This is a genomic window from Streptomyces sp. 378, assembly GCF_030124145.1.
Taxonomy (GTDB): domain Bacteria; phylum Actinomycetota; class Actinomycetes; order Streptomycetales; family Streptomycetaceae; genus Streptomyces.
Genome location: NZ_JASKMS010000037.1, coordinates 1 through 55,836 on the forward strand (window position 1 = coordinate 1; position 55,836 = coordinate 55,836).

Below are 55,836 nucleotides of genomic sequence, written 5' to 3' on the forward strand. Positions count from 1 at the left end.
GCGTGCTCTGGGGGTCCCCCCTGCTCGAAGAGCTTGGGGGAGTGCCGCGTTGAAGCCCTCGTAGCGGAGCTACTTGGGCTTTCGCGCGGTGCGGCGGTGGGGGCCCCTCCCGTTCGAGCGAAGCCGAGAACGGGGGAGCGTGCCGGGCGTCGCGACGCCGCGGAGATCCGTCAGAAGGGGCCTAGCCACGCCCCCACCCCGTTGAGCGCCGCACCGATCCCGTGCGTACATAACGCGGAGCCGTCCAGCCCGACCCCGGAGAACGACGTGGACCAACGCCGGAACGAGGACCGCGATGCCGGACACCCCCGGCGATGTCAGGCCCTGGTGCTGCTCGGCGCCGTGCTGGTCCTGCTCCTCGCCGGGGCGGCCCCCGCGTCCGCGCACGCCGCCCTGCGCGCCACCGACCCCGGCGACGACTCGGTCCTCCGCCAGGCCCCCCGCCACGTCACCCTGACCTTCACCGAGTCCGTCGGCCTGCTCGACGACTCCTTCCGGGTCTTCGGGCCCGACCAGCGCCGGGTCCACACCGGCGAGGCCACGCACGCCGACGGCCGCTCCGACACGGCCCGGGTCGGCCTGCCCGGCAAGCTCGCCCAGGGCACCTACACGGTGGCCTGGCGGGTCGTCTCCGCCGACAGCCACCCCGTCTCCGGCGCCTTCAGCTTCTCCGTGGGGAAACGCTCCGCGACCACCGCCCAGCTCGACACGGGCCCGGCCGAGGACCCGCTCACCCGGGGCCTCTACGACGCCGCCCGCTACCTCGCCTACCTCGCCGCCGCGCTGCTCGTCGGCACGGCGGCGTTCGCGCTGCTGTGCCGGCCCGCGGACACCTCCCCGCTGCGCCGGCCGCTGGTGGCGGCCTGGTGGACGCTGCTGGGCTCGACGGCCGTCCTGCTTCTGCTGCGCGCCCCCTACGAGACGGGCACGGGCCCGGCCTCGGCCTTCGACGTCTCCGCCCTGGGCCGCACCCTCACCGGCCGCCCCGGCGAGGCCCTGCTGGCCCGGCTGGTCATCCTCCTGCTGACCGCCGCCTTCCTGGTACGGCTGTCCGGGCGCCGTGAACGACGCGGGCCGGCCACCCTGGCGACCGGCACCGCCCTGGCCGCCGCCCTGGCCCTGACCTGGGCGGCGGCCGAGCACGCCTCCGCCGGGATCCAGGTGCCGCTGGCGATGGCGTCGTCCGTACTGCACCTGCTGGCGACCGGTGTCTGGCTCGGCGGCCTGGTGGCGCTGCTGCTGACCCTGCGCCGCGCCTCCGGCGACCTGGTGGAGGTCGTGCCCCGCTTCTCGCGGATCGCCTTCACCTCGGTGACCGTCCTGGCCGTCACGGGCCTCTACCAGTCCTGGCGCGGCCTGGGCTCCCTCTTCGCGCTGACGAGCACGCCGTACGGGCGGCTGCTGCTCGCCAAACTGGCCGGGGTGGCCGTGCTGTTGCTGGTGGCCGGCTACTCGCGGCGCTGGACGCAGCGGCTCGCGGCCCCGGCGGCGGCCGTCCGGGCGGCCGCACCGGCCCGGGTCCCGCAGTCCGTCGGCGCACCGGCGGAACCCGGCGGACCCGGGCGGCCGGGGGAGCCGGAGGGGCCGGAGGGGCTCGGCGAACCCGGGGAGCCGGAGGGACCCGGTGGGCCGGTGGAGGAGCCCGCCGCGTCCGACGCCGACCGGGACGACCAACGCCGCCGCCTGCGGCGTTCCGTGCTCGTCGAAGTCGCCGTCGCCGCCGTGGTGCTGATGATCACGACCGTGCTCACGGGAACCCTGCCGGGCCGCGCCCAGGCCGAGGCGGCCGAGCAGGCCCCCGCGGGTTCGCTCCCGCCCACCACCCAGACGACCGTGCCCTTCGACACGGGCGCCGCGACCCTGGCCGGCCGCGGCGCGGTGCAGGTCACCCTGGATCCGGCCCGGGTCGGCGAGAACGGCATCCAAGCGGTGGTCCACGGCTCCGACGAGGGCCTGGTCGTCGTCCCCGAGCTCCGCATCACCTTCACCCTGCCCTCCCGGAAGATCGGACCGATCGACGCCGAACTCACCGACCGGGGCGGCTACTGGAGCACCAACTCCGTCAACCTGCCGCTCCCCGGGGACTGGACGATGAAGACGACGGTGCGGGTGTCGGACGTGGACCAGGTGTCGGTCGAGCGTCGGGTGCGGATCGAGCCCTAGGCAGCCGCACCGCCGCCGGCGGATCGTCGCCGAGGAGCCGTGTCATGGTCTCGGCGGCGCTGACGGCGGCGTCGCCGCAGCAGTTGTTGAACAGCACGTGGACCTGTTCGGTCCGCTCGGCCAGCCGACGCACGCGGGGCAGCCACCCGGCGAGTTCCTCCTCGGCGTAGACGTACCGGAACCGGTCCTCCTTGCTGCCGGTCCCCCAGGCGGCGCTGCGGCCGTGGAACCGGACGACGGACAGCCGCGGCGAGGTCACGGGGGTGACGGGCGGGACGGAGGAGGGCAGGGTCTGCGTCATGTCGACGGCGACCGCGGCCATGCCGTGCCGGACCAGCAGGGCTTGTGTCACCTCGTCCTGCCCCGGCTCCCACCAGGAGGGGTGCCGGAACTCCACGGCGAGCGGCCAGCCTTCGGTCCGCTCGGCGCACTCCCGGAGGAACGCCTCCGCCCGCGGCCCGGGCCGGAACCAGGGCGGGAACTGGAACAGCACGCTCCCGAGCCGTCCGGCCTCCCGCAGCGGCGCGATCCCGGCCGCGAACCGGGCCCACACCTCGTCGAGCACCGCCGGGTCCCGGTGTTCGGCCGGCAGCCCGTCCGGCATCACCGCCTCCCGGGTGGGATGCCCGGTCAGCAGCGAGAAGGCCTTCACATCGAACACGAACCCGTCCGGTGTCCGCTCGGCCCACAACCGGCTGTTCCGCTCGCTCGGCAGCGCGTAGTACGAGACGTCGACCTCGACGACCGGGAACCGCTCGGCGTAGTGCCGTAACCGCCCCTCGGCGTCCCGCCGCCCCGCCGGATACCAGCCGCTGCCGACCAGCGCCCGGTCGGTCCAGGAACACGTGCCCACGCGGATCTCACCCATGGGGGAGCGGATACCCGGGCCGGGCGGCGGCAGGCTCCGCTTCTCGTGGGGACGCCCCGGTGATACCCGCACCAATCGGGGTAAGCAGGTCTAAGCAGGTCATATCAGCCCATGCCTGGGGCTATGGCTGGATTCTCCCGAGAGTGAGATGACCGATCATGGAGCAGCCCGTCACCGTCGGCCGGGGCACCCGGCCGTTCGGGGAAGCGCCCGAAGCCCTCGACGCCCTCGTCGGCGCGTCGCTGACGGCCCGGGTCTGCGTCGACGAACACGGCATCGTGACCGGCTGGAACACGGGCGCCGAGCGGCTCCTCGGGTACGCGGCCGGGGAGGTGACCGGCCACCGCGCCGCGGATCTGCTGGCCGAGCCGATCCCGGTCCGCGGCGGCCTGCCCACCCTGGCCGGGCTGGCGCGCTGGAACGGCGACGTCGCGCTGAGGCACCGCGACGGCCGGAAACTGACGGTGGGGATCCTCGCCCACCACCGGCCACCCGGCGCCGACGCCCCGGCCTGGCTCATCGTCTCGGCCCTGACCGGCCGGCAGCCGCGGGCCGACCTCGACGAATCCCTCGTGAGCTGGAGCTTCGCCCAGTCCCCGTGCTGCGCCCAGGCGATCTACGACACCCGGCTCAGGCTGCGCCGGGCCAACGCCGACATGGAGCGCTCCATGTCGCTCACCGAGGAGGAGATGCGCGGCCTGCGCGTGTCGGAGATCGTCGACGACGACGCCGGCCTGCGGGCGGAACGCGACATGGCCCGGGTGCTGCGGACCGGCGAGCCGCAGTACGCGGAGAACTACCTGCGTGCCCCGGGGGAGAGCCATGAGCACGCCTGGTCGGTCTTCATGTCGGCGCTGCGCGACCACGAGGGCACCGTCCAGGGCGTCTGCCTGTCGGCACACGACATGACCGAGCAGTTCTGGGCCCGCAAGCGCCTCCAGCTGATCGCCGAGGCCGGCCGGCGCATCGGCAGCACGCTCGACGTGACGCGCACGGCCCAGGAACTGGCGGACGTGACCGTCCCGGCCCTGGCCGACTTCGTCAGCGTCGATCTGCTGGCCGCGCTGGACGACGCGCCGGAGCCGCCCGCGCGGGCGGTCCCGGAGAACGGGCCGCTGCTGCTGCGCCGGGCCGCCCTGCGGTCCGTGACCCCCGGCGCCCCGGAGTCGGCCGTGGCGGCCGGCGCGGTGGACTCCTACCCGGCGGGCTCGTTGCCCTATGAGAGCCTGCGCACCGGACGGCCCGCCCTGCACGAGGTGACCGATCCGGCGTTCGCCGCCTGGCTCGCCCGCGATCCGGCCCGCGCCGCCCGGGTCCGGGCGTTCGGCGTCCACTCCGCGATGACCGTGCCGCTGGCCGCCCGCGGCACCACGCTGGGCGTCGCCTTCTTCGTCCGGCACGACAACCAGGAGACCTTCCGGCACGACGACCTGGTCCTGGCCGGGGAACTGGCCGCCCGGGCCGCGGTCAGCATCGACAACGCCCGCCGCTTCGCCCGCGAGCGCGCCACGGCCGTCACCCTCCAGCGCAGCCTGCTGCCGAGGCGGCTGCCCCGGCAGGCGGCCGTCGACGTCGCCTCCCGCTACCTCCCGGCGGGCGGCCACGCCGGTGTCGGCGGGGACTGGTTCGACGTCATCCCCCTCTCCGGGGCGCGGGTGGCCCTGGTCGTCGGCGACGTGGTCGGCCACGGACTGCACGCCTCGGCGGCCATGGGGCGGCTGCGCACGGCGGTCCGCACCCTGGCCGACATCGACCTGCCGTGCGACGAGCTGCTGACCCATCTCGACGACCTGGTCGCCCGCCTGAACACCGAGGAGGACGACGGCGAGCCGGGCACGGCGGGCTCCACCGGCACTGCGTCGGCCGATGTCGGGGCCACGTGCCTGTACGCCGTCTACGACCCGGTGACGCGGCACTGCTGCCTGGCCGGGGCCGGGCATCCCGTACCGGTCGTGGTGAGCCCCGACGGCGCCGTCGACCTCGTCGGGCTCCCGGCCGCGCCCCCGCTCGGCGTGGGCGGTCTGCCGTACGAGGCCACCGAGGTCGTCCTCCCCGAGGGCAGCCTGCTCGCGCTCTACACCAACGGCCTGATCGCGACCGCCGACCGGGACCTCGACACCGGCGTCCACCGGTTGCGGGAGGCCCTGGCCCGCCCGGCGGGCTCACTGGAGACGCTGTGCGACACGGTCCTCACCGACCTGCTGCCCCGGCGCCCGGCCGACGACGTGGCCCTGCTGATCGCCCGTACCCGCGCGCTCGACGCGAACCAGGTCGCCACCTGGGCGGTGCCGGCCGTCCCGTCCGCGGTCGCGCGGACCCGCAAGGACGTGGTGGCGCAACTGGAGCGGTGGGGTCTTTCCGACGCCGTGTTCGTCACGGAACTGGTCGTCAGCGAACTCGTCACCAACGCCATCCGGCACGCCGAGCCGCCGATCCGGCTGCGCCTCATCCACGACACGTCCTTGATCTGCGAGGTTTCCGACGGGGGCAACACCGCTCCCCACCTGCGGCGCGCCCGCACCTATGACGAGGGCGGCCGCGGCCTGCTCCTCGTCGCCCAGCTGACCCAGCGCTGGGGCACCCGCCAGGGCGCCACCGGCAAGACCATCTGGGCGGAACAGACCCTGTCCCGCCCGTGAGGAGGCACCGGCCATGACCACACACACGTCCCACCGGGCTGTACGCACCCCCGTCCAGCAGGCCGCCCTGCTGTTCGGCGTCGTCTTCCTGCTGGTCGGCGTGCTGGGCTTCATCCCCGGCATCACCACCGACTACGGCTCGATGGAGTTCGCCTCCCACGAGTCGGGCGCCGAACTCTTCGGCCTGTTCCAGGTCTCGATCCTGCACAACCTGGTGCACCTGGCCTATGGCCTCGCCGGTCTGGCCCTGTCCCGCACGGCCGCCGGGGCGTACTCGTATCTGCTGGTCGGTGGCGCCGTCTATCTGGTGCTGTGGGTGTACGGGCTGTCGGTCGGCCATGACAGCGACGCCAACTTCATCCCGCTCAACACCGCGGACGACTGGCTCCACTTCGTCCTGGGCATCGTCATGATCGGCCTGGCTCTGGCTCTCCGCCGGCGCTCCACCCGCGCCGGCGCACGGTAGGGATCACCCACGACGGTATGCAGACCTTCCTGCCCTACCCCGACTTCCGCACCACGGCCCTGGCCCTGGACCGCCGCCGCCTCGGCAAACAACGCGTCGAGGCACTGCAGGTCCTGCGCGGCCTGGTGGTCCCCGGCTACGGGTGGCGGCGCCACCCGGCCGTCAGGATGTGGCTCGGCTACGAGGAGGCGCTGGTCCGCTACGGCCTGGAGATCTGCCGCGTCTGGCGTGAACAGGGCCACCAGGACACCTGTGCGGCCACGCTGGTGGCCGATCTCGCGGCGACCCGCCCGCACGCCCCGATCCGCGACCAGCACACACTGGCCGCCGACGGCGAAGTCCCGCCCTGGCTCGGCGACGACCCGTTCCACGAAAGCCACCGCTCGGCTCTGGTCCGCAAGGACCCCGCCACCTACGCGGACCTCTTCCCGGGCGTACCGGACGACCTGCCCTATATCTGGCCGGCCTCGGACCGCACGGGTGGGGAGACTTCCGGGACCTGACGGTCTCGCGGAGTCAGGCGGCCCTGCGGCGTGCCGGGCGCCCGGAGGTGGTGGGCTGCTCCGTCACGTCCTCGAACGGGAAGGTGTCGTCTTCCCCGAAGTCCGGGGCCTGGAAGGGGTTGGTCGCCGGAGGCGGCGACGCCGCGCTGGAACGGTCGGGTTGCCCTTCCACAGCGGAGAACAACGAAGTCGGTTCGATGAGAGGTCTCTTTTCCGTTACTGGCCCAGGGGAGGGCCAGGCGTGCCCTGACCGGGCACGAAGGTCCTACAGCTTGGTCATCTTGGCGTAAGGGCTCAGGATCCGCATCTGCGCCGACCCGAAGTCGACGAGCGCCGCGATTCCTTCCTCCATACCGATGACCCGGCCGAGCCCGTACATGTCGTGCGTGACCTGGTCACCCACGGCGAAGTGCTTGGGAGCGGGGGCGACCGGCGCCTTGAAGGGGCTGGTGGGCAAATGACGCTTGGGAGCAGCAGGCTTAGTCATTGACCTCAGTATGCGCCTACTCATGCCCCTCGCGCTGCGGCTGTCCACGTGCAGTGCCCGAACCGAGACGTACGAGAGACGTCGCACTGGCCCAGAAATTCGAACACATGCTTGAATTCGGCCATGCGAACGTTTCCCGACGATCTTGTCCGGGCGCAGCGGGAGTGGACCGCCACCTACCGCCGGCTCGCCGACCGGCCCGGCCGCACCGAGCTGCGCCGTCGCCTGTACCGGCTGTCGGCCCGGACGTTCTTCCACCCCTCCTGGCAGCGGCGACGGCCGGCCCCCGCGGCCTGGACGGAGCTGAGGGAGCTGGGGCGGTCGGCCGGGAACACCAGTGAGCGGCTCGACGGATGACGCGCCGACCTGCGGGGCCGTACATCCCGGACGATCCTGAAGGCATGTCCGGATCGATTCGCGTCATCGTGCATCCGCCCTCGCCCTCGGGCGGCCGGCGGGTGCGCGTGGACGGCGAGATCCTCGGACTCGCCCACAACGTGACCGACGTCGCGGAGTTCCTCCGCCGCGCCGGCCTGGAGATCGACCCGGCGGACGTGGCGGAGGCGCCGTGGATCGACTGGCACGGAGTGGGCCCCGAGCGCTGGGGCCCGGAGACGGGCGACTGACCCGCGCCACAGCACGCCACACCGGGTTCAACCACTCTTCTGCGTCACACCGGAGGGCCCCATGAAGGACCTCAAGTACGAGCAAAAGCGCTCGCTGTCCCGCCAGGAGGCCGCCGACCAGCTCACGGCACTCGCGGACGCCCTGAGAGAGGGCGGGGACGCCGAGCTGGATCTCGGCCCCGGCACGCTGGGCCTGCGGATCCCCGACGACCTCCACAGCGAGATGGAGGTCGAGATCGGCGACGGGGAGATCGAGCTGGAGATCGAGCTCAAGTGGCCGACCGCCCCGGCGCCCGCGACGCCGCCCCGCACGGACGCCCGCACGGAGAAACCCCAGCGGAAGAACGCGCCCGCCCCGGCGGGTCGAAGCCGGGGCGAGAAACGGTCCGCGTCGAAGAAGCCGTGAGCGGACGCGCCGCCGGTTCAAGAATGGCGTATTCCCGTGATCGGCGGGTGCCGCACGGGCAGGTTCCTCCCGTGCGCGTTGGCGGCTTGCGGCGCGCTTCGTACGGACGTGAGACGTTGCCCCCAACACGCTTTCCAACGGTTCGTCCGGGGGTTCAGCGAGGGCCGGGGACGTGCTGACCTGCGGTGGAGCGGGTGCTGAGGGAAGTTTCGGACGGCGGCGGACGGGGGCGAATGAGACCAGAACCGAGACCGCGGCTACCCGGGCAAGACGCCGTGAATGCGGGAGAGGGTGAAGACACGCTCGTCGTTTCGCAGGTGGCACCAGGCGTGCAGGTAGGGCGGGTCGAAATCGAGCTCGCTGAGGGTCCGTATGGTGCGGCTGCCCGAGGCGGCGACGTATTCGATGGTGACCGGCTGGCCTTCGCTCACGGCATGGGCCAGCTGACGAACGTCGGTGAGGGATAGCTGACGGGCGTACCCGGCGATGATTTCCTCGGTGTCGCTGTCGAAGGGGATGCCGTTGTACGGGTCGGGCTGCGGGGAGGCCGGTGGCGCGGTCTTCAGCCGAGTGGCCAGGGCACGCAGGTCGGCCGTCGCCGGAGCCTGATCCGTCCGGCCGTCGGTCTTCCGGGCCGGCAGGCCGCCGCCGAAGCGGGCGTCAGCTTCAGCACGCTCACCCGGGTCGAAGCCGGCGCTCAGCCTGACCTCGCCACCTTCACTCGCCTCTGCGCCTGGCTCGGCGTCTCCCCGAGCCGCTTCTTCACCCCGACCGCCACCCGCCAGGTGTCGCCCCTCGACCAGGCCATCACCCACCTCCACGCTGACCCTCGGCTTACCGACGACGCGGCGAACAAGATCAGCTCTGTTCTGCGCGACCTCTACGACGCCCTCGCGAAGGAGGCGGTCCCCGCCGTACCCGCCCTTGCCTGCCACCTCCGGGCTGCCTCGGTGCTGCGTCCTGGCGTCCCCCAGCGGCTCGCCGCCCTGCTCACCGACATGAACACCGAACTCGAACGACTCGTCGAAGCAGGCGAACTGTGACCCTCCCTCGAGGCTTCAAGGCCAACGCCGAACGAGAAGCCCTCCGACTGCGCCGCGAACTCGATCTCAGCGACACCGATGCCCTGAACGTCGACGACCTCGCCGCCCACCTCAAGGTCAAGATCGTCAGCGCCGAGAAGCTCGTCAGCCACACCCGCCTCGAAGAACTCGAACGGGTCCAGGCGTACGCCTTCTCCGCCGCGACCTTCCAGGTCTCCGGCAGGAACATCGTCGTTACCAACCCGCTCCGAACCCCGGGTCGCAGGGCCAGCGACGTGGCCCACGAGCTCTCCCACCTCGTCCTGAAGCATGACCTCACCGAGATCCGCGAAGTCAATGGCATGCCCTTCAGGACCTGCCGCCCCGACGAGGAAGAACAAGCCACTGCCTTTGGCGGAACACTCATGCTTCCCCGCCCCCTGCTGCTCGGCGCAGTCCGCCGCCAGTGGGGGCCGGCGCAGATCGCCGAGCACTACGGGGTGACCGAGGAGATGGCCCGGTACCGGTACAACACCACTGGGGTGGCCAAACAGGTCAGAGGGCGCTGACGGTGCCGGAGGTAGACGCTGTCACTCTGCCGCTTATCGCCGGGACGTGGCTCGGGAGCCAGCAAGTACTTCGGTTGGCGGGCTCTGCGCATGCCGGGCGGCCACCAGCGATGAACGACGCGCGCCTACGAGCGGCCTGACGGTACGTCGATGCTCAGCGGGCGCCAGGCGATCCCACCGTGGGGTAGCTCCCGAAATCTGCGCTGCTTGTTTCGAGAATCGACTGTGGTCGAGTGGGCTCCGGGCTGGTCACGGGGTCCACTCGGTCGCGTACGGCCGTTTCACGCTCGTCGGCTGTCAGCTCTAATCAGTGCGGTACCACGGCCGATCGGGAGCGAACTCCGCCTGAGCCTTCCACTGCCCAGGGCTACGGTTTCGGCCATGCGTGAGGTGGAGTACGAGAGCTACGGCTGTCCGCTGGAGGACTACCAGCTCACCCGAGCCGATCACCGACAGCAAAAGCAGTGGGAGGACATCAGACATTGGGTGGAGAAGCACGCCGCTGAGGAGGAGGCCGAAGAGCGGGCAGACCCTGTGCTCGCAGCAGATCGCCGTGCTGTCGTAGAAAAGGTGCTGAACATGCTGCATAGCTGCAAGACGCCTGAGCATCACATCATGCGGTGGCGCGTACGGCTCTATTGCGGCCACATCGTCGAGACTCGGCGGCATCGCGAGAATGGCAAGCCCACGCTGCACGGCTCGTCGTCAGAGCAGTGCCCGGAGTGCGGGAAGGACCCATCAGGGATCGTGGCCTTCGAGCCCATCGGGCTGGCCGGTAAACCGCCCTCTCCTCCGAAGCCAGCGGCTTCTCCGCCTCGAAAGAAGCCGACCCGTGTGGAGCTTGAGCAACGTGTAGCCGCGCTGGAGAGGGAGAACGAGCGTCTCCGCTCGCGGGCGAGCGAGGGGTAGCTTCAGATCGATGATCGCCACTACGCGATCACCGACCTTCTCGACGACCTTGCGGGGAGCATCTGCCGCATCGGCACGTTCGTCAGGTCTGACCGCCTCGGGTAGCCATCGCAGCCGAAGCCTCGGCCAGCACCACCCAGGCCGCCTTGGTTCCGCAGTTCGTGACCTGGAACCCCCACTGTCCCTGGGTCAGCTCGTTCACGATGTGCAGGCCCCGTCCGCGCTCAGTGAGCAGCCCGCTCACTATCTCCGACGCGGTGGCTTCCGGCGAGGGCACGGCAGCCAGGTAGAGGTCCGTAGGAAGAAGAGGATTCCCGTCGTGAATCTCGCAAATGTATCTTCCGGCAACGGAGCGAAGGTGTACCTCGTACGGGCCGCACGCGTGCTCGTGCGCGTTCGCCACGAGCTCCGAGACGGCCAGGACTCCGTCGCTGATGACGTCTCCTGACAGGCCCAGATCCTTGAGAACACGTCGCAGAACCGCGCGGGCTTCGCCCGTCGGGTTGATGGTGTGGTCGGTCCAGCGGTACACGAGGCCAAGAGCGGTGGACGGCGCGCTGATCATCAGACGGCGGACCTCCTATGGGTGACGTCGGTGGCCGTCTCCCGGAGCTGCGACGTGGTCGCGGAAGGGCGTCAGGTACGCCGCTGAGAGGCGTACGGCTGCAGGAAGCACCCCGGCTTCGGGCGCGCGGCACCAGGAGGATCGTGGCTCAGGTCCCAGCCACGAAGCCGGTCGCGAGACACGCACTCAACGATGGCCGCCGGTACCCCTGATGCTCATGGGCATTTATGAGCGCGAGGGGCCAACGAGCGACAAGGCGACTCCAGCGAGACCGCCGACCCATGTCGGCCTGCGCTTCTGCCCGTCTGGTTCACTGGGAGTATGGGCGGGTGAGTGCTGACGTGTTGGGATGCTGGGTGCCGGATCGCCCCGAGGATGTGGCCGAGGTCTTCGCCAAGGCGGACTTCCCATGGTGGATCGCCGGGGGCTACGCGATCGAACTCGCAGTCGGCCGCGGGCTGCGCGCACACGGCGATCTCGACGTCCTCGTCCTCCGGCGTGACCAGGCCCTCCTACATGAACTGCTGGCCGACTGGGACCTGCACGTGGCGGATCCGCCCGGCCAGGGGGAGTTGCGGCCGTGGCGTCCTGGAGAGGTTCTTCGGCCGCCGCTTCACGACATCTGGTGCCGCCGCACATCCAAGGCGCCCTGGTCGGTGCAGCTCATGCTGGACGAGGCCGAGGGCACCCAGTGGGTCTCGCGGCGCACCCCGGAGATCCGGCTCCCGATCGACCAGCTCGGGCGAACGAGCGAGGCGGGCATCCCGTATCTCGCACCCGAGGTGCAGCTCTTCTACAAGGCAAAGGCGACCCGGGACAAGGACGAGACCGACTTCGAAGCGGTACTGCCGCTGCTCGACGCTCCGGCACGCGCCTGGCTGGCGGACGCGATCAAGGTGATCGCGCCCAACCACCCCTGGCTTCGCCGACTCCTTCCGGTCAGCCGAACGTGAGCAGCGGAACGTCGTAGAGGTCGGGGTTCCGGGGCCGGGTCATGGTGGGCGACGTGACCTCCACGATCAGCAGCTCGCTGAGGAACTGGACCTTGGCACCGAGGAGATGGCTCGTCCTGCCGTCGGCCGACTGGGCCTTGAGGCCGGCGGAAACGTGGATGTGCGGGAGTATCTCGCCGGTGGCGGGGTCATGGGCGAGGGTGCCGGCGCCAAACGCCTCGACGTTGGTGACGTATGTCTTCGCCCAGACCGGTGCGTCGGGGTCCGCGAGCTTCTCGCAGGCACCCACGATCTCGGCCTCCGCGAAGGCCCCGATGAACGAGGGGATGTAGCCCTGCCGTACGTCGTTGTCCCGGCAGAAGGTGGACAGCGCCTCGAAGAAGTCCTCCCCGTGGTCGAAGGTGACGCCGAAGGTACGGCCGACGGTCAGCTCGTGAGCGCGCATGTGCGGGTGTCTCCTGACGGGATGGGATCAGCGGGCGGAGGCGGTGGTGAAGGTCTCGCGGACCGTCGCCCCGTCGGCGCCCTGGGCAAGCAGGGCGTGGAGGAGGAGCCGCGCATGGTACGGGCTGAGGTCTCCGGCGCCGATGAGTCCTCGCCCGAGGAGGTCCTTCTCGGAGCCGGGGAAGCCGTACGTGTCGGACAGGACGGGTCCGTTGCCGATGCGGGAGGCGAGGACCACGGGGATGCGGGACGCGAGCTTGGTGAGCCCTTCGACGAGGCGCTCCGGGACGTGGCCGACGCCGAAGGCCGCGACCACGAGTCCGTCGCAGTTGCCGTCCCACAGGTCGAGCAGGGTGCCGTCGTCGCCGAGGGTGACGGTGTAGAGCCCGACGCGCGCCTCACGGTCGGGCGCGCTGACGAGCGGTCCGCGGGACGGCAGGCCACCCATCATCCGCACCCGGTTCTCCGCAACCCGCGCGATCGGGCCGCTTGCTGGTGAGGTGAAAGCGGCGGGGCTGGTGGTGTGGGACTTGCGGACGGTCCGGGCCGAGTGGATCTCTTCGCCGAGTACGACGAGGCAGCCGGCGCCCCGCAGGCCGGGGGCGGCGGCAGCCAGGACGGCGGCATGGATGTTGGCCGGGCCGTCTGCGCCGGGCAGTGTGGGGTTACGCATCGCGCCGGTGACGACGACTGGCTGCTCGTGGCCGTGGTAAAGCTCGAGGAGGAAGGCAGTCTCCTCGATGGTGTCGGTGCCCTGGGTGATGACGACGCCGTCGACGTCCCCGGCCTCAAGCTCCGCCGTGATCGCGGCCGATAGTGCGGTGAGGTCCTCGAAGGTCAGGGAGGCGCCGGGCAGACGTCGGAAGTCCCGGACTTTGAGTTCGATGCCGCTCGTGGCCAGGGCGGGTACCGCAGCGAGGAGTTCGTGGGCCGAGAGCGCGGGTACGACTCCTCCGGTGGTGGGATCGGTGGTCATGGCGATCGTGCCGCCGAGGGAGAAGACCGCCACGTTCTTGACCGACTCCGTCATATCCCCTGCTCCCCTGTCCGGACGCCGCCGAGCGCGGCCTCACGAGTGGTTCACGCAGGCTATCGGGTCGGCTCCGTACGGGTACGCGGGATGATCGCTAGCTGCTCGGCCACGAACTGGCAGGCGGTTTCCAGCCCTTCGAGGCCGAGCAGTCGGCTGCGCGGCCGGGCGAGCCGCTCCGTGCCGACGGCCGACAACTGGGCGCACCTGCGACCGAGCCAGGAGGCGTCGAGGCCGAGGTACTGCGCCGTCGCCGCGAGGCGCTGCCCGGCCTGCTCAGCCGCTGTGGTCGAGTGGTGGCTGACGTGGTCCGTCACATCCGCGAACGTCCGCAGGGCTCCCGGCCGCGCGGTGACCGCGAGGTGGGACGCTCCCTCGGTCCGTACCCAAGAGGCGATGACAGCCCGGCGCCCGGGGGAGAGGGCGAAACCGTCAGTGTGTGCGAAGCCTCCGTCGTCGGTCACCCAGGTGCGGATGCCGAAGGACTCCATGAGCGCGATGGCGAGGAACAGCAGAACGCGCTCGTAGGCCGGCGAGGAGGCGACTGCCGTCTCGGGAACGCAGAATCCCCGGCCGCTGGTGCCGCCCGGACGTCGGGGGGCCGTTCGTTCGAGGTAGCGGTACTTGTGCCGGAAGAACAGCCATGTGGCGGCCTCTTCGCCACGCTGTTCCCTGGTCCAGAAGACGGGTGCGTCACCCAGGTGGTCACGGTTGCCCAGGATGTACCGGGCCGCGGTCTCCGAGCCGATGAGCATCCGGGAGACTTCGGTCAGTCCCTGGTCGGCGGCGATCGGCGCGCCTGGGGAAACGGTGAGCGACGCCAACGAGGTGTGCAGGGGCTGGTCGTCGCCGAGTAGTGCCGCCTCGAATCCCGACACGGCCCACAGGATGCCGTAGGTCAGGTCGTCCAGTTCGTACGCGGCGGGTATGTCGACCGGTTCGGAGGCCGTGGCGCGTACGCCGCTCGGTCGGGCGTCGGTGACGAACTGCCGTGCCGCTCCGTCCACCGTGCGGTTCGCGACGACGAGCGCGCGCATCGGCATGGTGCGCCAGGCATCCAGCTCCGGGCGGGAGTCGAGTCGCAAATTGTCCCCGAGGAAGGAGGCCGCGGGAAGCGTCAGCACGGGAAGCGCCGTCGTCGAGACGGACCGGCCAGCGGGTAAGAGAAGCTGGCCCGGCCCTTCCGGCAGCGCCGCGTACCCACGGGCTCCGGTGTCCACCGTTCCCGGGCGGCCCGTGGCGTCCGGCGTGTGCGGATCGGCCGTGGGCAGGAGCCCGAGCAGCTCCTCCGGAACTCCCAACGCATCGGTCCACTGGACGAACTGCCGTCGGTCGCGGATCTGTTTGAGACCGCGTTCCAGTCTGCTGACCTCGGCCTGGTCGATGCTGACCATCCGCGCCACGCCGGCCTGGGAGAGGCCCGTGTGCTTCCTGAACAGCTTGACGACGGTACCGAGTTCCCACGCGGCCACGGCTCGCCGGACCGTTGGATCCCGCCAGAAGGCCGGGTCGGCTCGTCGGGCGGCCGACCCGGTCTGGCACGAGGCACATCGAGTGCCGGCGTTGAAGCGGCTGAGTAGGGCACCGCAGCGCGTGCACCGCCGCTGTCCGCTGTCGACCATGGTCGGCATTCTCCCTCGCTCTGCGACCGCCGGGACACGTTCCGCTGGCAGGGCTCATAAACACTCATAGGCGTGGGCCTTCGTGGCGGCCATCGTGGTGGAGCACCACCGACCGGAGCCGCGTGCCGCGACTCCCCGGACGTGAGGATCCGACTTGTGACCTCCTTGACCCTGCCGCCCGGTTCGCCGCCGCTGGCCCTTGCCTGGCAGACGCTGGCGGACGGGCTGCTGACCCAGCGGCTCCATCTCCATCTCGACGAATGGCGGGCTGCCGTCGCCGAGGAGAACGCGCTGTCGGACGTGCCGGGCGCCGATGTCTCCGTGCTGGCCCAGCGCCCGTCTCCGCTGCCGGCAGGCGACGAGTCCGCGATGGCGCTGCTGGAGGACGTCGGGCTCGGCTTCTGGTGGGAGCTGCCCCAGCGGCACGGAGCGGAGTCGCGGAACCGGCGCGGGGCACTTCACCGCGCCGCCGACACCGCTGCCCAGAACATCCTCGCGGAGCAGTCCAGGGCTGCCTGGTCCGACGCAGTGATCGCCGTCAGCGCCGCCGCCGCGTGGTGGGTGGGCTTCTTCGCGGTCATCCGCCACCGCGGGGTGCACCACATCACGCTGGAGCCGCACCCGGGCCCGCTCCATGAGCAGGCCCTGGGCACCGCGGTGAGCGTCGTGGCCCACGGCATGGCCACGCGCGTGCTGGAGGCGGCGCTGCGTAACTCCGACGACGACCCGGCCCTCCGCGCCGCGTACTGCCGGGCCATCGAGGCCGGCATCTGCGCCGAGCCCGAGCTGCCCCGCCTCATCGACGAGTTGGCGGAGCTGCGGCTGGTGGATCTGGTGTCCAGCACGGCCCGCTGGCGGGGCCGCTTCACCAAGTACGCCGGCGGCACGGGGGCGGGGCAGGTCGAATGAACCACCGCTATCCGTTCATCGTCATCGAGGGGCTCGACGGCACCGGCAAGACGACGCTGCGCAAGGGTTTGTTCCGGCTCTGGGAGGGGCTCTACGGCGTCACCCCGCTGTGCGTACTCACCACCAACTTCCTCGCGGCCGACCAGGCCGCCGCCACCGTCACCGGCAAGTACCAGCCGAACGCCGGGAACCGCGACGCCTACCTGTCCGCGATCGCCGCGGACAAGCGGGCCACGCTGGATCGACTTGTGCTCCCCCAGCGGCCGGCCCGGCCCGTGATCGCGGATCGCTGGCTCCTCAGCGAGCTGGCCTTCTTCGCGGTGAAGCACGGCATGAGGGCGTCGGAGACGTACGAGACGCTGGCCGCGCACCTCACCGTGGCCCCCGATCTCACGCTCGTCCTGGATCTGGAGACCGACACCTCGATGAGCCGGGCGCAGGCCCGGCAGGGAGACGCCGTCCGGGCCGACTGGGACGTGCATGACGTCCAGAGCCGGGTTCGCGAGACCTACGAGGCCGTGGTCACGAAGCCCGACGAGTTCCCGCTCCTCGGCGATGTGGTCCGCCTGGACGCCCGCCGACCCCGGTCCGAGGTGCTGCTCGCAGCCTGGGACGTACTGCGCGAACGGCAACTGGTGCCGTCGCTCGCCGCCCACGCGGAAGGAGGAGAGACCCATGGCTGACGGCACGAAGGGGACGCGTCTGCGTGAGGCCCTCGCCGACAGCGAGCGGAAGCACCCGCTCCTGGCGATCGGTGCGGTGAACGCGCTCGCCGCGCACGTCGCGGTGGAGGCGGGCTTCGACGCCCTTTGGGTGAGCGGTCTGGAGGTGTCGGCGGCCTCCGGGCTGCCTGACGCCAACGTCCTGGGCCCCCGGGACCTGTCCGACGTGGTCGCCTCGCTAGGCCGTGTCACCGAACTACCCATCATCGTGGACATTGACAACGCGGGCGGCTCGGGGCGCACGGCGGAGCGGTTCGCGTACGACCTGATGCGCGCCGGAGCCGCTGCGGTGTGTGTCGAGGACAGCGCGTACCCGAAGTGCAACAGCTTCGCTGCCCACCGGGCGCAGACCCTCGCCGACCGGGACCTTCTGTGCGAGCAGGTGGGGCGTATACGGAAGGTCGCCGGTGACGGCCTCGTGGTCGTGGCCCGCACCGAGGCCCTGATCGCCGGCGAGGACATGGCCACGGCGATGGCCCGCGCCGAGGCATACGCCGAGGCCGGAGCGGATGCGGTGCTCATCCATTCCAAGGACGCGACCGGTGATCAGGCGCGGACCATCGGGCGTGCGTGGAGTCACGGCGTGCCGCTGGTCAGCGTGCCCACGGCGTTCCCCGACCTGAGCGCCGCCGAACTCGGCGAGGCTGGCTTCCGCCTCTGCATCTACGCGAACCAGCTCAGCCGTGCCGCCCTCGCGGGTATGCGCACCGCCGCTCGTCAGTTCCAGCGCGGAGGGAGCTTCCGCTCCACCGTCGCGGGGTCTCTGGCGGAGGTCGGCGACCTGATGCGCGTCGGCGAGCCGGAGGCGCTGTCGTGTCTCTGACGCCCGAGCTGCCTCGGATCAGCGTCTCCGTGAAGGCGGCGATCGTGCGCGACGGCACCGTCCTGCTGCTGTCGTACGACGACGAAGCCGGGTTCCACTACAACCTCCCGGGAGGCAAGGCCCAGGTCGGCGAAGACCTGCGCCAGGCCGTGAACCGCAAGGTCGCACAGGAGACCGGCCTCCAGGTCGTGGCCCGGCGTTTGCTATGCGTCGTCGAGTACGTCCCCGAGTCGTGGCAAGGCGAGTTCGGAGACGTACAGAAGGTTCAGTTCAACTTCCTCGCCGAGCAAGTGGACGACGCCGAGCCGCGCATGCCGGAACCTCCGGACCCCATCCAGGTGGGCTTCGAGTGGGTTCCGCTGGAACGCCTGAATGACGTGTACCTGCTGCCCCGGATCAACCGCCCGCTGTCGGCGGCGTTGAGCGGGGAGCTCGCCGACCCCTTCGTGGACAGATGGTGACCTTCATGGACTCAACGTTGAAGGATCTGCGGGAGTGGCTGCTGCGGGAGCACTCCGGCACGGTCTGTGCCGACCGGCTCCGCGTGATCGCAGAGGAGCTCGCCGACCTGACCGCTCGCGGTCTGCCGGGACCCGTGGTGGAACTCGGCTGCTACAGGGGCGCGATGGCCCTCTGGATCCGCAGCGTGCTCGACTCGCTGGGCGACCGCGACCGCGAGATCCACGTCTACGACTCCTTCCAGGGCATGCCCGTGCCCGGCGCTGAGGACTCGGATCACCTGGCGGCGGGCGAGCTCCGGTCGTCCCCGGACGACGTGCGCGCCACGCATGCGGCCTGGGGCAGACCGGCGCCGGTCATCCATCCGGGGTGGTTCGACGAGACCCTTCCCAAGGAGCTGCCCGACAAGATCGCGTTCGCCTACCTCGACGGCGACTTCTACGACTCGACCCTCACGGGACTCACACACTGCGTCACCCGCCTGGTACCGACGGGCGTGTTGCTCGTCGACGACTACGCGGACACGGCGGTCAATCCGCGGGCCTGGGACGGGCTCCCCGGGGTGAAGCGTGGCTGCGACGCGTACTTCGGTGGGCCTTCGCCCGTGACCGTCGTCGTCGGTGAGGGTGATCTCGCCTTCGGCCGGTACGAGAAGCCGGAGTTCCGCGGATGAGCGCTGTCCTGGTGCTACGCGGTGCGGCGGACGCGAGCGCGATCCGCCGCGCCCTGCCCGATGTCCTCGTACACGAGTTGCCGGACCTGGACTCACCTCCGCCCGCCGACACGGCCGTGCTCGTCCTGCGTTCCGGCGTCCGTCTTGGCGAGAGGGAGCTCGACGCGCTCCCTCGTCTGCGGCACGTCGTACGGACCGGCTCCGGCATCGACCACATCGACGTGAGCGCCCTCCGGCAGCGTGGAATCACTCTGCACCGCAACGCCGAGGCCGGCGCGGGCGCCGTGGGCGAGTGGGTCCTCGCCGCTGCCCTCGCACTGGCCCGGCGGATCCCCTTCGGGCAGCACGCACTGCTCCTCGGCCGACACGAGAAGCAGGCATGCATGGGCGCGTCACTCAGCACCCTGGCCACCGGGATCTGGGGCGCTGGCCCGGTGGGGTTGGCCGCCGACTGGGCCCTCGCCCCCCACGTGGGCCGCACGGCCTTCGCCGCGTGGTCGTCGAACCCTCCCGGTCTGCGAGAGCTGCCGCCGACAGCCCTCATGGAGCAGTCGCAGGTACACGTGATCGCTCTGCCGTTGCGCCCCACGACCGAAAATCTCTTCGGCGAGGACTTCCTCGAACGCGTCGCTCCGCAGCGGCCTCTGCTCATCTGCGCAGGGCGGCTGGAGACCCTTGACGTCGCGGCCTGCTTGCGGGCACTGGCGGACGGGAGGCTCTCGGGCCTCGCACTCGACCCGGTTGAGCGGCAGCACCTGCCGCTCCTCACCGGCTCCACGACTCCGCTCAACCTCCTGGCCTCGCCCCACATCGGCGCACAGCGCTCCGACGTGCGCGGCGCACTCGACCGATGGGCCATCGATCTCCTCAGGGAGATCACCGCCGACGACAAGATCCTGATCGAAGGAGGCCACTGGTGAACCCATCGGCACGACGGCGCCGGGAGATCGCCGACAGAGTCGCCCAGGCTCTGCTCGCATCCGGTGAGGCCCGCGAGGTCTGGCTGGAGGGGGCCCTCGCCTGCGGCTTCGCCCACGCGGCGAGCGACATCGATCTGCGTGGCCTCGTGGACGGCCCCCTTCCGGCATGGGAGTCACGCATCGTGGACGGCGTCCGTGTCGACCTCCAGGCGACAGCGCCGCAACAAGCCGAGGAACTCCGTCACCTTCTCCGCTCCTTCGACGTCCGCCGCGACGATCTCGGATCGTTCCGCCGGGTACGCGCCTCGATGCACGACCTCATGTGTCTGCGCACGGCTCTCTCGTACGGCTCCGGACACTGGAATCCGGTGCTCGACCCCGGGGAGCGCCAGGGCTACCGACGCTGGGCGGTCGCCGACCAGGCGGAGGTCGCGGCGAGCCTCGCCGAAGACCTGACCGGCCTCGTCGAGGACGGCCTGCCCGAATCGGCCAACGTCGTGTGCCGGAAGCTAGAAACCTGCCTCACCGCGCTCGGCTGCGCGGCGGCCGGCCACCCAGTCCTGGGCGACAAGTGGCTGCCGCTGCTTGCCAGCGCTCCGCTCCATCCGCCGATCGCCCCGCCCCGCACGGAAACGTGGGAATGGTTCCGTCCGGTTCAGCGACGCGTGACCAGAGCGCTCCTGGACTGCTGGCCCGTCGACGACCCGCTGCAGAAGCCGCCCAACCTGGAAGGTGCCCCTGACGTCGGTTGGCTGCCCCAGCGGTATGCCGACGGATGGTTCCTTCGCCGCGGCGACGTCCACATCCCCATCACCGGCGGACAGCTTCTCGGGTGGCTGTCCACGGTCTCCACCGATGGCGCGTAGACCGCGCCTCTCCTCCTCGGGAGGTCTCTGATGCCCGCCACCCGCACCGCCCCCACGGACCTGGAGAGTCTCTACGCGCCACTGTTGAGCACCGGGCCGGACACAGCGGTCTCCGTCATCCTCAAGCTGCGGGGAGAGTCCTGCGACATCGACTGCCTGTACTGCTTCGAGAAGCGCAAGGAGTCACCGGGCGGCGCCCGTATCAGCGCGGAACAGGTCCACCGCCTCGGTTCGATCTTCTCCGGGCGTCCGCTCAGCGTCGAACTCCACGGCGGGGAACCCCTGACCGCCGGCCGGGAACGGATCGCGGAGATCCTGGACGCGCTCGCCACACAGCCGAACGTCATCCGCGTGAGCCTCCAGACCAACGGTCTCCAGCTCGACGACGCCTGGCTGGACCTGTTCGAACGGCACTACCCGGAGCTGGAGATCGGCATCTCCCTCGACGGGGACGCGCTGGGCAACTCGTGGCGAGTGGGCTACGACGGCCGCCCCACCTACCCGCGAGTGATCGAAGCCCTGAAGCTCCTCGGTCGTCGAGAACGCCGCGTCGGCGTCATCTGCGCCGTCACCCCGTACGTCCTCGGCCGGGCCTCCGAGGTCATGGAGCACCTCACCTCCTTTCCCGCAGTGACGACGGTCAGCCTTGTGCCGTGCTTCGACGCGGCGGTCACCCGGTCGACCACGGTGGTCGGATCCCGTGCGCCGACCAGTCGGGCACTCCAGCGACGGGCCATCGGCCCCACCGGCCCGGCCTGGGCCGTCACACCTCGTCAGTACGCCGACTTCGTGTTGGAGGCCGCCCACCACTGGGTCGCCGACGGCGTGTTCCACCGCGTCAAACTGGAGCCCGTCGTCTCTGTCATCCGCCGTCTGAAGGGTCTGAGGACCCGTTCCTGTCACTTCTCCGACTTGAAGTGCGACCACATCCTCACCCTCTATCCCGATGACCGCCTGGGAAGCTGTGACGAGCTGCCCTGGCCGCAGGCCGGCCTCGCCTCCCTCAGCGATGTCCACACCGAGGCGGACGTGGCCAGCGCCCAGGGCAGCTCTCCCTTGCTCCAGCAGGCACGCTCCCTGGTCACGAAGTGCACGACCTGCGACTACCGCGACACCTGCGGCGCAGGCTGCCCGGCGGTCCGCCTCCGCTTCGCCGCCGCAGGCGACGAAGACGCGTACTGCGACCACCGCATACGCCTGATCGACGGCGTCGCCGCACTCCTCGCCCAGCCAGACCTCCCGCCCGGTGACTCATGTTCCCGGTTGCGCTGGCGTCCCGTCCGTCCCAACAACATGCACCACGTCTCCGCCTTCCTGGACCGCTGGGACGACCCCGCTGTTCCCCGCTCGCCCGCGCGTCTCCAGGTCAGCGCCAACGGGAACATCAACACGGTCGGCCTCCCTGGCGTGCACGAGGCAGACGATCTCGACCCCCACCATCCCCAGTGGTACGAGGGCATCGAGTCCGGCATCCGCCCGGTCGTCGACGCGCTCACCTCAGGCTGGAACGCCGTCACCTACGACAGCTGCCAGGGTCACGCCTACGCAGACCTCCCCGGAGCCGAGCCCCGGTTCCTCTCGGTCGGCATCCTGCCGCGCGACCGCGCCGAGTACGCGCGCACAGCTGCACGCCTATGCCGTGCCGCCAGCCGAGCCGAGTCCTCCCTGCCGGGCGCGTGTTCGCTGGTCCTCGCTCGCGGCGAACTCGCCTGCCGCACCACCGGCCGGGTGTATCCGACGCTCGACCTCCATCTCGTGCCCGCTGCCGGCACCACGTCGGCCGAGTACTTCGAGGACCTCGCCCAGGCGGTGCACGTACTCACGGTGGCCCTGGCCGAAGCCGCCTCCGCCCCGCCGTCCACCCCCTGCGCGTGCGGAGGCGACCAGTGATCCACATCGCCGAGACTCTTTCCACCCGTACTGTGGAGGGCTTCCTCAAGCCGGACGAGATCGAGCAACTCAACCTCGTCATGGACGACACACTCGGCTCCCTCGGGCGCAACCGGTACGGCACAGCCCGCCGTACCACCATCCATGAGATCCCCGGTCACTCAGCCGCCGAGGCGCAGGACGTCTACGAGCCAGCCGGCCGGATCGAGATGACCGACATCCCGTCCGAGGCGACCACCCTCCTCGACCAGGCCCTGAAGCTGCACATGGCCGTCATCACGCGCGCCCTGCCGTCGGTCACCGGCCACCGGCCGTGGATCTACCTCGAATACGGCCCCGGCCAGTACATCACCCCGCATGCCGATGGCATCGCTCCCGATCCCCTCACTCGTCCCCGCCAGATCGCCGCCGCGACAGTCACGCTCACGGACATCCACGACACCGGCGGCGCGTTCTACGTGGAGACCACGGGCAGCGACGCCGTCTGGACCGCCGACGAGGCGCCGGTCGGATCGGGTTACGCCCAGGGAATGCGCTTCGCACACGAAGGGGCGGACATGTCCTCCCCCTGGTTCCGCGCCATGCCCCGCACCCGATGGAGCGTCGCACCCGCTCCCGGCACGCTCGTGGTCTTCGGCAGTCAGCTCGTCCACGGCACCGAACCTGTCCGCGCCGGCCGCGTTCGCAAGTTCCTCACGCTCTTCGTCTCCGAGTAGGAGGCTTCCCCGCCATGACTGGCCCCCGCGGCCCGCCCCGCAGCCACACCCCCAACCCACGGCCCCGACCAGAGGAGAGAGCGAGCAGTGGCAGAAGACAAGACATTCGACGAGTTCCTGGAGGCAGTCGCGTCCCTGCGCGACAGCGACCCCGTGCGCACCACCGCGCACACCTCCAACGCGGCCATCGAGACCTGGCTGGCCACCACGGTGCAGCCCGCCACCGCTGAGCCCACCACCGAGTCCTGACCCGCCACGGGGCCGGGCCGTCCCGGTCCGGCCCCGTTCGACCCCCGGAGCCCCAGATGAGCGCTCTCTCCCCGGAAGCCCTGGTCGCCCTCGGTAGCATCGCTGACCATCAGCGCCTACGGACCAGCCGTATCACCTCCGTACTCGCCAACCGCCTCGGCTCGTCCGCCCTCGACTACGCCGTGGCCCACCACCTGCTCGAAGGCGCCGAACACGCGGCGCGCGCCCGGGGCGCCGACCGGCTCGCCTGGTACCGCCATACGACGGTGCGAGACCTGACCCACCTGTCGGCCGGTGCGCACATCGTGCTTAACCCGCGCACCGCGGACATGCTCCGCTCGGAGATCTCCGAAACCGCGTACTACCTCGTCAACCCTGACACCAGCCCCGCCCCACCCGAGGCCCTTGGCCTCGCTCGTGCCGCCATCGCCTCCGCGACCGAGCACGGCTTCGGGACCCTGCTCACTCAGCACGCCCCCGTCATCTGCCTGCTCAACCGTCGCCGACTCGACGAGACCCTCCACAGCTGGGCCCTCACCCGCCTCCCGGGCACCGTCTTCACCGACTACACCGCCCACCCCGAGGTCCTGGCCCGCGACCTGATCCACGAGGCCGCCCACAACTGGCTCAACGACGCCCTCGCAGCACACGACGTGCGCCTCCCTACGGACGTCACCTTCTTCTCGCCCTGGCGAGGCACCGACCGTCCGGTCTTCGGATTCCTCCACGCGTGCTGGGCGTTCGCCCTCACCGTGCTCTACGCACGAGAGGCGCGGCGCAGCGCCACGGGCGCCGTCGCACCCTTCCTCGACACCCACCTGCGCCACCAAGCGGTTCAGTTCGCTGCCGCCACCGAGCAGATGGAACAGGCCCTCTCGTACGTGACCGCACACGAGATCCGTGAACGGATCGGTCGCGCGGTAGGCAAGGTCGTGGGTCCAGCGGGATCAGAAGCATCACCATTCTGCTTGTAGGCGTTCGGCAGGAGGCGAGCCCTCTCGGTTCGTCCGCGACTACCTGTCACTCCGATCGTGAGCAAGTACCAGGCTGAGGACCCTGGACGTCACCCGCCGCTGGTGTCCTCCCCCTGATCCTGATGGACCTGGCGGATCATGGACTACTCGCTGCGCTGCCAGGAAGGGCGCTGCTGGTGGCCCTTCACTTCGGCGATCCGGAGGGCCGCCGTCACGAGGAACTGGCGGCAGAACTCAAACTCCTCTTGATCGGCAAACCGGCCGTGTTCCTCATCGCGCCGCGCGATGACCGCATCCTGGTCCTCGTCGTTAGGCCAGACGTCCGGCAGTAGCTCGCGGAAGCGGAGGTACTGGGGGAAGTCGAGGCCCACCGACATGATGCGCATTGCTTCTTGGATCTCCACGACGGCTTCACTGACATCGCCGAGGCGAGCGCCGAGGCGGGGGGCCTGGTTGTTGCCCATCTTTCGGAAGGCGCTCTCCAGGCTCCCAGTAAAGAATGCGTCGTGGCGCAAAGTCCTGCCGAATCCACGCATGGCGCGGCTGTTGCCGATCAGCAACGCGAACGCCCGCGCCACCAGGACCATGGCCAGGGCCCGTGATCCATCGGCAGCATGCTGGCTCGCCTGCTTCGCCTTGACACGCACTTCGTCCTGCGGGATCACGTCCGCCATGTCGATGGAATCGAAGGACACCTGACTGAAGACCCGCGGCACGTTCTCATCGAAGAATGCCGTGACGTCCACCCGAGCTTGGTCGAGGGCCTCAGGGGTCGGCATGTTCCCTGCATGCTTCAGTCCGTTGCGGTGGTCGTTGAGGCGCCGCATGCCGGCCGACTGGCTGAGGAGAACCCCATTGGGCGTCTTTTTCAAACGGTCCCAGTAGTCGAGGAAGTTGGTCTTCCTGTCCAACTGCGCTCCGAGGTGGTCCCCCGCGAGCACAAGGAACAGTTCTACCGAATCGTGGAACGTGAGTAGCGCGGTCACGTTCAGGGGCGCAGGCAGTCGGGACTGCTGCACGGCCTGGTCGTACACCAGCCGCACGAAAGCCAGCCGCTTAGCTGTCTGCGGATCAAGCGCCGTCGTCATCGGTACCCCCTGCCAGGTGAGGTGGATCAACGCTACCCGGTCCCGGTCCTCTTTCCGCGCCCCAACGGTGCAAGGTGACCCCGTTCTACCCTGGAGCGATCTCGCGCGCGGAGCGCCACGGGAGAGAGCGTCCCGATCTACGTGCCCATCTGCGGCAACGGCCGGTCTGGTGGGCACATGTGGGTGTCGGCGGTTGACCGCACGCTGTGGGAGGAGATCGTCGGTGAACGGACGTCTCTTCCCCCGGCCTCGGCCGAAGAGGACGCCGACGTGATCACTTTCACCGAGCAGGAGATCGACCGAACCTGCCCGGCAGGAGAGGAAGGGCGGTTCGGCAGCGACGCCCGGCCCATCCGCGACTTCGGCCAGCCGACCGGTGGCATCACCCTTCCCCGCATGCCTGTGCAAGGCTCTCGTGATCCGATGCGGATCACCCCAGTCGAGCGGGCCGCCGCCGCGCGCTGGGATGCCCGACGTGGGAGCTGGGGCCCTGCGCCGGGTGCGGCCAGCTGATGCGCAGGTACGGGCGGTACGCGGCGATGTACTGCCGCGTGTGCCGGGCCGTCCTCAACGGGCGGTAGCCGGGAACTGCAACCAAAACTGCAACCACGCACGACGAAGGGCCCCACCGCGAACGGTGGGGCCCTTCGACATCGTGCCCGGTGAGGCACTGGCGGAGGATACGAGATTCGAACTCGTGAGGGGTTGCCCCCAACACGCTTTCCAAGCGTGCGCCCTAGGCCTCTAGGCGAATCCTCCGCCAGGAACATTACATGACCGAGAGGAGTGCTCGCGAACTCGTTCCCGGCCCCCGACATCAGGTAACCTTGGCGCAGCCCCTCACGCGGCGCTATCTGACTGAACTCCCCCAGGGCCGGAAGGCAGCAAGGGTAGGTCGGCTCTGGCGGGTGCGTGAGGGGCGTCTGCGTTCCCGGGTCAGATCTCCCGGGCCGGGTCTCCCGGCCGGGGCCCGTTGTCGGTGGGCGCCTATAACCTCGTATGCGTGTCGTCTCTCGCTCTGTACCGCCGCTACCGCCCGGAGACCTTCGCCGAGGTCATCGGGCAGGAGCATGTCACCGACCCGTTGCAGCAGGCGCTGCGCAACAACCGGGTCAACCACGCGTACCTGTTCAGCGGGCCGCGCGGCTGCGGCAAGACAACCAGTGCCCGCATCCTCGCGCGCTGCCTGAACTGCGAGCAGGGGCCCACACCGACGCCCTGCGGCGAGTGCCAGTCCTGTCAGGACCTCGCGCGCAACGGCCCCGGCTCCATCGACGTCATCGAGATCGACGCCGCTTCCCACGGTGGCGTGGACGACGCCCGTGACCTGCGGGAGAAGGCCTTCTTCGGGCCCGCCCGCAGCCGGTACAAGATCTACATCATCGACGAGGCCCACATGGTCACGTCGGCCGGCTTCAACGCGCTGCTGAAAGTCGTCGAGGAGCCGCCGGAGCACCTCAAGTTCATCTTCGCGACCACCGAGCCCGAGAAGGTCATCGGGACGATCCGGTCGCGGACCCACCACTACCCGTTCCGGCTCGTGCCCCCCGGCACGCTGCGGGAGTACCTCGGCCAGGTCTGCCAGAAGGAGACCATCCCCGTCGAGGACGGCGTGCTTCCGCTCGTGGTGCGGGCCGGCGGCGGGTCCGTGCGTGACTCCATGTCGGTCATGGACCAGCTCCTCGCGGGCGCCGCGGCGGACGGTGTGACCTACGCCATGGCCACCGCCCTGCTCGGGTACACCGAGAGCTCACTCCTCGACTCCGTCGTCGAGGCTTTCGCCACCGGCGACGGGGCCGCGGCGTTCGAGGTCGTCGACCGCGTGATCGAGGGTGGGAACGACCCCCGCCGCTTTGTCGCCGACCTGCTGGAGCGGCTGCGCGACCTGGTGATCCTCGCCGCTGTTCCGGACGCGGCGGAGAAGGGGCTGATCGACGCCCCCGCCGATGTGATCGAGCGCATGCAGGCCCAGGCCGGCACCTTCGGCCCGGCCGAGCTGAGCCGCGCCGCCGACCTCGTCAACGAGGGCCTGACCGAGATGCGCGGCGCCCACTCGCCCCGCCTCCAGCTCGAGCTGATCTGCGCGCGGGTCCTGCTCCCGGCCGCCTACGGTGACGAGCGCTCCGTCATGGCCCGCCTCGACCGGATCGAGCGCGGCGTGAACTACTCCGCAGCTCCCGCCGGAATGCCCGCGATGGGATACGTGCCCGGACCGGAGGGGCACGGGGGAGCGGCGGCCGCCCCGGTCCAGGCGGGTGGCGGTCCGGTGGCACCGGGCAGTGGCCCGGCCGCGGCCCGTGCGGCGGTGCGGGGATCCGGAGCACCGGGTGCCACCGGCACCACGGCCGGCGGCAGCGGCCCCACGGCGGCTCCGGCCGCCTCCGCCCCTCCGGCGGCGGGCCCGGGGGCGCCACCGTCGTCGCCCGGCCAGAGCGCGCCGCCGTCGGCGCCGGGCACCCCTCCGGCTCACCACGCCCCCGCTCCCGCCGCCCAGGGCGCCCCCGGCCGCCCCGGAGGACCAGGCGCCCCCGCCGAAGCCCCGGCAGCCTCCGCCGCCCCCGGCGGACAGGCGAAGCGCTCCCCGGCCCAGCCCGCCCCCGGTGCCTGGCCCACCGCCGCCCCTGCGGGCAGCGGCGGTCGCCGCCCCGGCGGCTGGCCCACGGCGGCTCCGGGCGCGTCGGCCCCGAACACCCCGCCGACGAGCCCCCCCGGCCCCGCCACCCCGCAGGCGGGCCCGCCTGCGGCTCCGGCCCCGCCCGCCCCCGCACCCGCCCCCGCTCCCACGGGCGGCGGGAGTGTCGACCCCCGGATGCTCTGGCCGAACATCCTGGAGGCGGTCAAGAACCGCCGCCGCTTCACCTGGATCCTGCTCAGCCAGAACGCCCAGGTGACCGGCTTCGACGGCACGACCCTGCAGCTCGGGTTCGTCAACGCGGGCGCGCGGGACAACTTCCTGAGCAGCGGCAGCGAGGACGTGCTGCGGCAGGCGCTGGGGGAGCAGTTCAACGTCCAGTGGAAGATCGAGGCCATCGTCGACCCCTCGGGCGGCTCCGCGCCCCCGGCGCCGGGCGGCCCCTCCGGATTCGGCGGCGGGGGCGGCTACAGCACCGGCGGTGGCGGCGGTTACCCGGCAGGCGGCGGCGGTGGCGGTGGCGGTGGCGGTTACGAGGCCGGCGGTGGAGGCACGGCGACCGCCCAGCGCCCTGCCCCCTCCCCGACCGCCCCGCCCGCCCCCGCCTCCCGGGCGAGCACCCCCGCCCCGGCCCCGGCCGCCTCCGTCCCCCAGCCCGCCGCCCCGGCGCCGCGCCATGTCTCCGCCGAGGAGGACATCCCCGAGGACGACGACCCCGACCTCGACGAATCGGCTCTCTCCGGCCAGGAGCTGATCGTCCGGGAACTGGGGGCGACGGTGGTCGAGGAGTTCACGAACGAGTAGCCCGGCCCGGCGAGCCGAGCCGCCTCCAAGGGTCAGGAGGGGGCCTCCTCGACAAGGGCGCCTCGGAGGAACCTCCAAATCGTGATCGCTCCCCCTTTCGGAAGCCCGCACAAGGGGAATCCGGCGTCTCCCGTTAGGCTGACCCCGTGAAGGTCCTCGTCATCGGCAGCGGCGCCCGCGAACACGCCCTGTGCCACTCCCTGTCCCACGACCCCGATGTCACCGCGCTGCACTGCGCACCCGGCAACGCCGGCATCGCCGAGGTCGCCGAGCTGCACCAGGTCGACGCGCTGGACGGCGCCGCCGTCACGGCGCTGGCCACACAGCTCGGCGCGGAGCTCGTGGTCGTCGGCCCGGAGGCCCCGCTGGTCGCCGGTGTCGCCGACGCCGTGCGCGAGGCGGGCATCCCGGTCTTCGGCCCGTCCGGCGCGGCAGCGCAGCTCGAGGGCTCCAAGGCCTTCGCGAAGGACGTCATGGCGGTGGCCGAGGTGCCCACCGCCCGGTCGTACGTCTGCACGACTCCGGAAGAGGCCGACACGGCCCTCGACGCCTTCGGCGCTCCCTACGTCGTGAAGGACGACGGGCTGGCCGCCGGCAAGGGCGTCGTCGTCACCGACGACCTCCAAGCGGCCCGGGCCCACGCGGCGGCCTGCGAGCGCGTGGTCATCGAGGAGTACCTCGACGGCCCCGAGGTCTCCCTCTTCGCCGTCACCGACGGCGAGACGGTCGTGCCCCTCCAGCCCGCCCAGGACTTCAAGCGCGCCCTGGACGGCGACGAGGGCCCGAACACCGGCGGCATGGGCGCCTACTCCCCGCTGCCCTGGGCCGACCCGAAGCTGGTCGACGAGGTCCTGCAGACCGTGCTGCAGCCGACCGTCGACGAGATGCGGCGGCGCGGCACGCCGTTCTCCGGCCTGCTCTACGCCGGTCTCGCCATCACCTCCCGCGGTGTCCGGGTGATCGAGTTCAACGCCCGGTTCGGCGACCCCGAGACCCAGGTCGTCCTGGCCCGGCTGAAAACGCCGCTGGCCGGTCTCCTGATGGCCGCCGCCACCGGCAACCTCGCCCATCTGGAGCCGCTGCGCTGGAGCGACGACGCGGCCGTGACCGTGGTCGTCGCCTCGCACAACTACCCCGGCACCCCGCGCACCGGCGACCCGATCACCGGTCTCGACGAGGTCGCCGCCCAGGACGCCCCGCACGCGTACGTGCTGCACGCCGGCACCAAGGGGGACGGCGACGCGGTCGTCAGCGCCGGCGGGCGCGTGCTGTCCGTCACGGCCATCGGGAAGGACCTCACCGAGGCCCGCGACCGCGCCTACACGGCTGTGGGACGCATCCGCCTCGACGGCTCCCAGCACCGCACGGACATCGCCGCGAAAGCCGCGGAGGCCGCGGAGGCGTAACCGTCCCCCTCGCGGAACAGGGAAACCACCCCGCCGCCGATGAACCCCACAGGCCCCGGATCCGTCTCAGGATCCGGGGCCTGACGTATGCGAGAACCGGGGCGTGGCATAGGCGAGAACCGGGGCCTGACGTGTGCCGAGAAGTAGGGGCTGACGCTTCGAGAAGTGAGGGCTGATGCGCGCTTTCCGTCATCCACCTCTCCCCAAAGCCATTCCATCGAGTGACCGCTGCCCTATCCGGCTGACGGGGGGCGAAGCCCCAACTAGGGTGCGGCGCAAGCGTTCCGGCACTTGGCCCACCGGCATTGCGATGTCAGTGGCGGGTGCCACAGTGGGGGAGTGAGCAAGGAAAGCGTCGGGTCAACGGGGAGGGGGTGAGGTCGGTCGTGACCGTAATGGGTGTGGAAGCAGGCGCGCAGGTCGCGCGGGCACGGGCACTGGCCGTGCTGCGCGTCCGCAGCCGAGCGCTGGCCGTCGCCCTGTTGCCCGCCGCCGTCGCCGTGATCCTGCTCGCGGGCGCGGCGGGCGACCGCCTGGAGGGGCCCGTCTGGGACCGGGCCCGCTGGGTCCTGACGCCGGTCGCGGCCCTCGTGCTGCTCGCCGCCGCCGGGGTCGCCCTGGTCGTCGCCCGGGCCCGGCCCGCGATGAGCCCGACCGTTCCGGTCACCGAGGAGGCGGCTCCCGACCTGTACCGGATGGTGCGCGACCTCGCCGACCGCCTCGACGTCCCCGCGCCCTCCGCGATAGCGCTCACCCCGGACTGCGACAGCTGGCTGGAGGACCGCACCCACCCGGCCCACGGACCGCCCCCGGTGGAAGAACACCACGACATAGCGGGTGCGGGGAGGCAGGCGCACCGCCGGCAGCCCGTCGCGCCGGTCCTCGTCATCGGCTCCCCGTTCCTGTGGTGGATGAGGGTCGGCGAGCTGCGCGCCGTTCTCGCTCCGGTCATCGCCGGTACGGGCCCCTCGGCCCACCCGGACATAGCCGCCGCCCGCCGCTTCGTCCGGGGCCTGGACGCGGCGGTGGCCGTGGCGTCGGCGCCCCACCGCGATCCGGTGTCGCGGGCCGTGCTCGCCGGGGTCGGCCGGGTCGCCCGGCTGCTGCTGCGCGGTTGCCGCGTCCATGCCGCCGAGATGGAGCGGGGCGTGGCGGCCGCGGCCGCGGAGCGTGCACAGGCTGTGGATTACGGGCTGCGGATCGTCGCCCAGGAGCAGGTGGGCCTGGCCTACGCGGGCTGGGACCGGCTGCTGACCCGGGTCGCGCTGCCGGCCTGGCGGATGGGCCGCTGGCCGTCCCGGCTGGACGCCGGTGTCGTCGCGGCGCTCACGGAACTGTCCCGGCGCGACCGCCTGGCCGAGGGCTTCGCGTCCCGGCTCGGCGAGCGGCCCGCCTGCGATCTGCTGGAGGAGCCGGGCGCGGTCGACGAGGCCGCCTCCCTCCTCGCCGCCCGTCTCTTCCACGGCGGTCCCGCCGGGCCCGGGCCCGACTGGGCGCCGGTGGACTGGAGCGACTATCCGGAGGAGGTCGTGGACCGCAAGTGGCGCCTCGACGCGGCCCGCCTCCATCGTGTCCTGGACGCGATGGGCGTCCGTCCCGCCACCGGCTCCACGGCCCCGGCGACCGGCGCCCCGACCCTGTCCCGCGTCCTGGACCACCTCACGGACACGGCACCCGCATGGACGGCCGAGAAGCCGGGCGCCTCCGGCCCCGCAGCGGACTCCCTCTCCCCCCGACCGGAAACCGGCCCCCCGGTGGGCGGCTCCCCGTCCCCCGGACCGGAGACCGACCCCGCAGCGGACTCCCCGTCCCCGCGGCGGGAGACCGCCCCGGCCGAGAACTCCGCGACATCCCCCGGCACCCCGGACCTCCACGACGACGAGGACCTCTCCGGCACGACGGCGCCCAGCGCCACCCTCGCCGCCCGGCTCAGCGCCGAACTGGCCCGCGAGGAGGCCGTCCCCTCCCCGGCGGCCCCGTCCCCCGCCGCCCCGTCCCCCGCCCCCGATCCCGCAGCCCTCTGGGACGACCGGGCCCTCCCCCTCTTCCCCCTCCAGCCCCCGCGCACGGCCAGAGAACTGCTCGCCGACCACCTCACCGCGATGGTCTGCTGCGCCGCGATGGACACCGCCGGAGCGATGCCGGGCCTGGACTGGCTGGACGGCCCGACCCTCCTCGTCGACGGTGAGCGCACAGCCGATCTGGCGCCCAAGGTCCTCACCCTCATCGAGGACGGCGACGCCACCCCGCTCCGGGTCTGGCTCTCCCAGCTCGGCATACGCCCGGAGAAGCCGGTCCGTCTCGGCTGACGCCCCGGAGCACCTGCTTCCGGTTCTGGCCAATTCGAAACGAGCAGTAACGAAGTGCGCGCTTTATGTGATGTGCTTGGACCGTTCGTGCGTAGGGCAAGGGCTCGCGACATACGACAACCACATAGGCGCAAAGGCGTCACACGCACCGCAGCACACCGCACCACCGCAGAACACCACGCACCGCACAACACCGCACCGGCACCGCACACACCACACAGGTACGCACCACCACGGGGGTCAAGGGGAGGGGAAGCCGCCATGGGTTCGGAGCAGATCCGCCGCTGGGAGTCGGGAGCGCTGGCGCACGCCGTGACGGATCCCTTCGGGCAGGGCCCCGTTCCGTGGCTGCGCGGCAACGTGACGTACTTCGACGACTCGGGCCAGGTCGTCCCCTGGTACGTGGACCAGGACGCGCCGCATCCGTCGAAGAAGGGCACGGGCGGCCCCCGCGCGGCCGACGACGTGCACCGCCAGATCAAGGGCTTCACCTCCACCGCCGCGGTCGCGCCCGGCGAGGCCATCGACTTCCACGTCACCGTCGACCCACCGCAGCAGTTCGCCGTCGACATCTACCGCATCGGTCACTACGGCGGTGACGGCGCCGCGAAGATCACCACCAGCCCTCGGCTGTCCGGCATCGTCCAGCCCGCGCCGCTCACCGCGGACCGTACGGTCTCCTGCCACCACTGGTGGCTGTCCTGGCGGCTCCAGGTCCCGTCGTACTGGAACATCGGCGCGTACGTCGCCGTCCTCACCACCACCGACGGCTACCGCTCCCACGTGCCCTTCACCGTCCGCCACGACCAGCCCGCCGACCTGCTGCTCGTGCTGCCCGACGTCACCTGGCAGGCCTACAACCTCTACCCGGAGGACGGCCGCACCGGTGCCAGCCTCTACCACGCCTGGGACGAGCAGGGCCGCCTGCTCGGCGAGTCCGACGCCGCCACGACGGTCTCCTTCGACCGTCCCTACGCGGGCGCCGGCCTCCCCCTGCACGTCGGCCACGCCTACGACTTCATCCGCTGGGCCGAGCGCTACGGCTACGACGTGGCCTACGCCGACGCGAGCGACCTGCACGCGGGCCATGTCGACCCCACCCGCTACCGGGGGCTGGTCTTCCCGGGCCACGACGAGTACTGGTCGGCCGCCATGCGCGCCACCGTGGAGTTCGCCCGCGACGCCGGCACCTCGCTCGTCTTCCTCTCCGCGAACTCCCTGTACTGGCAGGTGGAGCTGGGACCCTCCCCGTCCGGAGTCCCCGACCGGCTGCTGACCTGCCGCAAGCGCAGGGGCCCGGGGAAGCCGGTGCTGTGGCGGGAGATCGACCGCGCGGAGCAGCAGCTCCTGGGCATCCAGTACGCCGGGCCCGTCCCCGAGCCGCATCCGCTGATCGTCCGCAACGCCGGGCACTGGCTGTGGGAGGCGACCGGGGCGCACGAGGGCGACGAGATCGAGAACCTGGTGGCGGGCGAAGCGGACCGCTACTTCCCACGCACCCCGCTGCCCGAGCACGAGGAGCGCATGCTGCTCGCCCACTCCCCGTACACCGACAAGGACGGCATCCTGCGCCACCAGGAGACGTCCCTGTACCGCGCCCCCTCCGGCGCCTGGGTCTTCGCAGCAGGAACGTTCGCCTGGTCACCGGCCCTGGACCGCCCCGGCCACGTCGACACGCGCGTCCAGCGCGCCACCGCCAATCTCCTGGACCGCATCTGCAAACGCGACTGACCCCCTGTCGGTGATCAGGCCGGAGTACGGGAGAATCGAGCCACTTGGGGCCGCCCGTCGCCCACCCCCGCCCTGCTCGGGCCTTTCGGGCGCCCCTTTGTTCTCGACCACGGGGAGGAACCGTGTCCGGATTCGTCGAAAAGCCCGAGCCGCTCCAGATTCCGGGCCTGGTACATCTGCACACCGGCAAGGTGCGCGAGCTGTACCGGAACGAGGTGGGCGACCTCGTGATGGTCGCCAGCGACCGCATCTCCGCTTACGACTGGGTGCTGCCCACCGAGATCCCCGACAAGGGCCGGATCCTCACCCAGCTGTCCCTGTGGTGGTTCGACCGGCTCGCCGACCTGGTCCCGAACCACGTCCTGAGCACGGAACTGCCCGAGGGCGCCCCGGCCGACTGGGCGGGCCGCACACTCGTCTGCAAGTCGCTGCGGATGGTCCCGGTGGAGTGCGTGGCCCGCGGCTACCTCACCGGCTCCGGCCTCGCCGAGTACCGACAGACCCGCACGGTCTGCGGCCTCGCCCTGCCGGAGGGCCTGACCGACGGCAGTGAACTGCCCGCCCCGATCTTCACCCCGGCCACCAAGGCCGCCGTCGGCGAGCACGACGAGAACGTCTCCTACGAGGAGGTCGCCCGCCAGGTCGGCGCCGACACCGCGGCCCGGCTGCGCCAGGCGACCCTCGCGGTCTACTCCCGGGGCCGGGACATCGCCCGGGAGAGGGGCATCATCCTCGCGGACACGAAGTTCGAGTTCGGCTTCGAGGGCGAGGACCTGGTCCTCGCGGACGAGGTCCTCACCGCGGACTCCTCCCGCTTCTGGCCGGCCGACCAGTGGCAGCCGGGCCGCGCGCAGCCGTCGTACGACAAGCAGTTCGTCCGCGACTGGCTGACCTCGCCGGAGTCCGGCTGGGACCGGGGGAGTGAGCAGCCGCCGCCCGCCCTGCCCCAGCAGGTCGTCGACGCCACCCGCGCCAAGTACGTCGAGGCGTACGAGCGCCTGACCGGCACGAGCTGGTCGTAGTACGCGGAGAAGCCCCCCGGCCGGAACCGGGGGGCTTCTCGATGGAGCGAACGACGAGGTTCGAACTCGCGACCTCAACCTTGGCAAGGTTGCGCTCTACCAACTGAGCTACGTTCGCATGCGCCGTGGCGCGAGAACCACTATACCCAACCTCGCTCCCGCGCGAGCCGCACCGCCGCATGCCGGTTCTCCGCCCCGAGCTTCGACACGGCCGACGACAGATAGTTCCGCACGGTCCCCTGGGACAGCGCGGCCCGCCGGGCGATCTCCGCGACCGGCGCCCCGTCGGCCGCGAGTTCCAGGACCTCCGCCTCCCGCGCGGTCAGCGGCGAGTCCCCGGCGGCGATCGCGTCGGCGGCCAACTCCGGGTCGACGTAACGGTTCCCGGCGTGCACCGTGCGGATGATCTCCGCGAGCCGCTGCGCGCTCACCGTCTTCGGCACGAACCCCCGCACCCCGGCCTCCAGCGCCCGCTTCAGGTGCCCGGGCCGCCCGTGACCGGTGACGATGAGGACCCTGCAGCCGGGCAGTTCGGCCCGCAGGGATGTGGCGACCTTCACACCGTCGGCTCCGGGCATCTGGAGATCCAGCACGGCGACATCGGGCTGGTGCGCCCGGGCCATCGCCATCGCCTCGGGCCCGGTGGCCGCCTCGGCGACGACCATGAGGTCGTCCTCCAGCGACAGCAGCGCGGCGAGTGCTCCCCGGATGAGGTGCTCGTCGTCGGCGAGCAGCAGCCGCACGGGCTCCGCGACCGTCATCGCGTGACCTCGCTCACCGCACGCACGGCGACAGCGGCCGGAACGGTGCCGGACGCAGCGGGCAGCGGAACCTCCGCCGTCAGCCGGAACAGCCCCCGCCCCGCGGGCTCGGCGTCCAGCGTCCCGTCGAGCTCCGCCAGCCGCTCCCGCAACCCGGCGAGCCCCGAACCGGGGGGCCCGGACGCGGGTTCCGTCCCCGTCTCGCTCACTCCGTCATTCTCCACGGACAGCACCACTCGCCCCTCCAGCACCCGCAGTCGCACCTCACACCGCCGCGCGTCCCCATGCCGCAGGACGTTCGTCGCGGCCTCCCGCACCACCCACCCCAGGGCGGACTGCACGGTGGTCGGCAGTCCGGTCACCGTCGCCCCGCCGACCGTGCAGTCGATGCCGGCCGCCGCCAGCACTCCTTGCGCACCGGCGAGTTCCGACGCCAGGTCGGTCTCCCGGTAGCCGCGCACGACCTCCCGCACCTCGCGCTGCGACTCCTGCGCGAGCCGCTGCACCTCGACCATCTGCGCCACGGCCTCCGGCCGCCCTCGCTGGGCCAGCTGCACCGCCAGCTCGCTCTTCAGCGCGATCACGGCGAGGTTGCGCCCCATCACGTCGTGCAGATCCCGCCCGAACCGCAGCCGCTCCTCGGCGACGGCGAGCCGGGCCCGGGTCTCGCGGGCCTCGTCGAGTTCGTAGACGGCGTTGAGCAGCCACACGGAGAAGACGGCCGTGAAAGCGATGAACACGCCGCCGATCAGCACGATCAGCGCCGTGGTCAGCGCCGTGAGCACGGGGGCGCCGAGCGTGAACGTCACGGTCCCGGCCCCTGCCGCGAAGCCGCCCGCGATGGCGAACGCGCGCCGCCGGTCGCGGACGCCGAGCGCGATGATGCCGGGGCCGAAGATCAGGATCACTCCGAAGACACCGCCGGCGGCGGTGTCGACGCGCTCGCCGTCGGGTCCGAGCTCGGCGATCGCGATCGCGGCGGCGGCGATCGCGGCGGTGACGGCGGCCAGCGTCCACATCAGTTTGACGGGCTGGGGCCTGCGGCCACGCGTCCAGTCGATCGCCCGGGACACGGTCACGAAGCAGAGGGCGGCGTGCACGGCCACCACCAGCAGGGCGGTACTGCCCCGCCGCGCCCCGAGCGGGGCCACGGAGGTGAGCCCGACGGAGAAGAACTCCATCACCGCGAAGGAGTGGAACGACCACCGCGTGTATGTCTCGACCTTCTCCGGCGTGCTCTTGTGCCGCCACCACCTGCCCGGCGCGCGCATCGGCCCGTCACTCCCCCTTCGGTCAGTGCCGTGGTTCCCAGCGGAACCACCGCCGTACAGCAAACACCGCGATGAGGATCCAGGCCATGGCGGTCCCGAGGGCGCCGAGTGCCTCGTACGCGGAGAGGGACCCGGTCCAGCCGCCGCGCACCAGGGTGACGACGGGCGTCAGCGGCAGCAGTTCGCAGACGGAGGCGACCCGGTCCGGGAGCAGTTCCAGCGGCACGAACATGCCGGAGCCGATCATCGAGACCATCAGCAGGGGCATGGGCGTGACCTGGGCGCTCTCGCCGGTCCGGGTGAAGCTCGCGGTGGCCGCGGCGAGGGCGGCGCACATCACCAGGCCCGACAGCAGGCCGAGGACGACCAGATGGGGCGCCGACGGCGCGGACAGGTCCAGCAGCGCGACGCAGCCGGCCGCCAGCAGCAGGCACTGCGCCAGCCCGGTGAGGACGGCCGGCAGCGCGGAGCCGGCCAGGATCTCGATGTCCCGCAGCTCCCCGGTGCGCAGCCGCTTGAGGACGAGCTCCTCACGCCGGACGACGAACGCGCCGACGAGCACCGAGTAGACGGCGAACAGCAGGGAGAAGCCGACGGCGGCGGGCAGCACCAGGGTGCCGGTGTTCAGCCCCGCCTCGGCGAGGTCCATCTCCCGCGCCGCCGACCGCACGCTGATCGGCATCAGCAGCGGCACGAACAGTGCGGCGAAGAGCGCTCCCCGGGTCCGCCCGAGCAGGGTCAGTTCGGCGCGGGCCAGAGCGGTCATCCGGCTCAGCGGGGTGGTCGTGGCCGGTGCCGGGCGGGGCGTGGTGCGGGTGGTGCTCATGCCGCGTACTCCTTGGTCGTCAGGCCCGGGGACCGTTCGGCGGAGGCGTTCCCGGCGATGCCCAGGAAGGCTTCCTCCAGGGAGGCCGAGCGCATGTCGAGGCGGCGCAGCTCCACCCGGGCCCGGGCGGCCCACATCAGCAGTCCGGTGGCCGTCCGCTGCAGTTCGCGCGTACGGAGCCGGACGATGCGGCCGTCGGTCTCGTGGCCGGACACGCCCAGCTCGTCCAGCGGCGGAAGATCGCCGACGAAGTATCCGTCGGGCAGTTCGAAGGAGATCCGCGACGGTTCCGACGCGGTCACCTCGGCCGGGGTCCCGGTGGTGGCGATGCGCCCCTCGTGCATGATCGCCAGCCGGTCGGCGAGGTGCTCGGCCTCCTCCAGGTAGTGCGTGGTCAGCAGCACCGTCGTCCCGCGGTCGCGCAGCGCGCTCACCAACTCCCAGGTGGCCCGGCGGCCTTCGGCGTCCAGCCCGGTGGAGGGCTCGTCGAGGAAGAGCACCTCGGGATCGCCGAGCAGGGCGAGCGCCAGGTCGAGACGGCGCCGCTGGCCGCCGGACAGCTGCTTGACCCGGGTGCCGGCCTTCGACTCCAGGCCGACCAGCGCCAGCACCTCCGCCGGGGGCCGTGCCCCGCTCACGCATCCCGCCCACATCCGCGCGGTCTCCGCGACGGTGAGCTCGGACGGGAAGCCGCCTTCCTGGAGCATCACGCCGGTGCGGGGTCGTACGGCGGCCCGGTCGGTGTACGGGTCGTGTCCGAGGACCCGCACGCTGCCGCCGGCCGGCTGCGCGAGACCCTCCAGGACTTCGACGGTCGAGGTCTTGCCCGCGCCGTTGGTGCCGAGCAGTGCGAAGATCTCCGCGCGCCGTACGGAAAAGCTGATGCCGCGTACGGCCTCGAACCCGCCCCCGTACACACGCCGCAGGTCAGTGACCTCAATCACGTGTTCGTGTCCGTTGGATTCCATGCCTCAAGCGTCTCGGCCGTGCGGGCCGGGCAGCAGTGCGCGCTGTCATCACTCGGCATGACAAATGTCAGACGGACGCTCGGAGGCACGAAGAAGACCCCGGCCCTGAGGGGCCGGGGTCTTCATTCCCGAGCGGACGACGAGGTTCGAACTCGCGACCTCAACCTTGGCAAGGTTGCGCTCTACCAACTGAGCTACGTCCGCATATGCTCCCGATCAGCTTTCACTGACCGGTGCGGGCACCAGCCTACCTGATCCTCCCCCGAGCTTTCGACAAGCTCGGGCAGGGGATATCCCCATGAGCGACCGGTACGGCGATGCAGAGCGGGTGACAGGAATCGCACACTGCGCCTTCCCCCTGGAAGGGGGATGTTCTACTACTGAACTACACCCGCATGTCTCCGTGAGCCGGGCCTCTCGGCCTCGCCCCTCGGCGTGCTCCAGACTCTAGCTGATCAGCCGGGGTGCTGCGCAAGTCGGTTGGCGCGAGGGGCGGGTGACCGGGCATCGGCGGGGGCCCGACGGGCCGTCACCGCGCGGCGCTGAACGCCTCGTAGACCTTCTTGGGGATGCGTCCGCGCGCGGGGACGTCCATCTTGTTGGCCTGGGCCCAGGCGCGCACGGCCGACGGGTCGGGGGCGACCTCCGTCTGCCGGTACGCCTTGCCCGAGCGGGATCGCTTGCGCCCGGCCTCCACGTAGGGCGCGAGCGCCTTCCGCAGTTCTCCGGCGTTGACTTCACTCAGGTCGATCTCGTACGACTTGCCGTCCAGTCCGAAGGCGATCGTTTCCGCCGCTTCCGAGCCGTCGATGTCGTCAAAGAGAGTGACCACGACCTTCTGCGCCACGAATATCGGTCCCTTCATGCGGCACTTTGCCAATTCATTTGTACAGTGCCTGGCAATACATTGTGAAGCCCGACTAAATCCTTCCGCGTGTCCAGAATCAGGAGGGAGCGGAGTGACTTCGCTGGAAGCGTGGTGGTCGGAGACGGGCGGAGGCAATAGCTTTCGGGTGTCGATCCGGGATCTTTCCCGAAAATTTCGTGTGCCCCGATGATGCGGTCCCGTTGATGCGGGATCGTGATGACGGTCACGTAGTTTCCTACAAGTCAACGCGCGTAGAAATTTTGTGCGGGTAGTCTGAAGGGACCTGCTCAGCACCACACACCGGGAGTGCCAGTGGCACGCGTCGTAGTCGACGTCATGCTCAAGCCGGAGATCCTCGACCCCCAGGGCCAGGCGGTGCAGCGCGCACTGCCGCGGCTGGGATTCGAGGGGATCTCGGACGTCCGCCAGGGAAAGCGTTTCGAACTGGAAGTTGACGGGCCGGTCGACGAGGCCGCCCTCGCCCGCATTCATGATCTTGCGGAGTCCTTCCTCGCGAACACCGTGATCGAGGACTTCACGGTCCGGGTCGAGGAAGTCGCGGAGGCCGTGAAGTGACCGCTCGTATTGGCGTCGTCACTTTTCCCGGCAGTCTGGACGACCGCGACACCCAGCGCGCGATCCGCGTCGCCGGCGCCGAGCCGGTCGCCCTCTGGCACAAGGACAAAGACCTCAAGCAGGTCGACGCCGTGGTGCTGTGCGGTGGATTCTCCTACGGCGACTATCTGCGCGCCGGGGCCATCGCCCGTTTCTCGCCGGTGATGGAGCCCCTGCTGGAGCAGGCCAAGGCCGGTCTTCCGGTGCTCGGCATCTGCAACGGCTTCCAGATCCTCACCGAGGCCCATCTGCTGCCGGGCACGATGCTCCGCAACAACCACCTGCACTTCATCTGCCGTGACCAGAAGCTGCGGGTGGAGAACGCCGAGACCTCCTGGACCACCGACTACTCGGCCGGTCAGGAGATCCACATCCCGCTGAAGAACAACGACGGGCAGTACGTCGCCGACGCGTACACGCTCGACGAGCTGGAGGCCGAGGGCCGCGTCGCCTTCCGCTACCTGGACTTCAACCCCAACGGCTCCCAGCGGGACATCGCCGGCGTCACCAACGAGGCCGGAAACGTGGTCGGCCTCATGCCGCACCCCGAGCACGCCGTCGAGCCGCTGATCGGCACCGGCCGCACCGACGGCCTCCCGTTCTTCACCTCGATCCTCAAGAAGCTGGTCAACGCATGAGCCGGACGCCTCTGGACACGGTCGAGCACGCGGCCGCGACCCCCGACGTCGAGCTGCCCTGGGCCGAACTGGGCCTGAAGAAGGACGAGTACGAGCGGGTCGTGGAGATCCTCGGCCGCCGGCCCACCGGGGCCGAGCTCGCCATGTACTCGGTGATGTGGTCGGAGCACTGCTCGTACAAGAGCAGCAAGGTGCACCTGCGCCAGTTCGGCGAGAAGGCCCCCGAGTCCGACGCGATGCTCGTCGGCATCGGCGAGAACGCCGGTGTGGTCGACGTCGGGCAGGGCTACGCGGTCACCTTCAAGGTCGAGTCGCACAACCACCCGTCGTACGTCGAGCCCTACCAGGGCGCGGCCACCGGTGTCGGCGGCATCGTCCGCGACATCATCGCCATGGGCGCCCGCCCGGTCGCGGTCGTCGACCCGCTGCGCTTCGGCGCCGCCGACCACCCCGACACCAAGCGCGTGCTGCCGGGTGTCGTCGCGGGCATCGGCGGCTACGGCAACTGCCTGGGCCTGCCCAACATCGGCGGCGAGGTCGTCTTCGACGCCTGCTACCAGGGCAACCCGCTGGTCAACGCCGGTGCCATCGGCGTGATGCGGCACGAGGACATCCACCTCGCCAAGGCGTCCGGCGCGGGCAACAAGGTCATCCTCTACGGCGCCCGGACCGGCGGTGACGGCATCGGCGGCGCCTCCATCCTGGCCTCCGAGACCTTCGACGACGCCAAGCCGTCCAAGCGCCCGGCCGTGCAGGTCGGCGACCCGTTCCAGGAGAAGCTGCTCATCGAGTGCACCCTGGAGGCCTTCAAGGAGAAGCTGGTCGTCGGCATCCAGGACCTCGGCGCGGCCGGCCTGTCCTGCGCCACCTCCGAGCTCGCCTCGAACGGCTCCGGCGGCATGCGCGTCACCCTGGACGACGTCCCGCTGCGCGACTCCACGCTCTCGCCCGAGGAGATCCTCATGAGCGAGTCGCAGGAACGCATGTGCGCGGTCGTCGAGCCGGCGAAGGTCGACCGCTTCCTGGAGATCTGCGAGAAGTGGGACGTCATCGCCACCGTCATCGGTGAGGTGACCGACGGCGACCGCCTGGAGATCTACTGGCACGGCGGCAAGATCGTCGACGTCGACCCGCGCACGGTCGCGCACGAGGGCCCGGTCTACGAGCGTCCCTACGCCCGCCCCTCCTGGCAGGACGACCTCCAGGCCGACGACGCGAACAAGCTGCCGCGCCCGGCGACCTCCGAGGAGCTGAAGGACCAGGTCCTCAAGCTGGTCGGCTCCCCGAACCAGGCCTCCAAGTCCTGGATCACCAGCCAGTACGACCACTTCGTGCAGGGCAACACCGTCCTCGCCCAGCCCGAGGACTCCGGCATGATCCGGATCGACGAGGAGACCGGCCTCGGCGTGGCCATCGCGACCGACGGCAACGGCCGGTACGCCAAGCTCGACCCGTACCACGGCGCCCAGCTCGCACTGGCGGAGGCGTACCGCAACGTCGCCACCACCGGCGCCAAGCCGCTGGCCGTCTCCGACTGCCTGAACTTCGGCTCGCCCGAGGACCCGGCGGTGATGTGGCAGTTCGCGGAGGCCGTGCGTGGTCTGGCGGACGCCTGCCGGCAGCTCGGCACGCCGGTCACGGGCGGCAACGTCTCCCTCTACAACCAGACGGGCGAGGCCGCCATCCACCCGACCCCGGTCGTCGCGGTCCTCGGCGTCATCGACGACGTCGCCCGCCGCACCCCGGTCGCCTTCCAGGAGGAGGGCCAGCTGCTCTACCTCCTCGGCGACACCCGCGAGGAGTTCGGCGGCTCGGCCTGGTCGCAGGTGATCCACGACCACCTCGGCGGTCTGCCTCCGAAGGTCGACCTGGAGCGCGAGCGGCTGCTCGCCGAGATCCTGATCTCCGCCTCCCGCGACGGCATGATCGACTCCGCGCACGACCTGTCCGACGGCGGTCTGATCCAGGCGGTCGTCGAGTCGGCCCTGCTGGGCGACAAGGGCGCCCGCCTGATCGTCCCGGACGGTCTGGACGCCTTCACCTTCCTGTTCTCCGAGTCGGCGGGCCGCGCGGTCGTGGCCGTGCCGCGCTCCGAGGAGCTCCGCTTCAACGACATGTGCGGAGCACGGGGCCTGCCCGCCACCCGCATCGGTGTCGTCGACGGTGACACGGTCGACGTCCAGGGCGAGTTCACCCTCTCCCTGGCCGAGCTGCGCGAGATCCACGAGGGCACGATCCCGGCCCTGCTGAAGTAGGCGACCGCTCAGAAGCCCCCGTCCGGTCCGGGCGGGGGCTTCGCCCTGCCCGGACCGGGTCAGCGCACACCGGCTCTTGCACGATATTACGTAGTTCCGTAATCTCGGAGCCGTGGAACTGGAACAACGCGTCGCCGACCTCGAACGCCGCCTCGCGGCCCTGGAAGGCGCCCGGGACACCGGCCCCCGCATCGACGGGAGCGACTTCTGGGCGCTCAACGGCTTGAAGGAGCAACTGGCCGAGGCGGGAGCGGCCGACGGCGGCGTCCTCTACACCGGCTCCGTCCGCCTGCCGACGGGCGAGCAGTACGCCTGGCAGCTGACCGCCCTCACGGAGGACCTGCTGGACGGCGCATGGACGACGGCCGCCGAGTCGTTCGCGGCACTCGGCCACCCGGTCCGGCTCCGGCTGCTGCGCGAGGTCCTCGGCGGCCGGCGCACCGCCGCCGAACTCGCCGAGCTGGACGAGGTGGGCACGACCGGCCAGATCTACCACCATCTGCGCCAGCTCACCGCCACCGGCTGGCTGCACACCACCGGCCGGGGCCGCCACGAGGTGCCGCCGGGGCGGGTCGTCCCGCTGCTGGTGGCGCTGGCGGCGGCCCGCCCGTAGACGAACAGGGGGAACAGGATGTCCGCACGCAAGCTCGGCGTGATCGCCTTCCGGGGGCTGCAGCTGGTCTTCATCGGTCTGGTGATCGCCCACGTCTGCCTGGGCTGGAGCCATCCGGCCCTCTGGGACCTGCTGCCGCTGGTGCTCGCGTACGCCGTCGTCACCGTCGCGAACCGGTGGGGCGGCGCCCCGGACAGCCCCCGGGTGGCCCGCGAGCCCGTCGAGGTCGCCCCGCCCGTCACCGGCCGCTGGTCCGCGCTCAACAGCCCGGCCGACCGGACCCCGAGCCACGGCCTCCACGCCTACGGCCAGACCTACGCCATCGACGTCCTCGCCGAGCCCGCGCCGGGCGCGCGCCCCGCCTTCCGCCGGCTGTGGCCGCTCGCCCGCCGCCCGGAGGACTTCCCGGGCCACGGCGCCCCGGTCCTCGCCGTCGCCGACGCCACCGTCGTACGGGCGGAGGACCGGCAGCGCGACCACCTCAGCCGCACCTCCTGGCCGGGGTTGCTGTACCTCATGCTGATCGAGGGCTGGGTGCGCGAGCTGTGCGGCACCAGGCGCATCCTCGGCAACCACGTCGTCCTCGACCTCGGCGACGGCGTCTACGCCGCCTACGCCCACCTCCGGCGCGGCTCCCTCACCGTCCGCGAGGGCGACCGCGTCCGGGCCGGGCAGGTACTCGCCCGCTGCGGCAACTCGGGCAACTCCTCCGAGCCGCACCTGCACTTCCAGTTGATGGACATGCCCGACCCGGACGCGGCCCGGGGCGTCCCGTTCACCTGGAGCGGCATCGGCGTCCCCGGCAACGGGGAGATCTTCGAGGCACCCCCGACTGTCACAGCCCGCATTTAGGCTGACGCCATGCCCCCGGCCACGAAGCGCGCCCGCGCGTACGACCCCGTCAAGACCCGAGCAGCCGTGCTCGCCCAGTTCGGGCACATACGCACGGCCGTGGGCACCCTCGGCCCCGGCCGGCTGGCCCTGCCCACGCGCCTCGGTGACTGGACGGTGCGCGACCTGGCCGCGCACTGCGCCATGGCCCTGGACGCCGTGGACCGGCTGCTCCAGGAGCCCGAGCCCGCGCGGCAGGACAGCCGGCTGCTCGACTGGCCGTTCGCCATCGCCGCCGACGCCCCCGCGATCGCCGGCACCGCACGCCGCCTGGCCGAGGAGCATCCGGACCTCGACGCCCACCTCAACGGGGCCGAGCACCGCTTCACCGCGAACCTCGACACCTACCCCGGCACCCGGCTGCTCGCCACCAGCGCCGGCGCCCTGCCGCTCGCCGACTACCTCGTCACCCGCACCGTCGAACTCGTCGTCCACACCGACGACCTCAACGCCGCCCTACCCGGTCCGGACATCCCCTACGACCGTCAGGCCCTGGCCGCCTGCACCCGGCTGCTGGCCGACGCGCTCGCCGCGACGGCGCCCGGCGGTTCGACGGAGGTGAGGGTGCCGCCGTACGCGGTGGTGCAGTGCGTGGAGGGGCCGAGGCACACCCGGGGCACCCCGTCCAACGTCGTCGAGACGGACCCGCTGACCTGGATCCGGCTCGCGACCGGACGGCTGGCCTGGGGCGAGGCCCTCCAGGACGCAAAGGTCAGCGCGAGCGGAGAGCGGGCGGACCTGTCGGCCTACCTGCCCCTGATGACATAAGGGGAACCGATCCCCCCGGGTCGCCCGTCGAAGCGGCATGGACAGGCAGAAGCAGCGCATGACCCTGACGGCCGCCGCCATGCTCGTCCCGCTCATGGCGGCCTGCGGCAGTGAGACGGCGGACGGCGGCAGCGGCTCTGTCGATGCCGGGAAGCCGCTCACCGGTGTGCGGTGGAGCGTGGACAGCGTCACCGCGGACGGCAGGACGCAGCAGGCCCCCAGCGGCGCCCATGTGACCATCGACGAGGGCCGGGCGGAGGGCAGCTACGGCTGCAACGACTTCAGCGCCGAGGCCACCGTCGAGGGCGACCGCGTGCGGCTGGGCAAGACCCGGTCCACTCAGATGGCCTGCGAGGACAAGCCCATGGCCTTCGAGACGCGTCTCGCGCGCGCCCTGTCCGGCCAGGAGCTGAAGGCGAAGGTGGACGGCGACCGCCTCACCCTCACCAATACCCGGGGCGACACCGTCCGCCTGACCGAGGCGCGGGACGCCCCGCTGGCCGGCACCGAATGGACCTTCACGACCCCGAAGGCGGACGGCCGGGCCCACCTCACCTTCGACGAGAAGAAGGGCACCGTCTCCGGCAACCTCGGCTGCAACAAGGTGAACGCCAGGGCCACGGTCCGCGACGGCCATATCACCCTCGGCCCCCCTGCCACGACCCGAATGATGTGCGAAGACTCACTCATGGCCGACGAGAAGACCCTGCTGCGTCTTTTCGACGGGAAGTCGACGTACCGAGTGGATCACCAAACCCTCACGCTGACCAGCGAAAACGGTACGCGTGTGCAGGCGGTCGCCGAGCGGTGATCCACCGGAAAGTCCGGTATCCCCAATTCGGACCAGTGGTCGACCTCGCCTACACTCGGAGGCGTGCCACGTGGTGACGGACGACTCAACCACGACCTGCTCCCCGGTGAGAAGGGCCCCCAGGACGCTTGTGGCGTCTTCGGTGTCTGGGCTCCGGGCGAAGAGGTCGCCAAGCTCACGTACTTCGGGCTCTACGCCCTCCAGCATCGAGGCCAGGAATCCGCGGGAATCGCGGTCAGCAACGGCTCACAGATCCTCGTCTTCAAGGACATGGGCCTGGTTTCCCAGGTCTTCGACGAAACCTCCCTCGGCTCGCTCCAGGGTCACATCGCGGTCGGACACGCCCGCTACTCGACCACCGGCGCCTCCGTCTGGGAGAACGCCCAGCCGACGTTCCGTGCCACCGGGCACGGATCCATCGCGCTCGGCCACAACGGCAACCTCGTCAACACCGCCCAGCTCGCCGAGATGGTGGCCGACCTGCCCAAGCAGGAAGGCGGCCGCACCCCGCGCGTCGCGGCGACCAACGACACCGACCTGCTCACCGCGCTCCTCGCGGCCCAGGTCGACGAGGACGGCACGCCGCTGACCATCGAGGAGGCCGCCCACAGCGTCCTCCCGAAGGTCCGGGGCGCCTTCTCCCTCGTCTTCATGGACGAGCACACCCTGTACGCGGCCCGCGACCCGCAGGGCATCCGCCCGTTGGTCCTCGGCCGCCTGGAGCGCGGCTGGGTCATCGCCTCCGAGTCCGCCGCCCTCGACATCTGCGGCGCCAGCTATGTCCGCGAGATCGAGCCGGGCGAGTTCGTCGCCATCGACGAGAACGGCCTGCGCACCTCCCGATTCGCGGACGCGAAGCCCAAGGGCTGTGTCTTCGAGTACGTGTACCTGGCCCGCCCGGACACCGACATCGCCGGCCGGAACGTGTACCTCTCCCGCGTGGAGATGGGCCGCAAGCTGGCGAAGGAGGCCCCGGTCGAGGCCGACCTGGTCATAGCGACCCCGGAGTCCGGCACACCCGCGGCGATCGGCTACGCGGAGGCCTCCGGCATCCCGTTCGGCGCCGGCCTCGTCAAGAACGCCTACGTCGGCCGGACGTTCATCCAGCCCTCGCAGACCATCCGCCAGCTGGGCATCCGCCTGAAGCTGAACCCGCTGAAGGAAGTCATCAAGGGCAAGCGCCTGGTCGTCGTCGACGACTCGATCGTGCGCGGCAACACCCAGCGGGCCCTGGTCCGCATGCTCCGCGAGGCGGGCGCCGCCGAGGTCCACATCCGGATCTCCTCGCCGCCCGTGAAGTGGCCCTGCTTCTTCGGCATCGACTTCGCCACCCGCGCCGAGCTCATCGCCAACGGCATGACGATCGACGAGATCGGCACCTCCCTGGGCGCCGACTCCCTCGCCTACATCTCCATCGACGGCATGATCGAGGCGACCACCATCGCCAAGCCGAACCTGTGCCGCGCCTGCTTCGACGGCGAGTACCCGATGGAGCTCCCGGACCCCGAGCTGCTCGGCAAGCAGCTGCTGGAGACGGAACTGGCCGCCGGCCCCGCCGCCACGGCCGCAGCCGACGCGATCCGCCGCCCGTAGACGGCCCGCAACACCTGCCGTACGACACGAAGGTTCTCCTTAGCCATGTCCGAGAAACCCCATGCCGAGGGCGGCGCCAGCTACGCAGCCGCGGGCGTCGACATCGAAGCGGGCGACCGCGCCGTCGAACTGATGAAGGAGTGGGTGAAGAAGGCCCAGCGCCCCGAGGTCCTCGGCGGCCTCGGCGGCTTCGCCGGCCTCTTCGACGCCTCCGCCCTGAAGAACTACGAGCGGCCCCTGCTCGCCTCCGCCACCGACGGCGTCGGCACCAAGGTCGACATCGCCCGCCGGCTGGGCGTCTACGACACCATCGGCCACGACCTGGTCGCCATGGTCATGGACGACATCGTGGTGTGCGGCGCCGAACCCCTGTTCATGACCGACTACATCTGCGTCGGCAAGGTCCACCCCGAGCGGGTCGCCGCCATCGTCAAGGGCATCGCCGAGGGCTGTGTGCTGGCCGGTTGCGCCCTGGTCGGCGGCGAGACGGCCGAGCACCCGGGCCTGCTGGGCGAGGACGACTTCGACGTCGCCGGCGCGGGCACGGGCGTCGTGGAGGCCGACCGGCTGCTCGGCGCGGATCGCATCCGGACGGGTGACGCGGTGATCGCCATGGCGTCCTCCGGTCTTCACTCGAACGGATACTCCCTCGTCCGGCACGTCCTGCTGAACCAGGCCGGTTTGGCCCTGGACGCGCACATCGACGAGCTCGGCCGCACCCTCGGCGAGGAGCTGCTGGAGCCCACGAAGATCTACTCGCTGGACTGCCTGGCCCTGATGCGCACCACCGAGGTGCACGCCTTCAGTCACGTCACCGGCGGCGGACTCGCGGCCAACCTCGCCCGGGTCATCCCGGACAATCTGCACGCCGTCGTGGACCGCTCCACCTGGACGCCGGCCCCGATCTTCGACCTCGTCGGCCGTACCGGCAGCGTCGAGCGCCTGGAGCTCGAGAAGACCCTGAACATGGGTGTCGGCATGATCGCGATCGTGCCGCAGGAGTCCGTGGACGTGGCCCTGACGACCCTCGCCGACCGTGGCGTGGACGCCTGGGTGGCCGGAGAGATCACCAACCGGGGCGAGCACACCACTGGTGCCGCCCTGATCGGTGACTACGCGAGCTGAGGCACGGGGTTCGTGACCCTGCAAGCAGCACAGAACCCGGTCGGTGACCGAAGTCACCGACCGGGCACGCGCTCAGTGCAAGGTCAAGCGCCGCGACGATGCTGCGAGGACTGGCCGTCCTCGTCGTCGTCGTCCTCGTAGAGGTCGGCGTACCGTGCGTACAGGTCGTCGTCCTGATCATCGTCCTCGAACGGCTCGCCGTTAGGCGGCTGCGGATTCGAAGGCGATGCACCCAGCTCCTCGGCCAGGCGTGAGAGGTCAGTCCCACCGCTGTTGTACTTCAGCTGGCGGGCGACCTTCGTCTGCTTGGCCTTGGCCCGGCCGCGCCCCATGGCTCGACCCCCTCAACGACGGGGCTCGACGGCCCCAGAGTCTTGACACGCGTTCATGGTCCGGCACGGACTCTCCGCGGAGAGACCGGTCCGTAGGGCTTCCACGGTACCTGAGCCCGCGCCCATACGGTACGTCGCCCGCATGACGTGCCCGCGCCCAGGACCTTCGAGGCGCCCCGTCCTCGCTGGTCAACCGCGATTTTAACCACTTATCGGCGGTCGACCCGCCGGTAGAAGTGAGAGTTCTCTCTAACTGCCCACCGGCGGGTACCGGTCAAACGTGCGAGACATCCGCGATCGGTCCCGCACCGGACCGGGGTCAGCGGGCCCGGCGGGCCCGGCGGGCCCGGGCCGCGTCGTGCATCCGCTGCTCGGCGATCCGGTCGGCCGCGGCGGCCGGCGGAATGCCGTCCTCCTTCGCACGTGCGAATATGGCCAGCGTGGTGTCGAAGATCTTCGACGCCTTCGCCTTGCACCGGTCGAAGTCGAAGCCGTGCAGCTCGTCGGCGACCTGGATGACACCGCCGGCGTTCACCACGTAGTCCGGCGCGTAGAGGATCCCGCGGTCGGCGAGGTCCTTCTCCACACCCGGGTGGGCGAGCTGGTTGTTGGCGGCACCGCAGACCACCGTGGCGGTCAGCGCGGGCACGGTGTCGTCGTTCAGCGCACCGCCGAGCGCGCACGGGGCGTAGATGTCGAGGCCCTCGGCGCGGATCAGCGTGGCGGTGTCGGCGACGGCCGTCACGCCCGTCGGGTGGGCCGCGAGGATCCTCCCCACGGCGTCCTCGCGCACGTCGGTGATGACGACCTCGGCGCCCTCCGCCCGCAGGTGCTCCACCAGGTGGTGGCCGACCTTGCCGACGCCGGCGATGCCGACCCGCCTGTCCCGCAGCGAAGGGTCGCCCCACAGGTGCTGCGCGGAGGCGCGCATGCCCTGGTAGACGCCGTAGGCGGTCAGGACCGAGGAGTCCCCGGCGCCGCCGTTCTCGGGGGAGCGTCCGGTCGTCCAGCGGCACTCACGGGCCACGACGTCCATGTCGGCGACATAGGTGCCGACGTCGCAGGCGGTGACGTACCGGCCACCGAGCGAGGCCACGAACCGGCCGTAGGCGAGGAGCAGCTCCTCGCTCTTGATCTTCTCCGGGTCGCCGATGATCACGGCCTTGCCGCCGCCGTGGTCGAGACCGGCCATGGCGTTCTTGTACGACATCCCGCGGGCGAGGTTCAGCGCGTCGGCGACGGCCTCGGCCTCGTTCGCGTACGGGTAGAAGCGCGTACCGCCGAGCGCGGGGCCCAGGGCGGTGGAGTGGAGGGCGATGACGGCCTTGAGGCCGCTCGCGCGGTCCTGGCAGAGCACGACTTGCTCATGTCCGCCCTGGTCCGAGTGGAACAGGGTGTGCAGTACATCAGCAGGTGCGCCGGTTACGTCGGTCACGGTGGTGACTCCTGTGTAGGTGCGGCGGGCGGAGACCAGCTCCCGTGCGGGTGGCGGGGCTGTTGGGCACGAGATTAGAGCCTGGTGGGCCCGCTGACCGCACCGCGCACAGGATCACCTCCGACCGGAGTACACCCGTGCGACGATTTGCATGGATTTCCCGCGCGATCGCGAGTGAGTTCCGCAGGTTTTCGCGGCGGTGCGCGGGGGAGGGAGCAGGCGTGCCCAAGGTGACCTCGCTGATCGTCCCCTACGCGACCTACCTGCGCGTGTACGAACCGCTGGCCGCCTTCCCCGAGCCGGAGCGCAGCCAGTGGGCCCGCTACGCCCGCCGTACGGACCGCCCCTCGTACCAGGACGAACTGCGCCGGGCCCTGGCCGACTTGGCCCCCACCCCGCCGGTTGCGGTGCCGGTGCACGAGAGCGAGGACGCCTTCGTGCTCGAGGTCGACGGCGTCGTCTGCGTCTGCCCCTGGCGCACCCGGCTGCGCGGCTGGCTCGCCCTGGACGAGCTCCCCGAGGAGCTCCCGCCGCCGGTCATGGACGCGGTCCTGCCGCCCGTCCTGCGGCGCCAGGCGACTCAGGACTACGAGCGCTGGCTGTCGATCAACCCGGACGCCCGGCCGTGGATCCGTACAGCCACCTGGCAGGTGCCGATCAACTGGTTCGTGCTGGTCTCCGACGAGGAGCGCGAGTACGACAAGGGCGCCCCGGGCGACAGCCCTCCCGTGCTGCGTTACCGCACCCCCATGGTGCAGGCCCGGCGGCGGGTGGCCCGAGGCCTGCGCGCCCTGCGGGAGGCCATGGACGAGGGGCCTTTGATCGACGGCCTGATGGACGTCGGGCGCTGGCTGGAGGAGTTCCATCCGCGCTCGCTGGTGGAGCTGGACTACGGCGGCCTGGTGCACGCGGTGCCGGCCGGGGCGCTGGAGGGCGACCACTCCGCCGCGGACGTGGCGGAGGGCATCGCCGCGCTGCGCCGGGGCGACGGGGCCGCCGCGGGGGAGGCCTACGCCCGGCTCGTGCAGCGGTGGCGTGCCGTACGGGATCTGCGGTCGGCCAACTGACCCCTGACCTTGATGACCGTGCGGACCGCTCGCCCTCGGTAACGAACTGACGTTTGACGAACCGCCCGATGTGGGGTTTCGTCCTCGCATCAAGTTCCTGAAGCCGGCTGTGCGTCTTCTGAGGCTCCGTCACCAAAGGACGTAGGGACCGATCCGGGCAGACCTCTCAAGTAGGCCAAGCGTGACGGACTACACGTACGAGGCTCTTGCGTCCCTTGCCCCTCCTCATGCCAAAATAGGACAAGGAGTCCGGGGAGGGCTCCTTCCGTCCCGTGGTGCTGCACTATGGGTGGAATCTCAGCATTGCACGCTTTGGGGGGTCTGGTGACTTCCTGATCGCCCTGTGACTGATCGTCACAGCGGTGTGACTGTCCGCTATGGCATGGTCCATCGGCTTCCGTCGCTGATGAACACCTGGAGGGGCAATTCCATCGGTTTGGCCGACGCGGCTGGACGGATGGTGTAGTTGTAGTGCCGAGGACAAGCCGTTCGTCCTATAACCGACTCGACTCGCGTCCGCCATTTCGGGCAACGCGGGTCAAGGTGCAGAATTTAGAGGAAAGAACCGAGAAGGTTCGGTTCTCCCGAGGAGGCCGCTCATGACCGCTCGCACCCCTGATGCCGAGCCGCTGCTGACCCCGGCTGAGGTCGCCACGATGTTCCGCGTCGACCCCAAGACGGTCACGCGGTGGGCGAAGGCCGGCAAGCTCACGTCGATCCGCACGCTCGGCGGGCATCGGCGCTACCGCGAGGCCGAGGTCCGCGCTCTGCTCGCGGGCATCCCGCAGCAGCGCAGCGAGGCCTGAACAACTGAATAACCGGGCAAACCGGCTGGTTCCCCCAACTGGCCGCGACGTCCTGAACCACAGCTCCACACGACGCGGGACCTGCCCCAACAGGCCCCACGCCCACGCCAGTCAGAGCTTTCCAGGCATACAAGGGTGCGTCGTCGATCGCGCTGGACTCCGCCGGGTCCAGCGCGATCTTTTTTGTGCACCCCCGGTCGGTCCACCGACGCTGCTGTGAGCGGCCTTGTAGGAGCCTGGGGAGGGGTGTCGGATCCCCTGTGCGGGACGCCCCGGTCAGGGTGCAATTGCACATATAAAATTGACTCTTTGTAGGAGGGAGGTGAATACCGCACTTTCCAAAACTCATGCAGTGACACCCGTCACATACCAAGCGGCTTGTTAGCCCTGCCGCAAGTGCGGTAGAGAAGCCTCCGGCTCCAGCAACCCCCGCCCCAGCGGGCGTTGGGACAACACGTCGATCACACGCGAGCCGGCCTCTCCTCCTCCCCGGCCGCAGCCGAGCCCTGAGCGGCACGCGGCGCCGACTCCATCGCCAGCCGCAGCAGACGGTGGCAGATCGGACAGTGCCGCGTGAGGTGCCGATACGACGACGCGGCCGACAAGTGCGCGCGAAGCAGAGCCCGCGTCTCGTGCCTGACCGCTGCCGCCATACGCCACCTCCACAAGGCCCCACAGAGAACGGCCCTGGTTCTGGGGTACCGACGGAATGAAAGGGCGTCAAGACGGCGTGGAGCGGCCCAGAAGCCGAACGCCGAGGGCAGGGCACACAAAAGAGCCCGGATCCGAAGATCCGGGCTCTCATCACGCGGTCCTGACGGGATTTGAACCCGCGGCCTCCACCTTGACAGGGTGGCGAGCACTCCAAACTGCTCCACAGGACCAGGTTTCGCGGCGCCATTCGTGCGTTGCGCTGCGAGAAGAGACTCTACAGGAGGGTGAGCCCCGGGCGCGAACTCACCCCCCGTACCCACCCCGTCACGGAGCCGCCGCGTCGATCGCCTTCACGATCCGCTTGTCGGAAACCGGGTACGCCGTGCCCAACGCGTGAGCGAAATAGCTGACCCGGAGCTCCTCGATCATCCACCGGATGTCCAACACCGACGACGGCACCGGCCGGCCCTGCGGCATCTGCTCCAGCAGCCAGGCGAACTCGTCCTGCATCTCCTGAACCTTCTGCATCCGCGTGGAGTCCCGCTGGACGTTCACCGGCATCTGCTGCAAACGCCGGTCGGCCGCCACCAGATAGCGCATCAGGTCCGGCAGGCGCCGCACCCCCGCCTCCGTCACGAAACCCGGCTTCACCAGAGCGTCCAACTGCCCCCGCACGTCCTGGAGATTCGGCAGCAGCGCGGGACTGCGCACCGCCTTCAGACGCCGCTCACACGCCTGCCAAGCGGCCAGCACCTGCTGCACCTGCCCCACCGTACGCACGGTCGTGTCGACGATCTCGGCACGCACCTTGTCATACAGCTTCCGGTACGACTCCTCGTCCCACACCGGCCCCCCGAAGTCCCCGATCAGCTTGTCGGCGGCGGCCATCGCACAGTCGTCGAACAGACCCTGTATCGAACCGTGCGGATTCGCGGACAACGCCAGCTTCTGCGCGTTCGTCAGGCGATCGCTCGCGAATTTCGCCGGATTCACCGGAATGTTCCGCAGGATCAGCCGCCGCGTGCCCTTCCACATGGCCAGCGCCTGCTCCGCCTCCGTGTCGAACAACCGCACGGACACCGTGTCACCGTCGTCGACCAGCGCCGGATACGCCTTCACCGGCTGACCCGCCCGACGCGTCTCGAAGACCCGGGTGAGAGCGCCGATCGTCCAGTCCGTCAGGCCCGAGCGCTCCAAGGACTCGCCCCCGGAGCGCTCGGCCGTCGCCGCAGCCGCCTGCGACAGAGCCTTACGGGCCTTCGGGCGCAGCCGCACCTTCAGGACCTCCAGATCCTTGTCCTCGGCCAGCTTGCGACGCCGCTCGTCAACGATCCGGAACGTGACCTTCAAATGGTCGGGGACCTTGGACAGATCGAAATCGTCCGCCTCGAAGGGCACACCCACCATGAGCCTCAGCTCACGGGCCATCGTCGTGGTCAAAGGCTCCTGAAGCGGCACGGCCCGGTCCAGGAACGCCCTCGCGAAGTTGGGCGCCGGCACGTAGTTCCGGCGGACCGGCTTCGGCAACGACCGGATCAACTCCGTGACCAACTCCTCCCTCAGACCCGGGATCTGCCAGTCGAAACCCTCGTCCGTCACCTGGTTGAGCACCTGCAACGGGATGTGCACCGTCACACCGTCGGCGTCCGCACCCGGCTCGAACTGGTACGTCACCCGGAACTTCAGATTCCCCTGACGCCACGAGTCCGGATAGTCCGCCTTGGTGACCTCGCCCGCCTTCTCGTTGATGAGCATCTCGCGCTCGAAATCGAGAAAATCAGGCTGCTCATGCCGCTTGTGCTTCCACCACGAGTCGAAATGCGCGCCCGAGACGACATGCTCGGGAATCCGCTGGTCATAGAAGTCGAACAGCGTCTCGTCATCCACCAGGATGTCCCGGCGCCGAGCCCGGTGCTCCAGCTCCTCGACCTCCGTCAGAAGACGCCGGTTGTCCGAGAAGAACTTGTGATGCGTACGCCAGTCACCCTCGACCAACGCGTTCCGGATGAACAGCTCACGGCTGATCTCCGGATCGATCCGCCCGTAATTGACCTTCCGCTGCGCCACGATCGGC

The 55,836-nt window shown here is 70.8% G+C and carries 57 protein-coding genes, 5 tRNA genes, 1 other RNA gene and 1 pseudogene (1 of these 64 only partly in view); 41 read left to right on the forward strand and 23 right to left on the reverse strand.

The window, feature by feature from the left end; genetic code table 11:
• Positions 1-327: 327 nt before the first annotated feature.
• Positions 328-2,163, forward strand: a complete 1,836-nt coding sequence (locus QNO09_RS34365) for a copper resistance CopC/CopD family protein (protein ID WP_283974220.1) — start codon at positions 328-330, stop codon at positions 2,161-2,163.
• On the opposite strand, the gene QNO09_RS34370 is transcribed toward QNO09_RS34365, so the two are convergent.
• Complete coding sequence (locus QNO09_RS34370) at positions 2,063-3,031, reverse strand: DUF72 domain-containing protein (protein ID WP_283974153.1); 969 nt, start codon at positions 3,029-3,031, stop codon at positions 2,063-2,065. The two genes, QNO09_RS34365 and QNO09_RS34370, sit on opposite strands and share 101 nt — an antisense overlap.
• 158 nt (positions 3,032-3,189) lie before the next feature.
• On the opposite strand from QNO09_RS34370, the gene QNO09_RS34375 reads away from it, so the two are divergent.
• From QNO09_RS34375 to QNO09_RS34385, 3 genes are read left to right on the forward strand one after another with little or no spacing between them, the layout of a single operon-like run.
• Positions 3,190-5,670 carry a SpoIIE family protein phosphatase gene (locus QNO09_RS34375; RefSeq protein WP_283974154.1) on the forward strand — a complete coding sequence of 827 codons (2,481 nt, stop codon included), beginning with the start codon at positions 3,190-3,192 and terminating at the stop codon, positions 5,668-5,670.
• A 13-nt stretch (positions 5,671-5,683) separates the two neighbouring features.
• Entirely contained in the window at positions 5,684-6,136 is a 453-nt protein-coding gene (locus tag QNO09_RS34380) for a DUF4383 domain-containing protein (RefSeq protein WP_283974155.1), read from the forward strand.
• Positions 6,137-6,153: 17 nt separating this feature from the next.
• The gene (locus QNO09_RS34385) at positions 6,154-6,639 is read left to right on the forward strand and encodes an MSMEG_6728 family protein (protein WP_283974156.1); all 486 of its coding nucleotides are present in this window, start codon (positions 6,154-6,156) and stop codon (positions 6,637-6,639) included.
• Positions 6,640-6,652: 13 nt separating this feature from the next.
• Here QNO09_RS34385 and QNO09_RS34390 read toward each other — a convergent pair whose 3' ends face one another.
• Both QNO09_RS34390 and QNO09_RS34395 read right to left on the reverse strand, forming a co-directional pair.
• Positions 6,653-6,811, reverse strand: coding sequence for a hypothetical protein (locus QNO09_RS34390; RefSeq protein WP_283974157.1), 159 nt, complete (start codon positions 6,809-6,811; stop codon positions 6,653-6,655).
• A 93-nt stretch (positions 6,812-6,904) separates the two neighbouring features.
• A complete protein-coding gene (locus QNO09_RS34395; protein WP_283974158.1) occupies positions 6,905-7,126 on the reverse strand; it encodes a hypothetical protein in 222 nt (73 codons plus the stop codon).
• 123 nt (positions 7,127-7,249) lie between these two features.
• On the opposite strand from QNO09_RS34395, the gene QNO09_RS34400 reads away from it, so the two are divergent.
• The 3 genes from QNO09_RS34400 to QNO09_RS34410 all read left to right on the forward strand — a co-directional run bounded on the left by QNO09_RS34400 (position 7,250) and on the right by QNO09_RS34410 (position 8,158).
• Entirely contained in the window at positions 7,250-7,483 is a 234-nt protein-coding gene (locus QNO09_RS34400; protein WP_283974159.1) for a DUF8825 domain-containing protein, read from the forward strand.
• Between the two features lie 44 nt (positions 7,484-7,527).
• On the forward strand, positions 7,528-7,752 hold the full coding sequence (locus tag QNO09_RS34405; RefSeq protein ID WP_283974160.1) for a hypothetical protein: 225 nt from the start codon (positions 7,528-7,530) through the stop codon (positions 7,750-7,752).
• Between the two features lie 61 nt (positions 7,753-7,813).
• Positions 7,814-8,158, forward strand: coding sequence for an amphi-Trp domain-containing protein (locus tag QNO09_RS34410; RefSeq protein ID WP_283974161.1), 345 nt, complete (start codon positions 7,814-7,816; stop codon positions 8,156-8,158).
• A 257-nt stretch (positions 8,159-8,415) separates the two neighbouring features.
• On the opposite strand, the gene QNO09_RS34415 is transcribed toward QNO09_RS34410, so the two are convergent.
• Positions 8,416-8,799: a WYL domain-containing protein gene (locus tag QNO09_RS34415; protein ID WP_502962383.1), complete on the reverse strand. Its 384-nt coding sequence runs from the start codon at positions 8,797-8,799 to the stop codon at positions 8,416-8,418.
• Between QNO09_RS34415 and QNO09_RS40125 the strand changes: the two are divergent.
• The 4 genes and pseudogenes from QNO09_RS40125 to QNO09_RS34430 all read left to right on the forward strand — a co-directional run.
• Positions 8,767-8,853 (forward strand): annotated as a pseudogene (locus QNO09_RS40125) (hypothetical protein); the annotation flags it as partial. The gene QNO09_RS34415 and the pseudogene QNO09_RS40125 overlap by 33 nt on opposite strands.
• A 90-nt stretch (positions 8,854-8,943) precedes the next feature.
• Positions 8,944-9,201 carry a hypothetical protein gene (locus QNO09_RS34420; RefSeq protein ID WP_283974163.1) on the forward strand — a complete coding sequence of 86 codons (258 nt, stop codon included), beginning with the start codon at positions 8,944-8,946 and terminating at the stop codon, positions 9,199-9,201.
• Positions 9,198-9,749, forward strand: a complete 552-nt coding sequence (locus QNO09_RS34425) for an ImmA/IrrE family metallo-endopeptidase (RefSeq protein WP_186282035.1) — start codon at positions 9,198-9,200, stop codon at positions 9,747-9,749. Before QNO09_RS34420 ends, QNO09_RS34425 begins: the two co-directional genes overlap by 4 nt.
• 381 nt (positions 9,750-10,130) lie before the next feature.
• Positions 10,131-10,658, forward strand: coding sequence for a hypothetical protein (locus tag QNO09_RS34430; protein ID WP_283974164.1), 528 nt, complete (start codon positions 10,131-10,133; stop codon positions 10,656-10,658).
• 82 nt (positions 10,659-10,740) lie between these two features.
• Here the strand turns inward: QNO09_RS34430 and QNO09_RS34435 are convergent, their stop codons facing one another.
• Positions 10,741-11,223, reverse strand: a complete 483-nt coding sequence (locus QNO09_RS34435; protein ID WP_283974165.1) for an ATP-binding protein — start codon at positions 11,221-11,223, stop codon at positions 10,741-10,743.
• Positions 11,224-11,552: 329 nt separating this feature from the next.
• Between QNO09_RS34435 and QNO09_RS34440 the strand changes: the two genes are divergently transcribed.
• Positions 11,553-12,176: a nucleotidyltransferase domain-containing protein gene (locus tag QNO09_RS34440; protein ID WP_283974166.1), complete on the forward strand. Its 624-nt coding sequence runs from the start codon at positions 11,553-11,555 to the stop codon at positions 12,174-12,176.
• On the opposite strand, the gene QNO09_RS34445 is transcribed toward QNO09_RS34440, so the two are convergent.
• From QNO09_RS34445 to QNO09_RS34455, 3 genes are read right to left on the reverse strand one after another with little or no spacing between them, the layout of a single operon-like run.
• Positions 12,163-12,621, reverse strand: a complete 459-nt coding sequence (locus tag QNO09_RS34445) for a PPC domain-containing DNA-binding protein (RefSeq protein WP_283974167.1) — start codon at positions 12,619-12,621, stop codon at positions 12,163-12,165. The two genes, QNO09_RS34440 and QNO09_RS34445, sit on opposite strands and share 14 nt — an antisense overlap.
• A 27-nt stretch (positions 12,622-12,648) precedes the next feature.
• On the reverse strand, positions 12,649-13,650 hold the full coding sequence (locus QNO09_RS34450; RefSeq protein ID WP_283974168.1) for an asparaginase: 1,002 nt from the start codon (positions 13,648-13,650) through the stop codon (positions 12,649-12,651).
• A 59-nt stretch (positions 13,651-13,709) separates the two neighbouring features.
• A complete protein-coding gene (locus tag QNO09_RS34455) occupies positions 13,710-15,122 on the reverse strand; it encodes a helix-turn-helix domain-containing protein (RefSeq protein ID WP_283974169.1) in 1,413 nt (470 codons plus the stop codon).
• A 306-nt stretch (positions 15,123-15,428) separates the two neighbouring features.
• Here QNO09_RS34455 and QNO09_RS34460 point away from each other — a divergent pair, with 306 nt between their 5' ends.
• The 11 genes from QNO09_RS34460 to QNO09_RS34510 all read left to right on the forward strand — a co-directional run bounded on the left by QNO09_RS34460 (position 15,429) and on the right by QNO09_RS34510 (position 24,473).
• Positions 15,429-16,181 (forward strand): hypothetical protein, encoded by a 753-nt coding sequence (locus QNO09_RS34460; RefSeq protein WP_283974170.1) that lies wholly within the window; start codon positions 15,429-15,431, stop codon positions 16,179-16,181.
• Positions 16,178-16,864, forward strand: coding sequence for a dTMP kinase (locus QNO09_RS34465; RefSeq protein ID WP_283974171.1), 687 nt, complete (start codon positions 16,178-16,180; stop codon positions 16,862-16,864). The genes QNO09_RS34460 and QNO09_RS34465 overlap by 4 nt, the downstream gene beginning before the upstream one ends.
• Positions 16,857-17,726: an isocitrate lyase/phosphoenolpyruvate mutase family protein gene (locus QNO09_RS34470; protein WP_283974172.1), complete on the forward strand. Its 870-nt coding sequence runs from the start codon at positions 16,857-16,859 to the stop codon at positions 17,724-17,726. Before QNO09_RS34465 ends, QNO09_RS34470 begins: the two co-directional genes overlap by 8 nt.
• Positions 17,717-18,187: an NUDIX domain-containing protein gene (locus tag QNO09_RS34475; RefSeq protein ID WP_283974173.1), complete on the forward strand. Its 471-nt coding sequence runs from the start codon at positions 17,717-17,719 to the stop codon at positions 18,185-18,187. The genes QNO09_RS34470 and QNO09_RS34475 overlap by 10 nt, the downstream gene beginning before the upstream one ends.
• A gap of 5 nt (positions 18,188-18,192) precedes the next feature.
• On the forward strand, positions 18,193-18,858 hold the full coding sequence (locus tag QNO09_RS34480; RefSeq protein WP_283974174.1) for a TylF/MycF/NovP-related O-methyltransferase: 666 nt from the start codon (positions 18,193-18,195) through the stop codon (positions 18,856-18,858).
• Positions 18,855-19,778, forward strand: coding sequence for an NAD(P)-dependent oxidoreductase (locus QNO09_RS34485; protein WP_283974175.1), 924 nt, complete (start codon positions 18,855-18,857; stop codon positions 19,776-19,778). The genes QNO09_RS34480 and QNO09_RS34485 overlap by 4 nt, the downstream gene beginning before the upstream one ends.
• Entirely contained in the window at positions 19,775-20,644 is an 870-nt protein-coding gene (locus QNO09_RS34490; RefSeq protein WP_283974176.1) for a nucleotidyltransferase domain-containing protein, read from the forward strand. Before QNO09_RS34485 ends, QNO09_RS34490 begins: the two co-directional genes overlap by 4 nt.
• Positions 20,645-20,674: 30 nt before the next feature.
• On the forward strand, positions 20,675-22,534 hold the full coding sequence (locus QNO09_RS34495; protein ID WP_283974177.1) for a radical SAM protein: 1,860 nt from the start codon (positions 20,675-20,677) through the stop codon (positions 22,532-22,534).
• Positions 22,531-23,250 (forward strand): 2OG-Fe(II) oxygenase, encoded by a 720-nt coding sequence (locus QNO09_RS34500; RefSeq protein WP_283974178.1) that lies wholly within the window; start codon positions 22,531-22,533, stop codon positions 23,248-23,250. The genes QNO09_RS34495 and QNO09_RS34500 overlap by 4 nt, the downstream gene beginning before the upstream one ends.
• An 87-nt stretch (positions 23,251-23,337) precedes the next feature.
• Entirely contained in the window at positions 23,338-23,499 is a 162-nt protein-coding gene (locus tag QNO09_RS34505; RefSeq protein WP_283974179.1) for a hypothetical protein, read from the forward strand.
• Positions 23,500-23,555: 56 nt separating this feature from the next.
• A complete protein-coding gene (locus QNO09_RS34510; protein WP_283974180.1) occupies positions 23,556-24,473 on the forward strand; it encodes an aKG-HExxH-type peptide beta-hydroxylase in 918 nt (305 codons plus the stop codon).
• A 143-nt stretch (positions 24,474-24,616) separates the two neighbouring features.
• On the opposite strand, the gene QNO09_RS34515 is transcribed toward QNO09_RS34510, so the two are convergent.
• Positions 24,617-25,561, reverse strand: coding sequence for a hypothetical protein (locus tag QNO09_RS34515; protein ID WP_283974181.1), 945 nt, complete (start codon positions 25,559-25,561; stop codon positions 24,617-24,619).
• 183 nt (positions 25,562-25,744) lie between these two features.
• Here QNO09_RS34515 and QNO09_RS34520 point away from each other — a divergent pair, with 183 nt between their 5' ends.
• Complete coding sequence (locus QNO09_RS34520) at positions 25,745-26,074, forward strand: hypothetical protein (protein WP_283974182.1); 330 nt, start codon at positions 25,745-25,747, stop codon at positions 26,072-26,074.
• Between the two features lie 158 nt (positions 26,075-26,232).
• Here QNO09_RS34520 and QNO09_RS34525 read toward each other — a convergent pair.
• A tRNA-Ser gene (locus tag QNO09_RS34525) sits at positions 26,233-26,320 on the reverse strand.
• Between the two features lie 73 nt (positions 26,321-26,393).
• On the opposite strand from QNO09_RS34525, the gene ffs reads away from it, so the two are divergent.
• From ffs to QNO09_RS34555, 6 genes are all read left to right on the forward strand, one after another.
• An RNA gene (gene ffs / locus QNO09_RS34530) (signal recognition particle sRNA small type) lies at positions 26,394-26,488 on the forward strand.
• A 76-nt stretch (positions 26,489-26,564) separates the two neighbouring features.
• Positions 26,565-28,997: a DNA polymerase III subunit gamma and tau gene (locus tag QNO09_RS34535; protein WP_283974183.1), complete on the forward strand. Its 2,433-nt coding sequence runs from the start codon at positions 26,565-26,567 to the stop codon at positions 28,995-28,997.
• Positions 28,998-29,143: 146 nt separating this feature from the next.
• Complete coding sequence (gene purD / locus QNO09_RS34540) at positions 29,144-30,403, forward strand: phosphoribosylamine--glycine ligase (protein WP_283974184.1); 1,260 nt, start codon at positions 29,144-29,146, stop codon at positions 30,401-30,403.
• 395 nt (positions 30,404-30,798) lie between these two features.
• Positions 30,799-32,712 (forward strand): hypothetical protein, encoded by a 1,914-nt coding sequence (locus QNO09_RS34545; protein WP_283974221.1) that lies wholly within the window; start codon positions 30,799-30,801, stop codon positions 32,710-32,712.
• A gap of 261 nt (positions 32,713-32,973) precedes the next feature.
• Positions 32,974-34,443 carry a N,N-dimethylformamidase beta subunit family domain-containing protein gene (locus QNO09_RS34550; protein WP_283974185.1) on the forward strand — a complete coding sequence of 490 codons (1,470 nt, stop codon included), beginning with the start codon at positions 32,974-32,976 and terminating at the stop codon, positions 34,441-34,443.
• A 122-nt stretch (positions 34,444-34,565) separates the two neighbouring features.
• Positions 34,566-35,465, forward strand: a complete 900-nt coding sequence (locus QNO09_RS34555; RefSeq protein WP_283974186.1) for a phosphoribosylaminoimidazolesuccinocarboxamide synthase — start codon at positions 34,566-34,568, stop codon at positions 35,463-35,465.
• A 42-nt stretch (positions 35,466-35,507) separates the two neighbouring features.
• Here the strand turns inward: QNO09_RS34555 and QNO09_RS34560 are convergent.
• The 8 genes from QNO09_RS34560 to QNO09_RS34595 all read right to left on the reverse strand — a co-directional run bounded on the left by QNO09_RS34560 (position 35,508) and on the right by QNO09_RS34595 (position 40,138).
• Positions 35,508-35,583 (reverse strand) — tRNA-Gly (locus tag QNO09_RS34560).
• Between the two features lie 22 nt (positions 35,584-35,605).
• Positions 35,606-36,226 (reverse strand): response regulator, encoded by a 621-nt coding sequence (locus QNO09_RS34565; RefSeq protein ID WP_283974187.1) that lies wholly within the window; start codon positions 36,224-36,226, stop codon positions 35,606-35,608.
• A complete protein-coding gene (locus tag QNO09_RS34570) occupies positions 36,223-37,497 on the reverse strand; it encodes a sensor histidine kinase (RefSeq protein ID WP_283974188.1) in 1,275 nt (424 codons plus the stop codon). Before QNO09_RS34570 ends, QNO09_RS34565 begins: the two co-directional genes overlap by 4 nt.
• Before the next feature lie 22 nt (positions 37,498-37,519).
• On the reverse strand, positions 37,520-38,323 hold the full coding sequence (locus QNO09_RS34575) for an ABC transporter permease (RefSeq protein WP_283974189.1): 804 nt from the start codon (positions 38,321-38,323) through the stop codon (positions 37,520-37,522).
• Positions 38,320-39,291, reverse strand: a complete 972-nt coding sequence (locus QNO09_RS34580; RefSeq protein ID WP_283974190.1) for an ABC transporter ATP-binding protein — start codon at positions 39,289-39,291, stop codon at positions 38,320-38,322. The genes QNO09_RS34575 and QNO09_RS34580 overlap by 4 nt, the downstream gene beginning before the upstream one ends.
• Positions 39,292-39,422: 131 nt before the next feature.
• Positions 39,423-39,495, reverse strand: a tRNA-Gly gene (locus tag QNO09_RS34585).
• Positions 39,496-39,614: 119 nt separating this feature from the next.
• Positions 39,615-39,686 (reverse strand) — tRNA-Gly (locus QNO09_RS34590).
• Positions 39,687-39,820: 134 nt separating this feature from the next.
• Complete coding sequence (locus QNO09_RS34595) at positions 39,821-40,138, reverse strand: histone-like nucleoid-structuring protein Lsr2 (protein WP_283974222.1); 318 nt, start codon at positions 40,136-40,138, stop codon at positions 39,821-39,823.
• A gap of 333 nt (positions 40,139-40,471) precedes the next feature.
• Between QNO09_RS34595 and purS the strand changes: the two genes are divergently transcribed.
• From purS to purM, 9 genes are all read left to right on the forward strand, one after another.
• The gene (purS, locus tag QNO09_RS34600; protein WP_010045045.1) at positions 40,472-40,735 is read left to right on the forward strand and encodes a phosphoribosylformylglycinamidine synthase subunit PurS; all 264 of its coding nucleotides are present in this window, start codon (positions 40,472-40,474) and stop codon (positions 40,733-40,735) included.
• Complete coding sequence (gene purQ / locus QNO09_RS34605) at positions 40,732-41,412, forward strand: phosphoribosylformylglycinamidine synthase subunit PurQ (protein WP_283974191.1); 681 nt, start codon at positions 40,732-40,734, stop codon at positions 41,410-41,412. The genes purS and purQ overlap by 4 nt, the downstream gene beginning before the upstream one ends.
• The gene (gene purL, locus QNO09_RS34610) at positions 41,409-43,667 is read left to right on the forward strand and encodes a phosphoribosylformylglycinamidine synthase subunit PurL (protein WP_283974192.1); all 2,259 of its coding nucleotides are present in this window, start codon (positions 41,409-41,411) and stop codon (positions 43,665-43,667) included. Before purQ ends, purL begins: the two co-directional genes overlap by 4 nt.
• A 112-nt stretch (positions 43,668-43,779) precedes the next feature.
• Positions 43,780-44,280 carry an ArsR/SmtB family transcription factor gene (locus QNO09_RS34615; RefSeq protein WP_283974193.1) on the forward strand — a complete coding sequence of 167 codons (501 nt, stop codon included), beginning with the start codon at positions 43,780-43,782 and terminating at the stop codon, positions 44,278-44,280.
• Between the two features lie 18 nt (positions 44,281-44,298).
• The gene (locus QNO09_RS34620; protein ID WP_283974194.1) at positions 44,299-45,132 is read left to right on the forward strand and encodes a M23 family metallopeptidase; all 834 of its coding nucleotides are present in this window, start codon (positions 44,299-44,301) and stop codon (positions 45,130-45,132) included.
• 9 nt (positions 45,133-45,141) lie between these two features.
• Positions 45,142-45,939 (forward strand): maleylpyruvate isomerase family mycothiol-dependent enzyme, encoded by a 798-nt coding sequence (locus QNO09_RS34625; RefSeq protein ID WP_283974195.1) that lies wholly within the window; start codon positions 45,142-45,144, stop codon positions 45,937-45,939.
• Between the two features lie 37 nt (positions 45,940-45,976).
• Complete coding sequence (locus tag QNO09_RS34630) at positions 45,977-46,750, forward strand: META domain-containing protein (protein WP_283974196.1); 774 nt, start codon at positions 45,977-45,979, stop codon at positions 46,748-46,750.
• A gap of 63 nt (positions 46,751-46,813) precedes the next feature.
• A complete protein-coding gene (gene purF, locus QNO09_RS34635) occupies positions 46,814-48,343 on the forward strand; it encodes an amidophosphoribosyltransferase (RefSeq protein WP_283974197.1) in 1,530 nt (509 codons plus the stop codon).
• Positions 48,344-48,388: 45 nt separating this feature from the next.
• Entirely contained in the window at positions 48,389-49,468 is a 1,080-nt protein-coding gene (gene purM, locus QNO09_RS34640; RefSeq protein WP_283974198.1) for a phosphoribosylformylglycinamidine cyclo-ligase, read from the forward strand.
• Between the two features lie 83 nt (positions 49,469-49,551).
• Here the strand turns inward: purM and QNO09_RS34645 are convergent, their stop codons facing one another.
• Together QNO09_RS34645 and QNO09_RS34650 are read right to left on the reverse strand one after the other, a co-directional pair.
• Positions 49,552-49,800, reverse strand: coding sequence for a DUF3073 domain-containing protein (locus QNO09_RS34645; RefSeq protein ID WP_283974199.1), 249 nt, complete (start codon positions 49,798-49,800; stop codon positions 49,552-49,554).
• A 319-nt stretch (positions 49,801-50,119) separates the two neighbouring features.
• Entirely contained in the window at positions 50,120-51,235 is a 1,116-nt protein-coding gene (locus QNO09_RS34650; protein WP_283974200.1) for a Leu/Phe/Val dehydrogenase, read from the reverse strand.
• Positions 51,236-51,456: 221 nt separating this feature from the next.
• Between QNO09_RS34650 and QNO09_RS34655 the strand changes: the two genes are divergently transcribed.
• Together QNO09_RS34655 and bldC are read left to right on the forward strand one after the other, a co-directional pair.
• A complete protein-coding gene (locus QNO09_RS34655) occupies positions 51,457-52,302 on the forward strand; it encodes a DUF8083 family protein (RefSeq protein ID WP_283974201.1) in 846 nt (281 codons plus the stop codon).
• A 599-nt stretch (positions 52,303-52,901) separates the two neighbouring features.
• Complete coding sequence (gene bldC / locus QNO09_RS34660; protein ID WP_003949541.1) at positions 52,902-53,108, forward strand: developmental transcriptional regulator BldC; 207 nt, start codon at positions 52,902-52,904, stop codon at positions 53,106-53,108.
• 461 nt (positions 53,109-53,569) lie between these two features.
• Here bldC and QNO09_RS34665 read toward each other — a convergent pair whose 3' ends face one another.
• From QNO09_RS34665 to hrpA, 3 genes are all read right to left on the reverse strand, one after another.
• Positions 53,570-53,761: a DUF6274 family protein gene (locus QNO09_RS34665; protein ID WP_283974202.1), complete on the reverse strand. Its 192-nt coding sequence runs from the start codon at positions 53,759-53,761 to the stop codon at positions 53,570-53,572.
• Between the two features lie 156 nt (positions 53,762-53,917).
• Positions 53,918-53,992, reverse strand: a tRNA-Asp gene (locus QNO09_RS34670).
• A 94-nt stretch (positions 53,993-54,086) separates the two neighbouring features.
• Positions 54,087-55,836 carry the 3' portion of an ATP-dependent RNA helicase HrpA gene (gene hrpA / locus QNO09_RS34675; protein WP_283974203.1) on the reverse strand. Its footprint extends 2,195 nt past the window's final position, so 1,750 of the gene's 3,945 nt are visible here — the last part of the coding sequence; its start codon lies off the right edge, out of view; the stop codon is at positions 54,087-54,089.

Coding starts and splice junctions, on each gene's coding strand:
- QNO09_RS34370 (WP_283974153.1), bottom strand. CDS start 3,031: ATGGGTGAGATCCGCGTGGGCACGTGTTCCTGGACCGACCGGGCGCTG.
- QNO09_RS34375 (WP_283974154.1), top strand. CDS start 3,190: ATGGAGCAGCCCGTCACCGTCGGCCGGGGCACCCGGCCGTTCGGGGAA.
- QNO09_RS34380 (WP_283974155.1), top strand. CDS start 5,684: ATGACCACACACACGTCCCACCGGGCTGTACGCACCCCCGTCCAGCAG.
- QNO09_RS34385 (WP_283974156.1), top strand. CDS start 6,154: ATGCAGACCTTCCTGCCCTACCCCGACTTCCGCACCACGGCCCTGGCC.
- QNO09_RS34395 (WP_283974158.1), bottom strand. CDS start 7,126: ATGACTAAGCCTGCTGCTCCCAAGCGTCATTTGCCCACCAGCCCCTTC.
- QNO09_RS34400 (WP_283974159.1), top strand. CDS start 7,250: ATGCGAACGTTTCCCGACGATCTTGTCCGGGCGCAGCGGGAGTGGACC.
- QNO09_RS34405 (WP_283974160.1), top strand. CDS start 7,528: ATGTCCGGATCGATTCGCGTCATCGTGCATCCGCCCTCGCCCTCGGGC.
- QNO09_RS34410 (WP_283974161.1), top strand. CDS start 7,814: ATGAAGGACCTCAAGTACGAGCAAAAGCGCTCGCTGTCCCGCCAGGAG.
- QNO09_RS34430 (WP_283974164.1), top strand. CDS start 10,131: ATGCGTGAGGTGGAGTACGAGAGCTACGGCTGTCCGCTGGAGGACTAC.
- QNO09_RS34435 (WP_283974165.1), bottom strand. CDS start 11,223: ATGATCAGCGCGCCGTCCACCGCTCTTGGCCTCGTGTACCGCTGGACC.
- QNO09_RS34445 (WP_283974167.1), bottom strand. CDS start 12,621: ATGCGCGCTCACGAGCTGACCGTCGGCCGTACCTTCGGCGTCACCTTC.
- QNO09_RS34450 (WP_283974168.1), bottom strand. CDS start 13,650: ATGACGGAGTCGGTCAAGAACGTGGCGGTCTTCTCCCTCGGCGGCACG.
- QNO09_RS34465 (WP_283974171.1), top strand. CDS start 16,178: ATGAACCACCGCTATCCGTTCATCGTCATCGAGGGGCTCGACGGCACC.
- QNO09_RS34470 (WP_283974172.1), top strand. CDS start 16,857: ATGGCTGACGGCACGAAGGGGACGCGTCTGCGTGAGGCCCTCGCCGAC.
- QNO09_RS34480 (WP_283974174.1), top strand. CDS start 18,193: ATGGACTCAACGTTGAAGGATCTGCGGGAGTGGCTGCTGCGGGAGCAC.
- QNO09_RS34485 (WP_283974175.1), top strand. CDS start 18,855: ATGAGCGCTGTCCTGGTGCTACGCGGTGCGGCGGACGCGAGCGCGATC.
- QNO09_RS34495 (WP_283974177.1), top strand. CDS start 20,675: ATGCCCGCCACCCGCACCGCCCCCACGGACCTGGAGAGTCTCTACGCG.
- QNO09_RS34510 (WP_283974180.1), top strand. CDS start 23,556: ATGAGCGCTCTCTCCCCGGAAGCCCTGGTCGCCCTCGGTAGCATCGCT.
- QNO09_RS34515 (WP_283974181.1), bottom strand. CDS start 25,561: ATGACGACGGCGCTTGATCCGCAGACAGCTAAGCGGCTGGCTTTCGTG.
- QNO09_RS34545 (WP_283974221.1), top strand. CDS start 30,799: ATGGGTGTGGAAGCAGGCGCGCAGGTCGCGCGGGCACGGGCACTGGCC.
- QNO09_RS34550 (WP_283974185.1), top strand. CDS start 32,974: ATGGGTTCGGAGCAGATCCGCCGCTGGGAGTCGGGAGCGCTGGCGCAC.
- QNO09_RS34565 (WP_283974187.1), bottom strand. CDS start 36,226: ATGACGGTCGCGGAGCCCGTGCGGCTGCTGCTCGCCGACGACGAGCAC.
- QNO09_RS34570 (WP_283974188.1), bottom strand. CDS start 37,497: ATGCGCGCGCCGGGCAGGTGGTGGCGGCACAAGAGCACGCCGGAGAAG.
- QNO09_RS34575 (WP_283974189.1), bottom strand. CDS start 38,323: ATGAGCACCACCCGCACCACGCCCCGCCCGGCACCGGCCACGACCACC.
- QNO09_RS34580 (WP_283974190.1), bottom strand. CDS start 39,291: ATGGAATCCAACGGACACGAACACGTGATTGAGGTCACTGACCTGCGG.
- purL (WP_283974192.1), top strand. CDS start 41,409: ATGAGCCGGACGCCTCTGGACACGGTCGAGCACGCGGCCGCGACCCCC.
- QNO09_RS34620 (WP_283974194.1), top strand. CDS start 44,299: ATGTCCGCACGCAAGCTCGGCGTGATCGCCTTCCGGGGGCTGCAGCTG.
- QNO09_RS34625 (WP_283974195.1), top strand. CDS start 45,142: ATGCCCCCGGCCACGAAGCGCGCCCGCGCGTACGACCCCGTCAAGACC.
- QNO09_RS34630 (WP_283974196.1), top strand. CDS start 45,977: ATGGACAGGCAGAAGCAGCGCATGACCCTGACGGCCGCCGCCATGCTC.
- purM (WP_283974198.1), top strand. CDS start 48,389: ATGTCCGAGAAACCCCATGCCGAGGGCGGCGCCAGCTACGCAGCCGCG.
- QNO09_RS34645 (WP_283974199.1), bottom strand. CDS start 49,800: ATGGGGCGCGGCCGGGCCAAGGCCAAGCAGACGAAGGTCGCCCGCCAG.
- bldC (WP_003949541.1), top strand. CDS start 52,902: ATGACCGCTCGCACCCCTGATGCCGAGCCGCTGCTGACCCCGGCTGAG.
- QNO09_RS34665 (WP_283974202.1), bottom strand. CDS start 53,761: ATGGCGGCAGCGGTCAGGCACGAGACGCGGGCTCTGCTTCGCGCGCAC.